Origin of the sequence: Povalibacter sp. (assembly GCF_036735925.1) — a bacterium.
In the GTDB taxonomy this organism is placed as follows: domain Bacteria; phylum Pseudomonadota; class Gammaproteobacteria; order Steroidobacterales; family Steroidobacteraceae; genus Steroidobacter.
On the sequence record NZ_DAINNK010000013.1, the window covers coordinates 1 to 57,671 of the forward strand.

A 57,671-nucleotide genomic window follows, 5' to 3' on the forward strand; every position below is an offset into this window, starting at 1 on the left:
CCGATCGGCGCCGTTCAGGAAAACCCCGTACGCCGCATGCAGCATGCGCCGCATCATTGCCGCGCTGCGATCAGCCGATAGCTGGATCATGCGGCAGGCAGTACTGCCGAAACACCGGAGTCATTTGCATGCGTCCCAGAATTCCAGCGGTCGCGCTCGCCGTCGCGGCTGCCCTGCCGTCGCTCGCCGCGGCGGTCGACTTTTCCTACAGCGGCTTTTCGACGGCCGCCTATGCCCAGACCGACACCGACCTGGCGCAGGTGGGTTACGTCGGTCAGCCCGAAGGCATCGACGAGGATGGTTCGTTCAAGGCGGACTCGAAGCTCGGCGTGCAAGTGACCGCCCGGTTCAACGATATGTTCTCGGCGACCGTGCAGGGCGTCGCGTACACCGATCTGACGTCGAACTGGGAACCCCATCTCGACTGGGCCTACATCAAGTTCCAGCCCGTATCGAACCTGAGCGCCCGTGTCGGCTACATGCGTGCGCCGACCTTCATGTTTTCGGACTCGGTCTTCATCGGCTACGCGAACAGCTGGATCCGCACGCCGATGGAGGTCTACAACCTCACGCCGGTCTACCAATTGCGCGGCGCCGATCTGCTGTGGCGCCAGTCCGTCGGCGCCGTCACCGTATCCGTGCAGCCCTACTACGGCGACAGCGAACTCGAAGCCGGCGATCCTGCGACGACCGTCGACGTGAAAGAGTGGTATGGGCTGGCCGCGTCCGCCGAGATGGGCTCGTTCATGGTCCGCGCCGGTTACGGCCGGCAGAAGCTCGATACCGTCAATGCACAGCTCGCCGGTGTCATCGACCAGCTGCGCATGCTGGCCGGGATGGGCTGCGCGGGCTGCGCGACCGATGCCGATGGTCTCGATCCGACGAGCTCACCGTACGAGTATCTCGATTTCGGCCTGCAGTTCGACAACGGCACGAATCTCGCCATCGTCGAGTATGGCAAGCGCGAAAGCGGACAGTACGTTGCGCCGGACATGCACTCGGCATACGCAACCTATGGCCATCGTTTCGGCTCACTGATGCCGTATGCCACGTATGCCATCGCACGCCGCGACGGTGCGAACGCCTCCGCGATTCCCGACGGCAGCCCGTTCGCGGCGATCGCCGCTGCGGCGAACGCGACGCTGGCTTCGACCGGCAACGACCAGGATTCGTACACGCTGGGTTTGCGCTACGAAGTGCCGAGCTTTTCGATCGTGAAGGGCGCCATCGTCAAGCTGCAGTACGATCACATCGAAGCAAAGGAAGGCAACGGCCTGTTCATCAACGTCCAGCCCGGATTCGAGGGTGAGACAGACATGATCAGTGCCTCCTTCGACTTCATTTTTTGATTGGAGAACGTCATGCACAAGACCATTGCAACCCTGACGTTCGCCGCACTGGCGCTGGGTTCGCTCAGCGCGACTGCCGACATCGTCGTCATCGTGAATCCGAAGAACGCTGCGGCCTCGCTCACTGCGGAGCAGGTGTCGGCGATCTATCTGGGCAGCGCCACCAACTTTCCCAGCGGCGGCGCCGCGACCCTGTCTGATCAGCCGGAATCGGCGGGCATCCGCAACGACTTCTATCAGAAGGCGACGGGCCGTTCGTCCGCGCAGGCGAAAGCCACGTGGGCGCGCATCACCTTCACGGGCAAGGGCACGCCGCCGAAGGAACTGAAGAGCGATGCGGACGTGAAGGCATTCGTCGCCGGCGATCCGAATGCGATCGGCTACATCGATTCGTCCGCGGTGGACGGCTCGGTGAAGGTGGCGCTGAAGCTGTGAGGCAGAAGCCGGTCGGGTCAGGGTGGCCCCTCTTCCTGTGGGGCCGGCTTCAGCCGGCCTCTTTGTCAGAGTCAGGCTGAAGCCTGACCTACAGAAACCCCCGGCAACCGGTTTCCCGACGGCCGCTGCTTCTTGTGACGCAGATCATCGGACGAACCTGCACTGAGTGAATCCCCTATCGTCGATACCGGTCGAACCATGCGACCAGGTTCGGGCGATACCGCGTCAGGATCGGCAGTCGCCCGCCGATACAGAGGGGTGCGAGCCATTGCCCGCACCCATGTATCACCGGAGTTCCCATGCGATTCAGAATTTCGACGATCGCGCTCGCCATCGCGGCATCGCTGCCCGCGCTGGCATCGGCGGTCGATTTTTCCTATAGCGGCTTCTCGACCGCTGCGTACGCGCAGACCGATACGGACGAAGCTCAGGTCGGCTACCTGGGTCAGGAGGAGGGCATCGATGGCGACGGCACGTTCGCGATCGATTCCAAGATCGGTCTTCAGGTCACCGCCAAGTTCAACGACATGATCTCGGCCACGGTCCAGGGCGTCGCTTACGCCGACCTCACGGCCGACTGGAAACCGCATCTGGACTGGGCTTACGTGCGGCTGCAGCCGACGTCGAACTTCAGCGCCCGCGCGGGTTATCTGCGCACGCCCACCTTCATGTTCTCCGACTCGGTGTTCATCGGTTACGCGAACCTCTGGGTGCGTCCGCCGATCGAGGTGTACAACCTCGCGCCCGCGTACCAGCTGCGCGGCGTCGACCTGCTCTGGCGCACCTCGCTCGGTCCGGTCAACGTGACCGTGCAGCCGTACTACGGCGACAGCGAAGCCAAGGTCGGCACCAACGAGTACACGACCGAAGTGCCCGAGTGGGGCGGCATCGTGGTCTCGGGCGACTACGGTTCGCTCACCACCCGTCTGGGCTATGGAAGGATGGAACTGGGCACCACGACGCCGGCGATCGTGCCCCTGATCACGGCGCTCAACGGCGGGCCGGCCGTGGCCTGCGGCGCCTGTGCGTCGGAAGCCCGCCGCGTCGATCTCGATGGCGAGAAGTTCACGCTCCTCGACGTGGGCGTGCAGTACGACGACGGCACGAACGTCGTTGCCGGCGAGTACGCGTCGCGCGACAGCGAACACGGCAACTACGTGATGCCGGACGTGCACGGCGCCTATCTCACGTACGGACGCCGCTTCGGCGGGCTCCAGCCGTACGCAACCTACGCCTTCGTCCGCCGCGATGGCGTGCAGGAGTCGACCGCGATTCCGGCCGTCGGTCCGCTGGCCGCGTTGTCCGCGTCCGTCAACGGCGTGATCGGCACGGTCACCAACGACCAGGATTCGTACAGTGCCGGCGTGCGCTATGAAGTCCCCTCGTTCTGGGTACTCAATGGCGCGGTGGTCAAGTTCCAGTACGACCACATCGACGTGAAGAAAGGCGACGGCATGCTCAACGAAGTGCAACCGGGCTTCGACGGGTCGCTCAACATGTACAGCCTGTCCTTCGACTTCATTTTCTAGGAGAGGCACATGCGCAACATCATTGCAGGTCTCGCGCTCGCGCTGGCTGCGGCCGGCGCCAACGCCGACATCGTCGTCATCGTGAATCCGAAGAACGCGGCGGCCTCGCTCACGGCGGAGCAGGTGTCGGCGATCTACCTCGGCAGCACGACCACGTTCCCGAGCGGCGGCGCTGCGACGCTGGCTGATCAGCCGGAGTCGGCAGGCATCCGCAACGACTTCTATCAGAAGGCGACGGGCCGCTCGTCCGCGCAGGCGAAAGCCACGTGGGCGCGCATCACCTTCACGGGCAAGGGCACGCCGCCGAAGGAACTGAAGAGCGATGCGGACGTGAAGGCGTTCGTCGCCGGCGATCCGAACGCGATCGGCTACATCGATTCGTCCGCGGTGGATGGCTCGGTGAAGGTGGCGCTGAAGCTGTAAGTAAGCCAGTGACGAAGGTCACGAGAGTCACGAAAGTCACGAAAGTACAGAGCCTGTCTTCGTGACCCGTGTGACCCTTGTGACTTTCGTGACCACCCCTTCCCCGATTGTCTGGTAAATCTCCGGAAGCCCTCGCCGCGACCACGGCGAGGGCTTTTTTCGTGGTGCCGTTCCACGCGTCGGTGCCCGCGTCGTCTGCGGTGGAAACCGGCGGGTCGAATTGCCCAATCCGGCTTCAGCAATTCCGGCAATTGTCGCGGTTCGCGTGACTCTCCCCCGGGTTCCGGAGGACGCCCCTCAAGATGTCCGGACGACGAACCGATACGGCGGCAGGACGAACAACGGAGAGTTGTTCACATTCAACATTGAGTCAGGAGCGATACCTTCCATGCGATTCCGCACTTCGATCATTGCACTTGCCGTCGCCGCTGCGCTGCCTTCGGTCAGCTCGGCCGTGGAGTTTTCCTACAACGGATTCACGACCGCGGGCTACTCGCAGCTCGACAAGGATGACGTCGTGTTCAAGACCACCAACGACATGGACGGCATCGATTCGGACGGCTCGTTCGAATACGACTCGATCATCGGCCTGCAGGGCACGGTGAAGTTCAGCGACCAGTGGGCGTTCACCGCGCAGGGTGTGGTGAAGCGCGAAACCGACGGCGACTTCGGCCCGAGCATCGACTGGGCGTATCTCAAGTGGCAGCCGCTGTCGAATCTCGCCGTGCGCGCCGGCCTCACGCGTCCGCCGACCTTCATGTTCTCCGATTCGATCTACGTCGGTTACTCGAACATCTGGGTGCGTCCGCCGCTGGAAGTCTATGGCATCTCTCCCGTGTACCAGCTCGCCGGCGTCGACGCCGTGTGGCGCACGAACCTGGGCCCGGTCCGTCTGACCGTGCAGCCGTACTTCGGCAACTCGAAGCTCGAACTGCCGAACACGACGACCGGCAACGGCGAATACGAACTGGACGTCAAGGACTGGTACGGCCTCGCGCTCACCGGCGAGTACGGCTCGTTCAGCGGCCGCATCGGCTGGGGCACGAAGCAGTACGACGAAGAGCTGCCTTCGCTGGTCCCGCTGAAGACCCAGCTGACCGCCGTCGGCTATGCCGATCTCGCCCGCGAAATGGGCATGGACCAGAACAAGTCGCCGATCCTGAACGTCGGCCTGCAGTACGACAATGCGACGCAGTTCGTCGTGGCCGAATACGCGCATCGCGGCACCGACTCCATCGTCGTTCCTGAACTGAGCGGCGCCTATCTCACGTTCGGCAACCGCTTCGGTTCGTTCACGCCGTATGCGACGGTGGCGCTGCTCAACGTCGACAGCCCGCGCACCAACGAGGACATCGTGATTCCGGCGCCGGCCCCCGGCAATGCCGTGCTGCGCGCGACGCTGGCGTCGCTCGACGCCACGGTCGACAGACTGGCGGGCGCCGTCAGCGACCAGAACACGTACTCGCTCGGCCTGCGTTACGACGTACCGGCGTTCTCGGTGGTGAAGGGCGCCGTCGTCAAGGCGCAGATCGATCACATCGATCCGAAGGACGGCAAGGGCTTCTTCGGCCAGGCACCGGTCGGCTTCAGCGAGTCGGTCAACGTCTACAGCCTCACGTTCGATTTCATTTTCTGATCGAGAGAGAAAGCACTCCATGCGTAATCTGAAAACTCATTCATGGCTGCTCGCCTCTCTGCTGGGCCTGGGCACGCTGGGCGCACATGCCGACATCGTCGTCATCGTGAATCCGAAGAACGCGGCGGCCTCGCTCACTGCGGAGCAGGTGTCGGCGATCTATCTGGGCAGCACGACCACGTTCCCGAGCGGCGGCGCTGCGACGCTGGCTGATCAGCCGGAGTCGGCAGGCATCCGCAACGACTTCTATCAGAAGGCGACGGGCCGCTCGTCCGCGCAGGCGAAAGCCACGTGGGCGCGCATCACCTTCACGGGCAAGGGCACGCCGCCGAAGGAACTGAAGAGCGATGCGGACGTGAAGGCGTTCGTCGCCGGCGATCCGAACGCGATCGGCTACATCGATTCGTCCGCGGTGGATGGCTCGGTGAAGGTGGCGCTGAAGCTGTAAGTAAGCCAGTGACGAAGGTCACGAGAGTCACGAAAGTCACGAAAGTACAGAGCCTGTCTTCGTGACCCGTGTGACCCTTGTGACTTTCGTGACCACCCCTTCCCCGATTGTCTCGTGAATCTCCGGTGGTACAGTCCCCGCGACTGCCTGCCACCGGAGTTCCCATGTATACAGTCCCGCGTCATGGCGTGCTGTTCGCAGCGCTGCTCACGACCTCGTTTGCCGTCACGGGATGCAAGCGGCACGAACCCACACCGACCCCCGCGCCGCAATCGGCGCAAGCCGTCAGCGCCGAAGCGAAGCGCGCGGCGTCGCAGATCACCGCAGATTTCCTGCGCACTCACATCACCACGCTGTCCTCCGATGCCTTCGAGGGCCGCGGTCCGGCGACGCCGGGCGACACCAGGGCGCGCGACTATCTCGTCGAGCAGCTGAAGCAGATCGGTTTCGAACCGGGCGGTCCGGACGGTGGCTGGCAGCAGACGTTCGACGTCGTCGGCGTCGAGGCGCAGATGCCGAAGCAGTGGACCTTCAGAAAGGACGGCAGGCAGGCCTCGTTCAAATGGTGGGACCAGTACATCGCCGGCAGCGGCGTGCAGGCGGAGAAGGGCGCGATCAAGAATGCGGAAGTCGTCTTCGTCGGCTATGGCATCCAGGCGCCCGAATACGGCTGGGATGATTTCAAGGGCCAGGACCTCAAAGGCAAGGTCCTGCTGATGCTCAACAACGATCCGGACTGGGATCCCGCGCTGTTCGCCGGCAACACGCGTCTCTACTACGGTCGCTGGGTCTACAAATATGAGAGTGCGGCGCGCCAGGGTGCGGCCGGTGCGATCATCATTCACACCACGCCGTCGGCGGGTTATCCATTCCAGGTCGTGCAGACATCATGGAGCGGCGAGCAGGTCGAACTGCCGGCCGAGAGCGAACCGCGCCTGCAGGCGAAGGCGTGGCTCACCGAAGACGCCGCGCGCGAACTCGTGCAGCTCTCCGGCAACGATCTCGACCAGCTGCGCGAGGCCGCGAAGTCGAAGGACTTCCAGCCCGTACCGCTGGGCGTGAAGACGTCGTTCGCGTTCGACAACAAGATCAAGCGCTCGACCACCGCCAACGTCTACGGCGTGCTGAAGGGCAGCGATCCGCAACTCGCGAGCGAGTATGTGATCTACACGGCGCATCACGATCATCTAGGCATCGGCGCGCCCGACAAGGACGGCGACACCATCTACAACGGCGCGATGGACAATGCCTCCGGCACCGCGATGGTTCTCGGCATCGGCAAGGCCTTCAAGGCGTTGCCGAGCGCGCCGCGTCGTTCCGTGATGCTGCTGTTCGTCGCCGCGGAAGAGCAGGGTCTGCTCGGGTCGAAATACTTCGCCGAACATCCGACCATGCCGCCGGGCAGGATCGCCGCGAACATCAACTTCGACAGCGGCAACATCTGGGGCCGCACGAAGGACGTGACCTACATCGGCAAGGGCAAGTCCTCGCTCGATGCCGTGCTCGAAGCGGTCGCGGCGACGCAGGGCCGCACCGTGTTCGCCGACCAGTTCCCGGATCGCGGCAGCTTCTATCGCTCCGACCAGTTCAACTTCGCCAAGATCGGCGTGCCTGCGCTCTACACCGGCAGCGGCACGGACTTCATCGGCAAGCCGGAAGGCTGGGGCCGCGAACAGCGCGAGAGCTACGAGAAGACCAGCTATCACCAGCCCTCGGACGAGATCAACGACCGCTGGAATTTCGAAGGCATGATCGAAGACGCCCAACTCGGTTTCTGGACCGGCCTCGATGTCGCGAATGCCGACGCGATGCCGACGTGGGTGCCGGGCGATGAGTTCGAGGCCGCGCGCAAGCAGGCGCTGGAGGCGGTCGCGGCGGAGTGATCTTTCTGTGGGGCCGGCTTCAGCCGGCCTCTTTCAGAAGTCAGGCTGAAGCCTGACCTACAGTCAGAGGGCCGGCTAAAGCCGGCCCTACAGCAGGAAGATAGAGATCACGCCGCCTTGATCACGAACCCCATCCGCGGAAAGTGCACCGCCACTGCACCGACCAGCGGATCCTCACGCCGGATCACCACTTCTTCAGGCGAAATCGACACCAGCTCGCCGGCGACCGGATCCTTGCCCGTATCGTCGGGCGTCACTTCGATCTTCATGCCGGGCTTGCGGCCCAACGGCTCGTTCGCATCGAGGCGCTCGCTCGCCTGCGGTGTGGCCGCCTTCGCAATCGCGAGCGCTTCCTTCGCATCGAGCGCCGTCGGCGTGCCGTGACCGATCTGCTTCACTCGCTCCATCCACGCCGTCAGTCGCGGAAATTCGGCGAAGGCCGTCGTCACGCCGGCGTTCCTGATGAACCAGCACGGGTGATACACGGCGCAATCGAGCAGCGTCGGCTGCTGACCCTGCAGGAAGGGGCGTTCGTCCGCGAGCATGTGTTCGAGCCACACCCACTGCGTCCGCAATTGATCGACGAACATCGGCGCCGCGGCGCGCAGGCGTTCGATGTCCAGCGGCCGTCCCGACATCTTCGCGCGATCTTCGGCGAATCCCGGCGGCAGCTGCGCCATGTCGCGGCCGCCGAAGGCGAGTCCCACCGCTGGCATGAACACGTTGCGGTCGTGCCAGAACGCCAGCGCATTGGCGGTGCCGGCGTCGGTGCCCGCGTACAGGCTCGGCTGCGGATGACGCCGCTCCAGTTCGCGCAGGATGCAATGCGTGTCGCAATAGATGTCCGCGCCGATCTGCATCACCGGCGTCTTGCGATAGCCGCCGGTGAGCGGCATCAGATCCGGCTTGGGCATGATCATCGGGATGGTGACGGAGCGCCACGACAGGCCCTTGATGCCGAGCGCGATGCGCACCTTCTCGGCGAACGGCGAAGTCGGATAGTGATGCAGGATGATGTCGTTCATGCGGTTTCCTGTTCGCCCGGTGAGGCTGCCGGCCAGCGCGTATGATGCCCGCTGCCCCACGGGCCGCAATCACATTCTCATCGCAGTCTTCCGGAACCGTCATGCAGTCCCATCGTGTGTTCGTCTCCGGCATCGCAGCAGCACTGATCCTCGCCGGCTGCGGCCGACAGCCGCAGCCGCGTCCGCCGGAGCCCGTCACGCTGGCGACCGCGCCGTACAAGGCCGGCTCCCTGTCGATCCAATGCGGCACGCTCATCGACGGAACAAGTGATGCGCCGCGTAGCGAAGTCACGGTCGTCATCCGCGAAGGAAAAATCGCCGCGGTGAATGCAGGCTACGACAAACCTGCCGACCTCGCCTCGCTCGATCTGCGCGACTACACCTGCCTGCCCGGCCTGATCGACATGCACGATCACATCACCGAGACCTTCAGCGACTCGACCGACATGAGCATCTACCTGCGTCGCAACGACGACGAACAGTGGGTGCTGTCGCGCTCGCAGGCCGAAGCGACATTGCTCGCGGGCTTCACCACCGTGCGCAACGTCGGCGTGTATCACGCCTGGCAGGATCGCGAACTGCGCGATGCGATCGATCGCGGCAATGTCGCCGGCCCGCGCATGCAGGTCAGCGGCTACTACCTGACCATCGCCAACGGCGGCGGCGATCTCATCGTGCCCAGCATGCCGCGCGAGGAAATCCCGCCGGAGTTTCATGCGGGCGTCGCGAAGGGAGCGGAAGAATTCCGCCGCAAGGCACAGATCGCCATCGACGGCGGTGCCGATGTACTGAAGGTGATCGCCTCGGGCGCCGTGCTCGCCTATGGCGGCGTACCGGGCGAGCGCGAAATGACGGAGGACGAGATCCGTGCCGTCGTCGAAGTCGCGCATGCCGCGGGCAAGAAGGTGGCGGCGCACGCGCACGGCGCCGAATCCATCAAGGACGCGATCCGCGCCGGCGCCGACACGATCGAGCATGCCTCGCTCATCGACGACGCAGGCATCGCGCTCGCCAAGGAACGCGGCGTGGCGCTGTCGATGGATGTCTACAACGGCGACTACATCGACACCGAAGGCCGCAAGCAGGGCTGGCCCGAAGAATTCCTGCGCAAGAATTCCGAAACCACCGAAGCGCAGCGTCAGGCCTTCACGAAGGCCCACGCCGCCGGCGTCGCCATCGTCTACGGCACCGATGCCGGCGTGTATCCGCACGGCTGGAATGCGCGCCAGTTTCCGATCATGGTCCAGCGCGGCATGACGCCGATGGAGGCGATCCAGTCGGCAACCTCCGTCGCCGCAAAATACATGGGCTGGGAAGACCGCGTCGGTGCCATCGCCCCCGGAAAATTCGGCGACCTGATCGCCGTGAAAGGCGACCCGCTGCAGGACATCACCGTGCTGCAGAGTCCGATCGTCGTGATCAAGGACGGCCTGGCGTTCCGGCTGCCGGCGGTGCAGTGAGCCTCTACCCGCCCCCGACTCCCGCCGCGAAACTTTCCCTCACTGTCCGTTCCGACATCCGCACTTCCTCGTCCGTCATCCACGCAAAGTGCGCATCGCGCTTGTTCGTCGACAGCGTGAAATCGTTCTGTCGCACTACGCGGATGAACAGATCGAGCGAATGCGGCGGCCAGTCGAGTTGGGCATCGAGCGCGCGGCGGGCGCGATCGAAACCGAGCAGGAAGGCGATCTCCTGCACCAGGTCGTGTTCGATGGTGCGCTCCAGTGCCCAGCACAGGAATTCGGTCTGCACTGTCGCGTCGAAGTAGCGGAAGTACAGTGCATCGTTGCCCGAGGTCGGAATCTGCGGCGTATCCGGATTCCAGTCCGTGCGCGCATTGACGGCCTTCGAGAAATTTTCGAGCGTGGCGACATAGGCTTCGAGGTTGGCGAAGATCACCGCCGACACCGGCAGGACGATGCCTTTCGGCGTGAAGCCGCTCGACGAAAGCACCTCATGGATCAGGTAACGATGCAGCCGGCCATTGCCGTCCATGAAGGGATGGATGAACACGAAACCGAAAGCGAGCGAGGCGGCGGCCACGACGGGATCGAGATCTCCGGGCGTCGCACGCAACGACTCCGACATCGCCACGAGTCCTTCCATCAGCGAACGTGCGTCGTCGGGCCGTGGCGGAACGAATGCCACGCGCTTGCGATATCCCAGATCGTCGCCGATCCAGTTCTGTTGCGTTCGCCATGACGCCTCGCGAAAGCGCGGATCGACGACTGCATTCTGCAATTCAACGAACCGATCCTCTGACAGCGATGCGCCGGTTTCCGCCTCGCGCAGCAATTCGGCGAACCGTTGCGCCTTCTGCACACTCGGTTTCTCGCGTTCGACTTCGAAGGACGACTGGGTTTCCATCAGATACAGGAAGCCGGCGGCCCGCTGCAGCAATGCATGGTCGTAACGCGCGAGCGTCTCGTGCGTCAGGCGCGCCAGGTCTTTCTCGATCATGGCCTGCAGACGAGGCGTCTTGCGCACCAGCGGACAGAACTCGCGATTGCCGGGCAGGTTGTCGACGATCCGGAACTTGGAATCGCGTGCGCCGCGCGCGCGGCCGAACTGCAATTTGTCGTCGACCAGCCTGATGTACGAGGACCGCGCGGGTGTGGCGAAGGGAATGGATTCGCCGGTCAGCCATTCGTAGAGATAGCCGAGCCGTCGTGCGTAGGCAGACTGTGGGCTCGCATCGAGCAGCGGCTGGATGTCCTGCGCACCACGTCTTGCGAACAGCAGCGCCAGCACCTGCAGATTGATGCCTTCGTATCGCAGAGCAAACAGCAGATCGGCCTGCGGTGTGTCGTCGGGTCGATAGGTGGGCTGAAAGCGCTGGAGATCCTGCTCGCCCTGCCGGATTCGGTCGCGACCTCGCACCGCGCTGTCTATGACGGCCGCGGTTGCCAGGGGCAGGGCGGCGAGCCCAAAGCGCTCCACCAATCGGTGGTACCCGACCCTTTGCGCACCCGCTCTTTTTTCCATGACAATGACCGTCTTTTCCATGAAATAACCGCTTTCGCAGAGACTATCCATGAAATTACCGGGATGCCAGTCTCATAGCGGTCATTTTATGGATTAGTAGCAAAAACACGGTGATTTCATGGAAGCAGCGGCGGATTCATGGAAGCAGCTCACCGCGAGGTCTCCTCGCCCTCCTTCGTCAGCGCTTCGACCGTCAGATCAAACTCCCACGCGCCCCTTCCACTTCCGTGAGTACCTATCGCCGCGGGCCGTCAGGGCTGCCGAAGGCTGGAATTCTTTCTTTCAGCGGGGCGAAGAAATGCGTCGGGCTATGCACATAGAACACCGCAGATTCCTGCATGCTCGTGTGCGGCGGAACGTCTCGCGCCGGCACATGAATCGGAGTCGATCATGAAAATAATCCCGAGCTCCTTCGCGACGATCATTGTTGCCGTACTCACTGCCATGTCAGGTGCTGCCCACGCAAAGTCCGTCAAACCCGTCCTGCACGGCCAGCACTGGGTCGCCGTCACCGGCAAGCCGCTCGCAGCGACGGCGGGTGCGAAGATCTTCATGCAGGGCGGCAATGCCGTCGATGCGGCGTGCGCGATGATCGCGGCGACGTCGACGATGTGGGACACGCTCGGCTGGGGCGGCGAGACGCAGGCGCTCATCTATAACCCGCACACGGGCAAGGTCATCGGCGTGAATGCGCTCGGTGTGGCGCCGACGGGTGCGACGCCGGAGTTTTTCAGGAAGAAGGGTTACGACTATCCGCCCGAGTTCGGGCCGCTCGCGGCCGTCACGCCGGGTACGCCCGGCGGCATCATGGTGATGCTCGCCGAGTACGGAAAACTCAGCCTCGCGGAAGTGCTGGCGCCGGCGATCGACATGGCCGATGGCTATCCGATCGAGGAGCAGGCGGCGAACACCATCGAGCGCTGGAAGGACGAACTGCGCAAGTGGCCCGAGTCGCGGCGCACGTTTCTCGTTCATGAGAACGATCCGGCCTTCAAGGGCCGCGCTGCGCCGGTCGCCGGCGAAATGTTCCGTCAGCCCGATCTTGCCGCGACGCTGCGCAAGCTGGTGGAGACGGAAGCGGCCGCATTGAAGGCCGGCAAGTCGCGCAAGGACGCGATCATGGCCGCGTACGACCGCTTCTACCAAGGCGACATCGCGAAGGAATTCGCGCGCGGTTCGCGCGAACTCGGCGGCCTGCACACGCCGGCGGATCTCGCCAACTGGCAGGTGCATCTCGAAGAACCCGAGACCACCCACTATCGCGGCATCGACGTCTACAAGCTCACGACCTGGGTACAGGGTCCGTCGCTGCTGCAGGCGCTGAACATCCTCGAGAACTTCGACCTCAAGTCGATGGGTTACAACAGCTCGCGCTACATCCACACGCTGTATCAGTCGATGAACCTGGCGTTCGCCGATCGCGATTTCTACTACGGCGATCCGCGTTTTCCGCCGGAGGAGCCGATCCGCGGACTGTTGTCGAAGGACTATGCACGCGAACGCGCGAAGCTGGTTCGACCGGATCGCAACGATCCCGACATCCGCCCCGGCGATCCGTATCCCTTCCAGAACGCCACGAATCCCTTCAAGGAACAGCTGCAGAAGTGGCACACCGTGAAGCCGGCACCGGGCAAGGCGCCGCCGGCGCAATGGAGCCCGATCACGGTCGCCGAGTTCGATCGCACGTTCCGGCTCGGCACGACGAGCGTGGAAGCGGCCGACAAGGAAGGCTGGGTCGTGTCCGTCACGCCGAGCGGCGGCTGGATTCCGGCCGTGATCGCCGGCAAGACCGGCATCGGCATGAGCCAGCGCATGCAGAGCTTCGTGCTCGATGCGGACGACAATCCCTTCAACGTCGTGGCGCCGGGCAAGCGTCCGCGTGCGACGTTGACGCCATCGCTCGCGATGAAGGACGGCAAGCCGCTGCTCGCCTTCGCCGTGCAGGGCGGCGATACGCAGGAGCAGAACCTGCTGCAGTTCTTTCTCAACTTCGTCGAGTTCGGGATGAACGTCCAGGAGGCGGCCGAAGGCGCGAACATCACCAGCTACCAGATGCGCGATTCGTTCGGTGCGCACGAATCCTTTCCGGGCCGCCTGACGCTGACCCACTCCGTTCCCGCCTGGGTACGCACCGATCTGCAGCGCATGGGTTACAAGCTGGAGTTCGTCGAGAACAATTCGGGTCCGGTGACGGCGATCTACCTCGATCGCCAGCACGGCACCCTGGCGGGCGCCGCGGCATGGCACGGCGATGACTACGGCATCGCGTGGTAAGGCCCTTCCTCCTGTAGGTCAGGCTTCAGCCTGACTTCTGATAAAGAGGCCGGCTGAAGCCGGCCCCACAGGAAGAGCGCCCCACGACGGTGCCGCACCGTCCATCAGCGCCCGCGGTCCGTGCGCCGGCGGCGCGAATTCACGACTTCGATGCGACGTTGCCGCGATGCACGGATTCTGTGACAAGTTGCCTGCTGTTCGCGGCTTGCATACTGATATCTAGCGGCTCTTTTCAGCACAGTCGCATCCGGCATGATGTCTTCGGCTCCAACCAAGAAAGATCTCCTGCAGGAGGATCTTCCATCTGCAGCAACCGATGCGCCGCAAACGCTGGATTCGCTGGAAACGTCCGGGACGTTCCTCGCCGATCTGCTGGCCGTCGACTCGGGCGATCTGCCGGCCTTCGATACCACCGTCATCAGCGGCGAGACCGCGCGGATGCTGCGCACGCTGCTCGGCAATCTCGACGGCATGGTCTATCGCTGCCGGGATGATGCGAACTGGACCATGGAGTTCGTCAGCGACGGCTGTCGCCGACTGACGGGCTACGACGCGGACGACCTGCTCCTGAACAACCGCGTGTCCTATGAGCAGGTCACGCATCCCGAGGACCGGCCGCGCGTGCGCGACGAAATCGCCAGCGGCCTGCAGCTGCGCCAGCGCTTCGACTGCGAATACCGCATCGTGCACGCCAGCGGCGAAGTCCGCTGGGTGTGGGAGCGCGGCGCCGGCGTCTACGACATGCGCGGCGAACTCGTCGCCATCGAAGGCATCGTGCAGGACATCACCGACCGCAAGCAGTCCTCGCAGGCGCTGCGCGAAGCGGAGCGGCGCTACTACAACCTGTTCGAGAACGCGATCGAAGGCATCTTCCGCACCACGCCCGACGGGCGGTATCTCGATGCCAATCCGGCGCTGGCGCGCATCTACGGTTTCGATTCGCCGGCGGAGCTGATCGAGTCGCTGAAGGACATCCGCCACCAGCTCTATGTCGATCCGTCGCGCCGCGACGAGTTCATGCGTCAGATCAAGAGTCGCGGCGTGATCGCCAATTTCGAGGCGCAGATCCGGCGCAAGAACGGCGAAGTGATCTGGATCGCCGAGAACGCGCGCGCGGTTCACAACGATGACGGTCAGGTCGTGTGCTACGAGGGCACGGTCGAGGACGTCACCGAACGCAAGCTCTACCAGGCGCGCATCGAACAGCAGGCGAACTACGACACGCTCACCGGCCTGGCCAACCGTTCGCTGCTCAACGACCGGCTGCAGCAGGCCATCCTCACGGCGGCAGGTTATGGCACGCGCCTCGCCGTGGTATTCGTCGACCTGGACCGTTTCAAGTTCATCAACGACAGCCTCGGTCATCACGTCGGCGACGAACTGCTGCGTGCGATGGCCGAGCGCCTGAAAAGCAGCGTGCGCGAGAGCGACACCGTGGCGCGCCTCGGCGGCGACGAGTTCGTGCTGCTGATCAACGGCCAGCGCGATCCCGATGCCGTCGCCGTGGTGCTGGAACGCATGCTCTCGGACATCTCGCAGCCGTGGACCATCCCGCAGGGCGACTTCAACGTCACCTGCAGCATCGGCGTCGCGCTCTATCCCGACGATGGCGACAACGCGCAGACGCTGCTCAAGCACGCCGACACCGCGATGTATCGTGCCAAGGAAAAGGGCCGCAACAATTTCCAGTTCTTCACCGCCGAGATGAACGCGCTGATCACGCAGCGGCTGGAACTGGAGAACAAGCTGCGTCGCGCGCTGGAACGCCAGCAGTTCGAACTGCACTACCAGCCGCGCATCGACATGCAGACGCGCCGCATCGTCGGCGCCGAGGCCTTGATCCGCTGGCAGGTGTCTGCGCACGAGATCGTGCCGCCTGCGCGCTTCATTCCGGTCGCCGAAGAGATCGGCCTGATCGCGCCGATCGGCAAGTGGGTGCTGCGCACGGCCTGCGAGCAGAACAAGGTGTGGCAGGACGCGGGCCTGGAACCGTTCGTGATCTCCGTGAACGTATCGGCGCGCCAGTTCCGGCAGGAGAATTTCGCGCAGACGGTGGCCGACGTGCTGCGCGAAACCGGCCTCGAGCCGCGCTACCTGGAAATCGAACTGACCGAAAGCGCGGTGATGCACGATGCCGAGCAGTTCATCGCCATGCTCGATGCGCTGAGCGAACTCGGCGTGCTGATCGCACTGGACGACTTCGGTACCGGCTATTCCAGTCTCAGCTACCTGAAGCGCCTGCCGGTCGATCGTCTCAAGGTCGACCGCTCCTTCGTGCAGGACATCGCCACCGATGCCGACGATGCAACCATCGTGCGCACCATCATCGCGCTCGGACACAACCTGGGATTGAAGGTCGTGGCCGAAGGCGTGGAGACCGAGCAGCAGCTCGAATTCCTGCGCAGCAACGGCTGCGACGAACTGCAGGGGTATCACTACTCGCAGCCGCTGTCGGGCCGCGATTTCGCGCGCGTCCTCTTTCCGTTGTGGGGCCGGCTTCAGCCGGCCTGAAAACAGTCAGGCTGAAGCCTGACCTACAGGAAGACGGGGCGCTCTCCAGTACACTGCGGCTGCAATGTCCGCTCCCTCCGACCGGTCTGTCGATATGGAACCCGCCGCTGCGGACGACCGCCAGCGCTTCGAGGCGCTGTGCGTACCGTACAAGGCGGATCTGTATCGGTTCGTGTTCTGGTTGTGTCGCAACCGGACGCTGACCGACGACGTGGTGCAGGAAACCTGGCTGCGGGCGTGGCGCTCCATCGGCTCGCTGAGCGATGCCGGCGCCGCGCGTCCGTGGCTGCTGACCATTGCGAGACGCGAGCTGGCACGCATGTTCGAGCGTAAACGCCTGGAGACCGTCGATCTGGAAACCGCGCTCGCCTCGGGCGACGCGGCCTTCATCGCGGGCGATGACGGCGAAGTCGACGAGATGCGAACGGCGATCGCGCAGCTCGAGGCCGGCTATCGGGAACCGCTGGTGCTGCAGGTGCTGTTCGGCTATTCCACGGAAGAAATCGCCAGGCACATGGAGCTGAGCGTGCCGGCCGTGCTGACGCGGTTGTATCGGGCCCGGCACGTGCTGCGCAGGAAAATGCTGGGCGAACCGGTGGACGAGAAAGATGTCGATGACCTGTCTTGAATTCCGCCGGGCCGTGGGTGCCGAACCGCACTCGCAGGCGCCGGAAATACTGCAGCACGCTGCGCAGTGCGTCGCGTGCGCGCGCTATCGCCAGCAGATGCAGCAGATGGACTCCGTCATCCAGCGGGCACTGGCGATCGACGTCGATGTACCGGCGTCCCGGACTGCAGCGTCCGCTCCGCGCCGCCGCATCATGCAATGGAGCCTTGCCGCCAGCGTGATGCTCGCCGTGGCACTCGGCGTCTTCTGGCTCGGTTTCCCGCGCGACACGCTCGCGCAGGAAGTGGTGCAGCACGTGATGCATGAGGCGGACTCGCTGCAGCCCGATCGCGTCGTCATCGGCGAGGCCGAACTGGCCGCGGTACTGGCCGAATCGGATCTGCAGCTCAGACCCGGCATGGCCGATGTCACCTATGCGACGACCTGTCCCTTCCGCAATCATCACGTCGCGCATCTCGTCGTGAAGACTGCCGCGGGGCCGGTGACCGTGTTGCTGCTGACGTACGAAGAGAGCGTGAAGAAGTCGCGATACTTCAACGAAGGCGGATTCGAAGGCGTCGTGATGCCCGCACCGCGCGGCTCGCTGGTCGTGCTCGGCAAGGATGCGCCGCTCGATGAAGTGGCGCAGAAGGTGTTCGCGGCGGTGGATTATCGAGTCGGCTGGTGAGGCATCGCTCTGCCTGTGGGGCCGGCTTTGGCCGGCCTGGGAAGGGTCAGGCTGAAGCCTGACCTACAAGAAGATCGCCGCCGGCAATCGCCCGCGCCCGCTCCAGTTCCGCGACCAGCTCCGCCAGCGGCGGAATGTTGCCGTCGCGTTCGATCATGGTGGAGACGCCCGGAAAGCGTCGCACCGCCGCACGATAGAGGTCCCACACCGGCTCCGGCACCGGCTGATCGTGCGTATCGATCAGAAGCTCGCCCGCAGAGCCGTCCGCCCTGCGCTGATGCTGATGACCGGCCAGATGCATCTGGCGCACGCGATCGACCGGAATGCCGGCAAGGAAGGCGTGCGGATCGAAACCGTGATTCACGCTGCTGACGTAGATGTTGTTCACGTCGAGCAGCAGCTCGCAGTCGGCTTCCACGACGAGCGCCGCGAGGAATTCCCATTCCTGCATCGTCGACTGCGCATACGTCACGTAGCTCGAAACGTTCTCCAGCAGGATGCGACCGCCGAGAAAATCCTGCACCTGCTGTACGCGGCGCGCGACGTGTCGCAGGGCTTCTTCGGTATGGGGCAGCGGCATCAGATCGTGCAGATTCGTGCCGCCGACGCCGGTCCAGCACAGATGATCGGAAATCCACGCCGGCTCGATCCGTTGCGCCAGCGCTTTCAGGTCCCGCAAGTACGGCAGATCCAGCGGATCGGTGCTGCCGATCGACAGCGATACGCCATGCATGACGAGCGGATAGCGTGCGCGAATCCGGTCGAGATAGTGCAGCGGTCGTCCGCCGGGAATCAGGTAGTTCTCGCTGAGGATTTCGAACCAGTCGACCGCAGGCCGACCCTGCAGGGCGTCGTCGTAGTGTTCTGGCCGCAGGCCCAGGCCGAAGCCGAGCGAAGGCGTGGTGGAAGAAGGCAGCATGTCAGCGTGACGTTCCCATGTAGGTCAGGCTTGAGCCTGACTCCGGAAGAGGCCGGCTAAAGCCGGCCCCACAACTCCCGTACCCGCGTCACGACTTCTTCTTCTCCGCTTCCACTTTCGCCTTCGCGGCATCGCACTCGGCCTTGCTGAGCGTCAGATAGCCGTGACCCTTGCAGCTGTTCTGACCCTGGCAGGAGTTCTGTGCCGTCGCACAGGCCGATGTGCCCTTGCACGCGTTGACGCCTTCGCACTTCACCTTGGCTTCATCGGCGGCGCTCGCCGGCACGGCCGTCAACGTGCCGAACAGCATGGCGGCGGCAGTGGCGATGGCGGCACCGGAGATTTTGGTCGAGGTTTTCATGGGGAATTCCTTTAAGTGAATTGACGATGACCCGAACGGAAGCGGCGCAATCGGCCGTCCTCGCGCATCAGACCGGCCCTCAGGCTCATTCATTACAAGATGAGCAATCGATGCATCGTGCTCGAGTCACTGCAATAAATATCGCAGGCCGCCGGTCTGTAGCGCAAACATCGCAGGAGAGCATGAATGGGCGCCACCGGCTGGATTCGCAAGATCAATGACTGGACGATGCCGCTGTCGGCACTGGCCGCGCCGCTGGCGCTGCTGACCCGTTGCTACGTCGGCTGGGTATTCCTGAAATCGGGGTGGCTGAAGCTGTCGGACTGGGACAGCACGCTGTTCCTGTTCCGCGAGGAATACCGCGTGCCATGGCTGTCGCCGGCTGTCGCCGCCGTTGCGGGAACAACGGGCGAACTGCTGTTCGGCACGCTGGTGATCCTCGGGCTGTGCGGGCGGCTGAGTGCGCTGGGCCTGCAGGCCGTCAATGTGCTGGCCGTCGTCTCCTATGCTCATGTGCTGCTGCAGGAAGGGTTCGAAGCCGCCATCGCGCAGCACTACCTGTGGGGCTTCATGCTCCTGGTGCTGATCGTGTACGGACCGGGCAAGGGGTCGCTGGACGGATGGATCGAGCGACGGGGATGAATCGCCCGCGTCGGCTACTCGACCAGTTCGAACAGGCGGGGCACTTCGATGCGGAAGGTGTCGACGGTCAGCGGCTCGTGAATCCGCGCGGCATCGATGACGGCGACGTCATCGTATCGACCCTCGCGCGGCTGGCGACAGCGCGTCATCTGCTTCGCGTTCAGATCGACGAGCCAGAATTCCGCGACGCCGTACTTCGCATACAGCGGCAGTTTGATCTGGCGGTCATAGCGCAGGGTGGAATCGGCGACTTCGATTGCCAGCAGCACATCCGCGCCGGCGGGCAGCGCCTTGACGTAGAAGTCATCGCGCCTGCGCAGGATCTGCAGGTCGGGCTGCGGTTCGTTCATGCGGTTGAGTCGCAGCGGCGACTGCACGGAAATCAGCGCAGCCTTGCCGACGGCGGCCGTCAGCGCGTGGGTGAGATAGGTAACGATGGCCGAATGTCTGCTCCCTGGCGGCGTCATGTCGATGATCTCTCCATTGATCAATTCCGTTCGCGCATCCGGCGCGAGCAGGCCCATTTCGCCCATGCGGTGATAGTCCTCGACCGTGAGCCGATGCCGGGGCAGCCAGTCTTCCGTCGTTGCGCTCATGTTCGTGCGGTCCGGTGGCGATGTTCCTGCAGGGCAGTTCAGGTCCAATGGCACTCTGCCTGTGGGGCCGGCTTTAGCCGGCCTGAGAACGGTCAGGCTGGGAGAGTGTGCCATCGAGTCTAAGTCCGGTCCCCGGTTGCAGTGAAGCGGATATCTGCAGAACTCACAAAGAAACGGCGTTATGGAAGCAGCCCGGCCCGGCGCGTTACGCTCCCGGCGGGCACTTCACACGCGACGATCCGCCACCCATGAAAAAATTCGTCGGCGCCATCGACCAGGGAACCACCAGCACCCGCTTCATCGTCTTCGACGAAGCCGGTCGCATCGTGGCCAGCGCACAGCAGGAACACGCACAGATCTATCCGCAGCCGGGCTGGGTCGAACACTCGCCGCAGGAGATCCTGCGTAACACCGACAACGTCATTGCCGAAGCGCTGGTGAGCGGCAAGCTCACGGCGCGCGACATCGCCTGCGTCGGCATCACCAACCAGCGCGAGACCACCGTGCTCTGGGATCGCGCCAGCGGCGAGCCGCTGCACAACGCGCTGGTGTGGCAGGACACGCGCGTCGATCCGCTCGTCCAGTATTTCTCCGCGCAGGGCGGCAAGGATCGTTTCCGTGCGCGCACCGGCCTGCCGCTCGCGAGTTATTTCAGCGGTCTCAAGCTGCGCTGGCTGCTCGACAACGTGCCGGGCGCGCGCACGAAGGCGGAGGCGGGCGACCTTTGCTTCGGCACCATCGACGCGTGGCTCATGCAGCACCTGACGCACGGCACCCACATCACCGACGTCACCAATGCGAGCCGCACGCAGCTCATGAATCTCGAATCGCTGCAGTGGGACGACGAACTGCTGCAGACCTTTCGCATCCCGGCGAGCGTGCTACCGCGCATCGCGTCTTCGAGCGAGGTGTATGGCGAGATCGCCCACGGCCCGCTGAAAGGCGTGCCCATCGCCGGCATTCTCGGCGATCAGCAGGCCGCGCTGGTGGGACAGACCTGCTTCGCGCCGGGAGAGGCGAAGAACACCTACGGCACGGGTTGCTTCCTGCTCATGAATACGGGCAATCGTCCGGTCGTGTCGGCGGCGGGACTCGTGACGACGGTGGCCTATCAGTTCGGTACGGCGCCCGCGTGCTACGCGCTCGAAGGCTCGATCGCGATTTCCGGCGCGCTGGTGCAATGGCTGCGCGACAACCTGGGGCTCATCCGCAGCAGCAACGAAATCGAAGCGCTGGCCGCGAGCGTCGCCGACAACGGCGACGTCTACGTCGTGCCGGCGTTCTCCGGCCTGTACGCGCCGCACTGGAAGGAACACGCACGTGGAGTGATCACGGGCCTCACGCGCTATGCGACCAAGGCCCACATCGCGCGTGCCGCGCTCGAAGCCACGGCGTATCAGACGCGCGAAGTGCTCGCGGCGATGGAACAGGATTCGCGCATTCGCCTGAGCGAACTGCGCGTCGACGGCGGCATGGTGGTCAACGAACTGTTGATGCAGTTCCAGGCCGACATCCTCGACGTCGCCGTCGTGCGCCCGCGCGTGACCGAAACGACGGCACTGGGCGCGGCATACGCGGCGGGACTCGCCACCGGATTCTGGAAGGACTCGGATCACCTCAAGCGCAACTGGGGCGTCGATCGCACCTGGAAACCGGCGATGCCGAAGGAACGGCGCGGCCAGCTCTATGCCTCGTGGCAGAAGGCGGTGGCGAGGTCGCTCAACTGGATCGACTAGGACGCGGGTAGCGGGGCTTGGGGCCCGGGTAGGAACATGATTCAATCCCGCCCACGCCCCACCTCCATCCCGCGCCCCACTTCCATGTTCACCGGCATCGTCAAAGGTCTCGGCCGCATCGCGAGCATTCAGCGCCGCAGCGGCCTCGTCACGTTCGACATCGAGCTGCCGGGCGGCGTCGAATCGGAACTCGAGATCGGCGCGAGCGTCGCCGTCGATGGCGTGTGCCTCACCGTGACGTCGACCGCCGGCCGTCATGCGACGTTCGATGTGATGCAGGAGACGCTCACGCGCACGACACTGGGTGACGTGCGGCCAGGCACTGCCGTGAACATCGAACGCGCCGCGAAAGACGGCGCAGAGATCGGCGGACATCCGCTGTCCGGCCACATCGACTGCGTCGTGAAGGTCGCGGACGTGCAGAAGCCCGACAACAATCACGTCCTCACGCTCGAAGTCCCGCCTCCGTGGATCCGCTATGTCTTCGCCAAGGGCTACATCGCGCTGAACGGCGCGAGCCTCACGGTCGCGAGCGTCGACAAACGCGCGTCGACTTTCAGCGTCTGGCTGATTCCCGAGACGCTGCGCATGACGACCTTCGGCGACAAAGCCGTCGGCGCACGCATCAACATGGAAATCGAGCGCGGCACGCAGGTGACGGTCGACACGATCCGCGACTTCCTCGAAGAACGGCTCGGTCCGTTGCTGCCGCAGTTCGAATCGCTGGCCGAACAGCTCGCCGACGGCAGTCGTACGAACCGATTGAAATAATCCCTTCTCCTTCTTCCCCTCCTCCGCGAAGCGGGGGAGGGCAGGGTAGGGGTCTTCTTCTCCGCACATCACGAACCCATGAAATTCCACGCCGCCCTCTTCGACTTCGACGGCACGCTCACCCCCTCGCTGCCGCTATGGGTGAGTGCCTACCAGCTGGCGCTGGGCTCCTTCGGCATCGAAGCCAGCGACGAAGAAGTGCTGGGCAGCTGCTTCTTTCGCGACTACGCCGACGTTGCCGCCCACTACGGCCGGTTCGACGCTGCCCAGCTGGAAGTGCAGGTCGACGCCGGATTGCGCACCGCCTTCCTGCGCGCGGAGCTGTTTCCGCTGGCAAGGCCCGTGGTCGAACACTGTCGCGATCACGGCCTGCGCACGGCGCTCGTCACCTCGTCGCCGCGCAATCTCGTGATCGGCGTGCTCGAACGCCTCGGTATCCTGGAGCTGTTCGACTTCGTCACCTGCGGCGGCGACATCGCCAACTACAAGCCGCATCCCGAACCGGTCACCCGCGCGCTCGCCGCGCTCGAATGCGAACCCGCCCGCGCGATGATGATCGGCGACTCGCACGTGGACATTCTTGCGGGCAAGGCGGCGGGTACGCGCACGGCGCTGTTTCTGCCGGACGATCATCATCGATTTCACGACACCGGACGACTGCGCGCCACCGGTCCCGACCACATCTTCGCCGATCACGGCGAACTGCCCGCGCTGCTGCAACTGCCAGGAATTTCCCGTTAGCCCATGATCATTTCCACGCCTGGATCCGATGAGCTTCCCCGCTACGAATCGTCCGAACTCGCGGTGCTCAGCGAACAGCAACTGATCGAACTGATGATCCGCGACGAAGACCGCGTGCCCCGCAACGTCATCGACGAATGCGTGCGCCGCGGCGACGCCATGCTGGAAAAGCTGCAGCTCGTCGTCGGTCCCGATGCTGAATGGAAATTCGCCGAGCACGCCATCGCCGGCCGGTGGTGGCTGGTGTTGCATGCGGCCTTCATCCTCGGCCTGATGGAAGACGATGCAGCAGGGCGATTGCTGCTTGCCCTCATGCGTCGGCTCGCCGGCGATGAAGACCCGGATCTGGAAGACTGGCTGGAGGGTGCCTGGCCGGATCTGTTCGGCAACAAGTCAGACGCGGTTCTTCACGACGTCGAAGTGTTCGCGTTCAGCGCGGGCGCGATGCCCTACATGCGCCCCCATGCGGTCGACCTGGTTCTCGCTGCCAGCGAGTGTCGCGGCCCGGGGGCACTCGACGACGCGCTGGGGAAAGTGGCTGCGTGGGTCGGCGACGAATCGCATGATCTGCAGGATCGTCTGCTCACCGCTGCCGTTCTGCTCAACTTCCCGCGCGCAGCGCATCGGGCGTTGCTGAACGATCTCGCGGATACGCCCGATGGCGCGCTGGTCTTTACGCGCGAAGAGGTGGATGAAGTCTACGAAGCCGCTGAGGACGCGCCGCGATGGCTCGGTATCGACGACGCATGGAGCTTCTACGATCCTGCAGAAATCGCCGCCCGACGGCAGCGATGGAGGGACGAGGCCAGCTTTCGCAAGGACTACCACGACGCGGAATACGAGCTCGTTACCTACGTGCGCGAGTCGCCCAAAGTGGGCCGCAACGATCCGTGCCCTTGCGGCAGCGGCAGGAAGTACAAGAAGTGCTGCCTGGAAAAGGAGTCCAGGGATTGAAAGGAGAGATCCCATGGACAAGTTCGACCGCATCTTCCAGCTCCACACCATCCTCAGCGGTCGCCGCACGCCGATTCCGCTGGAAGACCTGACCGCACGCCTCGAATGTTCCAGGCCGACGCTCCATCGCATCATCGCCATGATGCGCACGTATCTGAATGCGCCGATCCAGTCGACCATGGAAGGCTATCGCTACGGACCGGCGCGCGAGGGCGAGCCCTACGAACTGCCCGGACTCTGGTTCACGGCCACCGAACTGCAGGCGCTGGCCGTCGTGCATCGAATGCTTGCCGATCTCGGCAGCGGCCTGCTCGAAGAACACATCGCGCCGCTGGCCCGGCGCCTGGATCATCTCGCACGCCATCAGCGGCTCAATCTCGGCGAAGCCGCGAGTCGCCTGCGATTTCCGGCCGTGGCGTCGCGGCTCGTTGGCGCTTCATTCCAGATTGCCGCGTCGGCAACGCTGCAGCGTCGCAAGCTCTGGATGGAGTATCACGCCCGCGGCACCGACGAGCGCACGGAACGCGTCGTGTCGCCGCAGCGCATCACCCACTATCGCGAAAGCTGGTATCTCGATGCCTGGGACGAAGGCCGCGATGCGTTGCGCAGCTTCTCGATCGATCGCATCCGGCGTCCGACGGTTCTGGAAGCGCCGGCCATGGATGTCGCGGCCGAAGAACTCGATGCGCACTACGCCAGCGCCTACGGCATCTTCGGCGGTAAAGCCGACAAACTCGCCGTGTTGCACTTCTCGAAGGACCGCGCCCGCTGGGTGGCCGACGAAAAGTGGCATCCGTACCAGGAGGGTGCCTGGCTCGAAGATGGCCGCTACGAACTGCGGATTCCGTATCACGACGATCGCGAACTCGTGATGGATATTCTGCGGCACGTGCCGGAAGTCGAAGTCGTCGAACCCGAATCGTTGCGGTCGCAAGTGATTCAGCGATTGCAGCAAGCACTCGACCGCTATCGATAGCTTTCTTCCCCTCCTCCGCGAAGCGGGGGAGGGCAGGGAGGGGGCTCTCCGGCGCAGCGACGACGCCCATATCCATTGCGCGAAGACATAACCCCCGTACCCCCATCAAAAAATCCCATCGCCCTCCGCCGACTCTCACGAAATGAGACTCGCGCCGCGTTCAATGCCCCCCATCGCAGGCTATTGAACGGATCGCACGGAGGATCCATGACGGAAATCATCCTGATCGCAGCCACGGCCGGCGCATTGGCCGCCGCCATCACCTGGCTCATGCGCGGCGTGCAGTTCGCAGCAGCGCGCGCCACGGCCGACGCTCGACTCGCCGCTGTCCAGCACCAACTGCTTGAGCGCACCACTGAACTTCAGATGCTGAAAAGCGCGCATACGCGCCTTCTCGACCAGCATCGCGAGGAATCCGCGAGCCGCGCAGCAGCAGAGGAGAAATCAGCGCGCCTGCCGGACCTCGAATCGAAACTCGAACAGCGCGATCAACTGCTGCGACAGCAGGAAGCCGGCATCGCGGTGCTCGACACGCGCCTGATCGAACAGTCGAAGGCACTCCAGGAACAGAAGGCGCTGCTGCAGCAGGCACAGGCCGCGCTGGGCGATTCCTTCAAGGCGCTCTCCTCCGACGCGCTACACAACAACAACCAGGCTTTCCTGCAACTCGCCAAGGCGACGCTCGAAAAATTCCAGGAGAGCGCACGCGGCGATCTCGAAGCACGTCACAAGGCCGTCGACGATCTGGTCCGCCCGTTGAAGGAATCGCTCGCCAAAGTCGACGTCAAGCTCGGCGACATCGAGACTGCGCGCGTCTCGTCCTACTCGGCCCTCAACGAGCAATTGAAAGGCCTCGTCGAAACGCACCTGCCCGTGCTGCGCAACGAGACCGCGAACCTCGTCAAAGCCTTGCGGCAACCGACCGTGCGCGGTCGCTGGGGCGAACTGCAGTTGAAGCGCGTCGTCGAAATGGCCGGCATGCTCGATCACTGCGATTTCCTGGAGCAGGAGAACCGCACGACCGAGGAGGGCAAGCTGCGCCCCGACCTCGTCATCAAGCTGCCCGGCGAGCGGAATATCATCGTCGACGCCAAGGCGTCGATCTCCGCGTACCTCGAAGCGATCGAATCCACCGACGAAGCCACGCAGCGCGTGCGTCTCGCCCATCACGCGCGCCAGGTGCGCAACCACGTCACGGCGCTCGGCAAGAAGTCTTACTGGGAGCAGTTCACTGCCGACGCCGGAATTCGTCGTCATGTTCCTGCCCGGCGAAGTGTTCTTCAGCGCCGCGCTGCAGGAAGACCCGTCGCTCATCGAATTCGGCGTGAACGAGAAAGTCATCGTCGCAACGCCGACTACGCTCATCGCCCTGCTGCGCGCCGTCGCGTACGGCTGGCGGCAGGAAGCACTCGCGCAGAATGCGAAGGACATCGCGTTGCTGGGCAAGGATCTCTACGACCGCGTCGCCAAGCTGGGCGAGCACTGGACCAAACTCGGCCAGCGCCTCGGCAGAACCGTCGATGCCTACAACGCCGCCACTGCGACGCTCGAATCCCGCGTACTGGTTTCGGCGCGCGGCTTCGATCAACTGCAGGTCAGCGGACAGCCGAAACCGATCGTCGAACAGAAGCAGATCGAGAAGGTGCCGCGGTTACTGCAGGCGGAGGAGTTTGTGGGGATGGTGGAGGATGAGGCATGAATGGTTCTGATAAAAATTTGGTGAAACGGCTTGTTTCACAAATGTCAGACTCGTGGGGCAACCCCCCCTTATGACCGAAAATCGACCTGTCGAGCGTTGACGAGATTGAAACGGAGCCGGCGTCAGATGAGGCAGCGATGAACGAATGGAGTGGAGCAGCGACACTGCGAGGGCCTAATCTTCGCCTTCCTCCTCTCAGTGAAGCGGGGAGGGTAGGCGGGGATTAGAGGGGCCAAGAACGAAAATGATCCCGGCATTCCCGAACGCCTCGTGCACGTTCCTGAACCGCAAGCCATCGCGATTTACGGGCGGGTGAGGGCGAACCCGAGACGACGACAGAAGAACACCCTGTACTCGAAGCAAACAGACAGAGATATGGAAGAGGAGAAACCAATGCATCTGAACCTTGAAGAGCTGAGAAAACTCGTAGCCGGCGACGCAGTGGCCATTCGTGGTGTGGCAACGTTGGAGCCAGCCGGCGGGCCGGGGGACAAGATCTTTCCACCGACACATGCGGTAGATGACAAAAACAAAAAGCCCGGTGCGAAGTATGCGTTCGAGACCCGTCGCATCAATAGGCAGGACACGACATGCGTGCTTATCGACTCGGTGCAGAGCCAAGCGAACCGGATGGAGGACGCGTTGCAGGCGCTGTGGGACGAAAAGAAGATCGCGCTGCCCGTCGTCAGCGTCGACTTTAAGAACGTCGCGCCTGAAGTGGGCCGTGTCACCTCGCTCACCGCGCCGCACCGCATCGCGGACGCCCTGCTGCGCGACAGTCTGCTCGGCAATGTGCTCTTCCGCCTCTCAGATATGGGCAAGAGTTTGACCGACACGAGCCCCAAGGATGCGACCGCGCTGTTCAAGGTCTGCCCAACCGGGCTTGTGTTCGGCCTGTGGGACAGCACCGGTCCGAAGGGTGGTCTCGGTGCCAAGTTCCAGCGTGCGCTGGTGTCGGAGATCGTCGGCATCAACGCGGTGCTCGGCAGCAAGACCGAAAGCCGGATCGATCCGATGAACATTCTCAAGAAGGCAGCTGACATCTACGAGGCAGAGGGCGACGAGCGATGGACCATCGGCATCGAGAGCGACCAAGGCACTATCACTGCCGCCGATGGCTTACCTGCGCTCAGGAATCCAGAAAAACCAGCAAGGTTCGGTAAGGAAGGCAAGCCCTCAGAGGTCAATCACGGCAACGTCACGCCGAGCATCGACTCGATAGGTGGTGGCGTGACCATCGACGAGGCGAAGCACACAGTCGTGCTATCCCTGGCGGCATTGCGTCGGCTCGGCTTCGCGAGCGGCGCGAACGAGGCGCGGACGGTGCTGGTCGCTCTTGGCCTCCTCGCGGTGCTCGCTGCAGAGGATCGCGGGCATGATCTCCGTTCGCGTTGCCTGCTGGTGCCGAAACCGGGTTGCGCGCTGAAGCTGGAGGCGGTCGGCCGCGATGGCAACACGACGAACCTAGAGCTAAGCCTTGCCGGAGCCATCGCCCTCTACAACGACGCAGTTGGGAAGCTGCCCGATGGCGTCAAGTTTGAAACGGATGCGGGCGTGCTGCTGGCAGAACTCACGCCGTCGCCGAAGCTTGCCGATCTCGTCACGAGAAGCCGCGCGCTGGCGGCGGCGGAAACAGACGCCATGGAGTCGTAATGCTTGCCATCGAGGTCGAGCTGCTGACCGGTCGCTACGCGGCAACCGCGCACAATGATCGCGGACGCGCAGAGTGGCCGCCGCATCCTGCGCGCTTCTTCTCGGCGCTAGTCGCTGCGCTCCACGATAACGATGACGTGGATCTAGCCGAGCGGGAGGCGCTCCTGTGGCTCGAACAGCAGAGCGCACCGTCGCTGCGGGCCGATCCAGAATCGAAGGTCGGCAGGCGTCAGGTGCAGGACGTGTATGTGCCGGTCAATGACGTGACGCTCGGTGAAACCGCCGGCTTATCGTCAGAAGCGTGGGACGTTGAATTCGCCAATCAAAAGACGAAGGCGAGAAGCAAACTCGCGAACGCGGAGGCTAGGTTCCAAGAAGAATCCCTCAAAAATGCCGAGAGCGATGCAAGCAAGAAGGCGTTGAAGGCGATTGAAAAGGCGAAACGTGCCGTCGCCAACGATGGCTTTTCAGATGCGGATTTGGAAACTTCGGTTTCACTCATACCCGAGCGGCGAACGCGCCAAGTGCGAACGTTTCCCGTCGTGTTGCCCGAGACGCCCACGTTCGTATTCCTTTGGCCGGAGGCTGCCCCATCGCCTCATCGCGCCGCACTGGAACGCCTCTGTGCGCGCGTGACGCGTCTGGGTCACTCATCGTCGCTGGTGCGCTGCACGCTCGTTGATGGCGATTTCACGCCGACGCTCGTTCCGAGTGACGAAGGAGATGTTGTCCTGCGCGCGATCGGCCCTGGTCAGCTCGACCGGCTCGACCGAGCCTTCGAGCACCATCGGGGCGTGCAGGGTCGTGTGCTGCCGGCGCGACCACAGCGTTATCGCCCGGTGTCCGAGGAGACAGCGGCAGTCCTGCACGCCGAAAGCGTGTTTTCGCCTGACTGGGTGATCTTCGAGCGCGTGGGCGGTTCGCGGCCGCTCGCTTCACGCACCACCGATCTTGCGCGTGCGTTGCGCGCTTCGCTGATCGAGATGCATGGCAGGCAGGACCTTCCGGCGACGATCTCGGGGCACGCAGAGAACGGCCCGACGCGAGCGCCGCACGTTGCGTTCGTGCCGCTGCCATTCGTAGGGCACGAGCATGCCGATGGTGCGCTCATGGGCTGTGCCCTCGTGCTGCCGCACGCGCTGTCAGCGTGCGACCGTGATGCATTGCTGCGTCTCGTCGCAAAGTGGGAGAAGGCGCGTGCAGATGATCGCGGCGACCTGACGCTGGCGGGCGGGACGCTGCCGCCGTTCCGTGTTCGGCGCGTAGACGTGTCGGCAAAGCTCGCTCTCGACCCGCAGCGGTGGTCCCAGCCAGCCATGCGCTTCATCACCGCCACGCCGATTGCGCTAGATAGGAACCCCGGAAACCTGCGCAGCAACCAGGGCGGCACCGCGCGCAAGGCCGCGCTGGAGGCGCAGCGGAGCATCAGTGACGCCTGCCAGAACGTCGTCGGCGTGCGCCCGGTATCTGTTGAAGTGTCTCTCGCGCCACTGCTCCCCGGCGCGCAGCATGTTCGGGACTTCCGTCCTTGGCCTGGGCAGCCCGGCCGTACGCCGCGCGTGCGTGTGCACGCCGACATCCGGTTCGACGCGCCCGTGCGCGGTCCGCTGCTGCTTGGTGCCGGTCGGTATTTCGGTCTCGGGCTGTGCCTGCCCGTGGAGGTCCAATGAGCCTCTCCACCTCCGATTTCGGCGCGTTCCACGCGGCCGTTCACGGTGACAAGCAGCCCTTCGCGTGGCAACAGCGTCTGCTCGAACGGATCGTTGCCGACAAGGTATGGCCACGCGTGCTCGACCTGCCAACAGGTGCAGGCAAGACGACGTGCATCGACATCGCGCTATTCGCGCTCGCACTCGATGCCGAAAAAAATGCAGCCGAGCGATGGTGCCCAAGGCGCATCGCGATGGTGGTGGATCGCCGCATCGTGGTGGATCAGGTCGCCGAGCGTGGACGTACCATCCTTCATGCGCTGCTGACGAATGCCGTGCCCGTCGTGGTCGAAGTCGCCAATCGACTGCGTTCACTGACACGCATGGGTGAAGAACCGCTTGGTGTGTTCACCCTGCGTGGCGGAATGCCCAAGGACGACGGATGGGCACGCACACCCGATCAGCCGCTTGTCATCGCCTCGACTGTCGATCAGGTTGGTTCTCGCATGTTGATGCAGGGTTACGGCGTGAGCCAGGGGATGAAGCCGGTGCATGCGGGTCTGCTCGCCAACGACACGCTGCTTCTGCTCGACGAGGTGCATCTGTCGGAGCCGTTCCGGCAGACGCTCGATCAGCTCACACGCTTGCGCACGCGGTTCTCGGGCAGCGGCGTGAAGACGCGCTTCGCCCACACATTCCTGTCGGCCACACCGGGTACGGACGACACGGAGCCATTCATGCTGTGCGATGACGAGAAGCAGCCGGATTCGCCGCTCGGACCGCGCCTGCACGTCAGGAAACCCGCGCGTCTGGTCGAGGTTGAGGATCGAACCGTGTTGGAGAAGGCGTGCGTGGATCATGCAAGGAACCTGTTGGAACGCCATCGAACTGTTGCTGTGGTCGTCAACCGCGTGGCGAGCGCAAGCGCAATCGCAGCGGAGCTTGGCGATACTCTGGGTGCTGATGCAACGGTCACGCTGCTAACCGGCCGGATGCGACCACTCGACCGCGACGACGTGTTTCGCGAGCTGCGGCCCGCTGTTCAGACTGGCCGCGAACGGAGTGAGGACAGCCCCAAGCGCGTCATCGTCGGCACGCAGTGCATCGAGGCTGGCGCGGACTTCGATTTCGATGCGCTGGTCACGGAGGTGGCGAGCCTCGATAGTCTGCGGCAGCGCTTTGGTCGAGTGGATCGGCTTGGAATGTACGGAAGCGCAGAAGGCGTCATCGTTCATGACAAGTCTGCCAAAGACGATCCTATCTACGGAAAAGCCATTGCGGAGACCGTCAGGTGGTTCAAGGAGCAAGAAAAAGAGCGCCCTAAGAAGTTGAAGGATGAACTGAGGAAGCTCAAAGACGCAGCCAAGAAGCTTCGAGGGGAAGCGAAGGTGCAGGCCGAAGTGCAGATCGCCAAGCGGGCTCAGGTTGATTTCGGCATCCTTGCGCTTGATGTCCCAACGGGCGACGAACTGAGAAAGCTGCTCGCTCCCAAGCCCAACGCGCCAACCCTGCTCCCTGCATACCTAGACCTTTGGGCGCAAACCTCGCCCGCGCCGAGCCAGCTTCCCGATGTGAGCCTCTGGCTGCACGGACCGAGCGCGGGGCCGGCGGATGTGCAGGTCGTCTGGCGTGCCGATCTCACGGAGGATGTGCTTCAAACAGATGATATCGAAGCGGCAACGGCGATCGTCGCGGCTGTACGCCCTTCAGGCCTCGAGGCCATGTCGCTGCCATTCGCCACGGTGCGGGCATGGCTCAGCAATCAGTCCGCGAGCGATTCGAGTGATGCCGAGAGTGCGATGCTCGACGATAATGAAGAGCCGGAAACCGGAGGGCGCCGCGCGCTCCGTTGGAGGGGCGACGAGAGCGAGATCGTCGATGCAAAGACCTTGAAGCCCGGCCACACGCTTGTTGTGCCTGCGGCTTATGGCGGCATCCGTAACGGCTGCTTCGATGCCGCCTCGACCGAGCCGGTCAGCGACCGCGCGGAACAGGCTGAACTGTTCGCTCGCGCGAGGCCGGTGCTGCGACTGCAGCCTGCCGTCATCGGGACGCTCGGACTTTCCCTTCCACTCGACGAGCCGGGTGAGGCTCGCGCGGCGCTCGGTCGCCTTGCTTCAAACGGTGACTGGCCAGCATGGAAGCGCCTTTGGGCGCAGAAGCTCGCCGTCGGGCGCAGATCGCTCGTGGTGCCAGGTACGCCTTCGTGGTCTGTTCTCTATGCCCGGCGCGTGCCTCTGGCGGAGCTTAGAGGCACGATTCGTCCCGATGAGACGCTCGAAGATGGTGTGGAGCTGACAACTGACGGCGACGACTCGTTCTACGCAGGCCGGGCTGTCTCACTCGCTGAGCACAGCATCGACGTGGAGTCGTTCGCGCGTGAGTTTGCAATGCGATGCGGGCTTGGCGTGTGGCTGGCCGAGCACATCGCGCTTGCTGCGTGGCTGCACGACATCGGCAAGGCCGACCCGCGGTTTCAGCTCATGCTTCGCGGCGGAAGCAAGATCGAGTTCTTCAAAGACGAAACGCTGCAGGCCAAATCGGCAATGCCGCCTGGTGCGCGTGAAGCACATCGGCTTGCGCAGCAAAGGAGCGGCTATCCACGGGGCGCACGTCATGAAGTGCAGTCACTCGCGATGTTGAGCAGTCGCATGGATGCGCTGAAGGCGGCATTGCAGAAGGTGGATCCGCAGCAAGCGCCCGATCTTGACCTAGTGCTTCATCTGGTCGCGAGCCACCACGGCTACTGCCGCCCCTTCGCGCCCGCTGTGACCGACGAAGTGCCGGTGGACATCTCGCTCGATAGCCACGCAAGCAAGACCTTCGGCACGCTCGACTTTGCCGCGATCCCGTCAGACAACAAGTTGCATCAGCTCGATTCCCCGCTCGCTGATCGCTTCTGGGCGCTCGTGGAAAAATACGGCTGGCAGGAACTGTGTTGGCTGGAGGCGATTCTTCGTCTCGCCGATCATCGTGCCAGCGAAGCAGAGCAGGGGAAGGAGGCATTGTCATGAGCCGCATCCAACTCGTGGGTGTTGACGGTTCCAATCCGCTCGGTTTCCTTGCAGCACTGGGGCTGCTTCGGATCGTTCCAGGTGCGAAGCTCGGCTTTCTTGACGATGGTTCGTTTCGAGCCTTCGTTGACGGATTCGACGGCAGTAAATCCGACCTCGTGAAAGGCATCGCGGAGGACGCCAAAGTTGCCGAGGCCGAGGGCGCGCCGTGGCGCTTCACCTACACGAAGGCCGCCACCAAAAAGCAAGGACCGCAGAAGGTCGCCGACCTCAAACCTCCGCCTGATGCATTCAAAACGTTCCTCGCGGACTGCATCGCGGCGTGGTCGAAGGGCAGCGACGAGGCAGCGGCCTACGCGGCGGCCTATGGCACGGATGTCGCTGTCGATGGCAAGGGCAACACCAAGCCCACCGCATTCCATTTCACAGCGGCGAATCAGACGTTCCTTGGTGCCGTGGAGGGCATTCGAGCTTCAGTGACTCAGGAGTGGATCGAGCAATCGCTGTTCGAGGGGCATGGGGAAAAGCCTGGTAGCAACCTTCGGTGGGATCCTGGTTCCGAGCGCAACTGGGCTTTGATGGCAAACAATCCGAACGACGACGGCACTCGCGTGGATGCCCCGCTTGAGTGGCTGGCGTTCCGTGGCCTACCGCTGCTGCCAAGTTTTCCGCGCGGCACGAAGATCATCACGACGGGTGTCGTCGGTCGCGGTGATGACATGGCCTTCACATGGCCGCTCTGGACGGTTCCGGCTTCTCGCCATATGGCGCGCTCGGTGCTTCAGGTCGACTGGACAGGGAGTGGAGAGGAGCGCATAGCTCGCGGCATCTTCGCGATCTGCAACTCTGCGATCCGACGAACGAGTCAGGGTTTTGGCAACTTTGGCCCCTCATCAGTGACGAGCTGATGCTGTAGTTGTTTCGAAGACAGTGAGTGAGCAACCCTCAGAGAATCCATGAGGAATGCGAACATCATGCCCACATTCAACATCTCTGACCGTGTTTTCCTATCGAGCTATGGGATCGGTTCCGTCGATTGGATGAGCAGCGAGCACTATGGCGTTGTGTTTGATTCGTTGGGGAAAGTCTTGGTGCGGCGAGACCATCCAGACCTCCGCCTGGCGACCCCGGAGGATGAAGCGCAGATGGCCGAATACTGCAATTCAACAGGTAGTGTTCAGTTGCCGGCAACGACAAAGCCATTCCTTGTCTTCGAAGAAGGCGACGATGAGATTCATTCCATGGGTTCTCACTGGATGCCCTTCTTCGACGATGCAATGTTCGTCGTCGAGCATCTTCCGGAGTTGCTACGTGTTGCAACACACAATCCCGGACATTTGAAATCTCCTTCATCACCACCCCCAGCTGAGCTGATCGAAGAGCGTGGATTTCTGTTGGAAGCATCGACAACGTTGATTGCAGATCTCATGCATTTCACGCCTCAGTTGCATCGCCGGGATCACCTGATTCCTTGGCAGTCACTTAGTGGTTCGTTGGTCGAAACACAAGAAAGTGCGCAGGCATATTCGGAACGCAACACCGGGATAGCGTTGGTCGTTGCGCTATCCAGGAATCCGGGTGAGGCCAACCAGTTCCGCTCGATGTTCCCCTATTGCAAGGACGGCATGAGCCATGACGTCGAGCTGAAGCGGGTGCTTGTATGGGCGGACGGTGTCGAAGCGCAGTTGGAAGCCCGTATCGGGAACGCCTCTATTTCGTTCTATGACACCGAGTTTGCTGCCAATCGCAGCTGGTATCGTCGCGACGGAAAATATCAGTTCCTGTTTGCTGCGATCGCCTACGACGCCGGCCCGGCTCAAGTCAGAACATTCTCGATTCCTCGCACCGTGGAGCACTTCGAAGGAATGCATTGGCTGACTGGAGAACACACGCAACCGGAATTCGGCGCACTGGAGGAAAGATACAGTATGGAGGATATGGTTGGTCTGCTCCCTGTGGATGGATGGGATGTAGACGACTATGAATTCCATGGAGAGATCAAGGAAATCTGGGGAATGAGCATGCTCGGACAGCGGGCTTGGCGCTTACGAACCGTTGTAATGCGGGGTTCTATGTCGGAAGCGTCCGGTGAAGATGGGCGGTTTGATATCGTCGTAACCGAGCGAGCCTGGAAGGGTCATGATCCTCCGCGAGTAGGTCAGGCAATCGCTGGGCATTTTTGGTTGCAGGGTCGCTTGTTGCGAAATATTTCGGTCGTGTGAGATAGGCCATAGCATAGCGACGCAGAGACGCTTCTCGATGAAATCCTCTCCCACCTCGCCTGACCAACCCTGCGCCAACGGCGGCGGCATCGAGGTCGTCGTTCCGCCTGAGGACGATCCCTACCGCGCGCTCGATGAGTTGATGGCCGTCGTCGAAGCTCTGTGTCCGGAATGGCCGGAACGCGGCGTGTTCGTCGATGGCGGAAAGATGTTGCTGTGAGAAAGCATCGGACAGCGAGCAGGTGGTGGCCGCCATGCTCTGTCACAACCGCGCTCTGATCCCTTCGGAAAACACCAGCAGATCATCCAGGCCGTCGCGTATCACCGATTCCGCAATGTCGATATCGAGATCCTGATACTGATGAACGGCGATGTTGCGGAATCCGACCATTCGCTGAAGCCGTGCACTGAGATCGGAGGAAACGAGGCCGCCGCGTTCCAGTAGCGCGAAGCCCTCTCGCGCGTCGCCGGGTACGCCCAGTCGGTGCTTGCGGATTGCCATGTTGGCAAGATCGATGGCGGCTTCGCAGGCGCGCGTGACGTTGAGGATTGCTGCGTCCTGTCGCGTGAAATCATTCCGGAAATTGCCGCCCGCCAGCTCATGTTCATTGCGGGCACGTTCCACGCAACGTTCGAGCGCGGCGAGTTTTCGGGCGGCGATGTTCATGGCGTGCGTCGCAGCGGTTCGCGCATGTACTGTTCGATGATGTCGGCGCGACGTGGATTGAAGAGTGCATAGTCGGTCATGCGTTCTGCCTCCCATCCGAGCGTTTCATCTTCGTCTTGAATCAGCAGCGCACGACCTTCGCGCAGCACTGCGTGAATCAGATCGAGATTGGCCCGGCGCAGATCGACGATATCCACATCACGCCCGGCGGCCGCAGCAATCCGGGCCATCAATCCAAGCTTGTCGGGAATCGCGGAGCGCGGCGGCAGCAGAACGGCAATGTCGATGTCGCTTGCCGGCCCGTCATCGGCGCGGGCAGCGCTGCCGTAGACGTAGACCGCCCATACGTCGGGTAGCGTCGTGGCGATGATGCGCGCGGTTGTTTCGAGCACGGCCGGTTCCATGCGTGGCATCTTACGACGATTCTCGCCTGGGCGTGGGTGCAAGAGGAGTTGCTTCGAGGAGTTGCTTTCGCGGAGGACACCTGTTTCCGCGATGGCAATCGATCCGCAATCGATACACGGGGAGCTGGTTTTCCGATTTGTCGGAATGCCGGCCACACGCAGGTGATCTGCATCCAGGTTTCTGCCGTCCAGATCGAATCCGGTCGCAGAATCCTGCATTGAGTCTCAGTTCCTGAGACTGCCCGGCGCGATCCTGCCCCCAGCCAGGGAAACACAGGATTCGTGCGATGGCTGAGGACACCCTCCCCCAGCAGGAACTGCCGCTGCCCTTTCCCGAACTCAGCGGCGATCTGCCGCTGCTGCCGGCGCGCATGGTCAACGAGTACCAGTATTGCCCGCGGCTCGCCTATCTCGAATGGGTGCAGGGCGAGTGGGCGGACTCGTCGGATACCGTCGAGGGTCGATACGTGCATCGCCGTGTCGACAAGGCGGGCGGCGATCTGCCCGCCACCGACGATGCATCGGACGAGAAATTCCATGCACGTTCGATCACGCTCTCCTCCAACCGGCTTGGATTGATCGCGCGCCTGGATCTCGTGGAGGCTGAAGGCAATCGCGTCACGCCGGTCGACTACAAGCGCGGCAGGCGGCCTCATGTGCAGCGCGGTGCTTACGATCCGGAGCGAGTACAGCTATGCGTGCAGGGACTCATCCTCGAAGAGCACGGCTATCTCTGCGAAGAGGGCGTGCTGTATTTCGCTGAGAGTCGCGAGCGTGTGCGTGTCGTGTTCGATGAGGAACTGCGTGCGCTGACGAGAAACGCGATCGATGGACTTCGGCTCGTTGCAGCAGGCGGCCAGATTCCGCCGCCGCTGGAAGACAGTCCCAAGTGTCCGCGGTGTTCGCTCGTCGGCATCTGCCTGCCGGACGAAGTGCATTCCCTTCTCCGACAGGATGTCACTCCCAGACCGCTGGCTGCTACGCGTGATGCGGCATTGCCACTGTATGTCCAGGCGCGTGGTGCGAAGGTCGCGAAGAAGGGCGAAACACTGGAGATCAGTGTCGAAGACAAGCCGATACAGAGCGTTCGTCTGGTGGATATCTCGCAGCTCGCAATCCTCGGACAGGTGTATGTGACGACGCCGACGCTGCAGGAACTGATGAGCAGGGAGATCCCGATCACCTGGCACTCTTTTGGCGGATGGTTCACGGGACACACGGTCGGCATCGGTCACAAAAATGTCGAGATACGCACGGCCCAGTATCGCGCCAGCTTCGATCCGCAAGTGTGCCTGCGTCTGGCCAAAGGCCTGGTCGCAGCAAAGATTCAGAATCAGAAGACCCTGCTGCGCCGGAACTGGAAAGACGGATCAGCCCCGGACGTGATCATCGACGGATTCCAGGCGGATCTGCGCGGAGTCCAGCGCGCCCAGAACCTGGGCGAACTGCTCGGCACGGAGGGTCAGGCAGCCGCCCGCTACTTCGGAAATTTCTCGCAGATGATCAGCCGCGGTGACGACGACTCGCTGCGCTTCGATTTCGAAAAGCGCAATCGTCGCCCGCCGACAGACCCGGTCAACGCGCTGTTGTCGTATGGGTACTCATTGCTCGTGCGCGCGTGGACGATTGCCCTGACGGCCGTGGGTTTCGATGCCTATCGAGGCTTCTATCATCAGCCGCGCTACGGGCGTCCCGCGCTGGCGCTGGACATGATGGAGCCCTTCCGACCGCTGATTGCAGACTCGAGTGTGATCCAGGCGATCAACAACGGGGAGGTTCGCCCGTCGGATTTCATCAGCGTCGCCGGCAGCGTTGCGCTGACAGAAGATGGTCGCAAGCGGTTCATCGCCACGTTCGAACGTCGGATGGGCCAGGAGATTACGCATCCACTGTTCGGATACAGGGTGAGCTATCGCAGATTGCTGGAATTGCAGGCACGCCTGCTGAGCCGGCATCTGCTCGGGGAGATACCCGAATATCCCAACTTCACGACGCGCTGATATGAAGGAAGAGCACCTTTACGTCGTCACCTACGACATCGCCGACCAGAAGCGCTGGCGGCGGGTATTCAATGTCATGAACGGCTATGGTGAATGGTTGCAGCTGTCCGTCTTCCAGTGTCGGATGAGCAGGCAACGACATGCAGAACTCGTGGCCCTGCTCGACGGCGTCATTCATCACGGCGAGGATCACATCCTGTTCGTCGATGTTGGGCCCGCTGATCGTGTGGTCCCGAGGGTGGTAAGCTTGGGCAAGGATTTCGAGCCCGTCACTCGCGAACCGGTCATCATCTGATTCTCGCCGCCTTCCGCGAGAGCTCCGGTGATGCCGAAAATCCCGGGGAGCGCTCGCAAGTCCCAGCTCTTTGAAAATTCGGAATTTGTTTCCATTTCAAGTTGATTCCCATTGATCGTGTTCTCCATGATCTCGGCCACCTATCGCAGCGCTCGCAGACGGTTCGAAAATACGAACTCGTTCGCGGGGTTGGGAGTGGACGGATTCCGCAGCGATCACGCTGCGGCCTCATTGAAGCCAACGCTGTCTAAGACGATCAAGTTGAACAAGGCGGATTCCGCAGCGATCACGCTGCGGCCTCATTGAAGCACACTTTAACACTTTAACCTCTACCCAGGATCATCGATTCCGCAGCGATCACGCTGCGGCCTCATTGAAGCGGCATGACGGACACCTGCCCCAACTGATATTTCTTGGATTCCGCAGCGATCACGCTGCGGCCTCATTGAAGCTCGGCGACCGCATCACGCCAACCGGCCGGCCCCGGGATTCCGCAGCGATCACGCTGCGGCCTCATTGAAGCGGCGGGCGTGCGCTGGATGCGGTGACGGGCGCGTAGATTCCGCAGCGATCACGCTGCGGCCTCATTGAAGCGAGCAGAAGCGCGAAGCGCACACGCAGAACCGCCTGGATTCCGCAGCGATCACGCTGCGGCCTCATTGAAGCGACGTCTCGATGATCTTGCCGTGCCGCGGGTGTCGGATTCCGCAGCGATCACGCTGCGGCCTCATTGAAGCCACGCGGACCACGGCAACCTCGCGTCCGCCGGCAAGGATTCCGCAGCGATCACGCTGCGGCCTCATTGAAGCGCTGATGCGCTCAGTGCCGATGGGCTTCCAGAGTGATTCCGCAGCGATCACGCTGCGGCCTCATTGAAGCTCCGTCGCCTCCGCCGCCTGATCCGTGCTCTTCTTGATTCCGCAGCGATCACGCTGCGGCCTCATTGAAGCCCGTTGTTGAAGTTGACGTTCCACGCGTAGTCCGAGGATTCCGCAGCGATCACGCTGCGGCCTCATTGAAGCGACAGCTACTCGAATCGGGTCGGCAAGGGCACGCATGGATTCCGCAGCGATCACGCTGCGGCCTCATTGAAGCAGATCCCAGATGAGCTTCGTTTCCTCATCCAGGACGATTCCGCAGCGATCACGCTGCGGCCTCATTGAAGCAGCTTCGCGGCGCGTTCAAACACAACCCGCAGCGACGATTCCGCAGCGATCACGCTGCGGCCTCATTGAAGCGTCGTGAATCCGCCCGATGAGGCGATCGTCACGCAGAGATTCCGCAGCGATCACGCTGCGGCCTCATTGAAGCATAGTTCGCCGCGCGTCATACCTAAGGCGTCACACAGAGATTCCGCAGCGATCACGCTGCGGCCTCATTGAAGCGCGTCACGCACATCCACGGCCCCGATCACACGCCGGATTCCGCAGCGATCACGCTGCGGCCTCATTGAAGCTGCACCGTGCGCTCGTCGAGATTCGTCTGCCAGCAGATCGATTCCGCAGCGATCACGCTGCGGCCTCATTGAAGCTTCCACGGCCCAGCCATCCGCCGCCATTCTTTCGCGGATTCCGCAGCGATCACGCTGCGGCCTCATTGAAGCACGCTGATCGACCACGGCCGCGTGATCGAGAACCTGGGATTCCGCAGCGATCACGCTGCGGCCTCATTGAAGCCGCTGAACAATCGGCGGATGCGCGGGCTGACGCCAGGATTCCGCAGCGATCACGCTGCGGCCTCATTGAAGCCAGACACGATCGTCTGCATCTGACGCACGCGCAGCGGGGATTCCGCAGCGATCACGCTGCGGCCTCATTGAAGCGCCGGTCACGCGCTCGATGTGATCGCCGATCGGCTGCAGATTCCGCAGCGATCACGCTGCGGCCTCATTGAAGCGCGGTACATCGCGAAGAACTCTGGCGCCACCTTCGCCGATTCCGCAGCGATCACGCTGCGGCCTCATTGAAGCACCTGCAATGAACCGGGGTTGACTTTTGGACGTACTGGATTCCGCAGCGATCACGCTGCGGCCTCATTGAAGCGCCGCTTCGGTCTTGACTTTCGCGAGCTCCCCGCGCAGATTCCGCAGCGATCACGCTGCGGCCTCATTGAAGCCCTCTTGGTAGAACTGAGCCTCGATGCTGACCTTGGATTCCGCAGCGATCACGCTGCGGCCTCATTGAAGCGTCAGCCTGCCCGAAACTGACGGAGCCGTCAACTACGATTCCGCAGCGATCACGCTGCGGCCTCATTGAAGCCTCGGTGCTCGCGGCGAGACGTTCGTTGCGAAATTCGATTCCGCAGCGATCACGCTGCGGCCTCATTGAAGCTACGCAGCCACGGAAAGCGGCGATGTTTCTGTGTAGATTCCGCAGCGATCACGCTGCGGCCTCATTGAAGCATCGGTAGTACTTAGGTACTAAGGAACCAAGGGCTGGATTCCGCAGCGATCACGCTGCGGCCTCATTGAAGGACACAGGAGATTTTCATCAATTCCCAATCAACTGCTGATTCCGCAGCGATCACGCTGCGGCCTCATTGAAGGAAAACGGTGTCGGGGGCGGTTGCGGCGAAGGCATCGGATTCCGCAGCGATCACGCTGCGGCCTCATTGAAGGCTTGAAGGTCATGGGTTCACCTCGAAGTACGCGCGGATTCCGCAGCGATCACGCTGCGGCCTCATTGAAGGGAGCGGGAAAAAATCCATCGCGCATTCGACGATGACGAGGGATTCCGCAGCGATCACGCTGCGGCCTCATTGAAGGCAACAGGCGCCGCGTGGCTGGCGTGGCTTGATTCGCGGATTCCGCAGCGATCACGCTGCGGCCTCATTGAAGGATCCAGATTGATGATGATCCGATCATGCCCCGCGGCCGATTCCGCAGCGATCACGCTGCGGCCTCACTGCCAAATCAGTTCAGACTCCCAACGTCATTCTTCGACAGGCTGGTCGTCAGTCGGCCATCGACCATGGACAGCGTCGCGACGGGGACCGTCGCCATCTTGCCCTTGATGATGAGCTGTGCGGAGCCGTCGCCGGCGACGCGATAGACCGGTCCGAGACGGACGCCGTCCGCCGAAACCAGTATGGTGCCGGCTTTTGCGAGATCGCTTGCCATGGCCCCTGCCACGGGCAGCGCGACGGATGCGGCGATCGCCAGAATCGAGAAGAACTTGTTCACGATCAATTTCCCCTGAGCAGTTGCCGATGATGTCGTCACTCGTGCGAGGCCGATGGCAAGGGCTCGTGCATCGGCTTCCGGGAGCGTTGATGAATCTACTTAGTCATCGGAATTCTGCTGGGCGACTTGAATCGTCGTGCGTGACGAGCCGCGCACTTCATCGCCAGGCGGAAGGTATTGCGTCACGGTCTGGCGTGAGCTGCATTGCACGATCGGCGGCATGACATATGCGGAACAGCAGGATCATCGCGCCTGACGTTCCCGGCGTCCGGCTGCAACCACCGACAGATACTGCAGCACGGCCGACACGTCGGCCGGTTTGACCAGGTGCAGATCGAAGCCCGCCTGCGAGGCCCGTTCGCGATCGGATTGTTTGCCGTAGCCCGTCAGTGCAACCAGCGCGAGCGCGTCGCGGGAATGATCCTGACGCAGGCGACGCGCGACTTCGTAACCGTCGATCCGCGGCAGGCCGATGTCGAGGAATACGACGTGCGGTTGCACGCTGCGCACCGCATCGAGTGCGGCCTCGCCGTCATAGGCGAGCGAGACGGCATAGCCGTGACCGCCGAGCAGCAACGCCAGTCCCCTGGCGGCGTCGGCATTGTCGTCGACGACGAGGATGCGCAGGGTGGGCGCGGGCGCATCCTGCGATTCGGTCGTGAGCTCCGCTGCGGCGTCGGCGTCGTCCTGCAGGACCGGCAGTCGCACGATGAACTCGCTGCCTTCGCCGACGATGCTGCGTGCGTGCACCGTGCCGTCATGCATCGTGACGAGCCGCTGCACCAGCGACAGGCCGATGCCGAGACCGCCCTGCGAACGGTCCAGCGAGCGCTGCGATTGCGTGAACAGCTCGAAAATGTGCGGCATCAGGTCCGGTTCGATACCGATGCCGTTGTCGACGACGCGCAGCACGGCGTGCGAGCCGTCGCACTCGGCGAGCAGCTGGATCGTGCCGCCGTCGTCGGTGTACTTTGCGGCGTTGTAGAGCAGGTTGATGAGCACCTGCTCGATGCGCGCCGCGTCCGCATGCAGCCACACTGCAGTCTCTGGTACCACGAGGCGCAACGCATGATGGTGCAGGGAAATCGTCGGTCGCACGCTTTCGACGGCGCGCTCGACGATGTCGCGCAGCGCCGCGCGCTGCTTCTGCAGCTGGATGCGTCCGGACGTGATGCGCGACACTTCGAGCAGATCGTCGACCAGTCGCGTGAGCCGCGCGGTCTGGCGATCGATGATGCCGCGCGCTTCCTGTTGCGATGGATCGGCAGTGACGTTCTGTTGCAGTACCTGTGCGGCGATGGTGATCGCCGCCAGCGGATTGCGCAGTTCGTGCGAGAGCATGGCGAGGAATTCGTCCTTGCGCTGATCCGCTTCGCGCAGCGCGTCTTCCGTGCGCTTGCGCTCGATGGCGAATGCCACCTGGCGCGCGATCAGCAGGCACAGGTCCATCTCGTCGCGCGAGAAGCCGTGCGGATCGTCGAAGTACGCCATGAACTTGCCGATCAGCTGGCCATCCGAGACCAACGGAATGAAGGCCAGCGCGCCGATGCCTTCTGCGAGGATGCTCTCCCGCAGCGACTCGCTCATCTGCGCAGTCGCAGCATCGTCGATGTGAATCGGCGCGGGGTTGGGATCGGTGGGCCTCCACACCGAATGTCCTTCGACCGCTTCTCGATAGCTGTGGGAGAGCCCGCCCGATGCCACGAAGCGCATCGAACCGGCTTCGTCGAAGAGCAGGATCGACGCGCGATCGCATTGCAGGGCCACGACGATCGCCTGCAGTGCCGCGGCGTAGACGTCGTCCAGCGAACGCGTGCGATGCAGCAGGTCCGCCAGTTTGTAGAGAGCATCCTTCTGTCTTGCGGTTTCGCGCAGACGCAGTTCGCTCCGCGCGCGTTCGATCAGGTCGGCCGTCTGGCGCGCCAGCACATCGAACAGGTGCAGCGGTCGATCATCGGCCAGCGGCCGGCGCCAGTGAGTCGAGATGACGCCCAGCGATTCGCCCGAGCGCGAGACCAGCGGCGTGGCCTGCATCGCGCGAATGCCTGCGGCGCGAAAGCCGTCGATTTCCCGGCAGCCGCTGGCGAAGACGCTGTCGTCGATGTCCGCAACGAAAACGCGCGCGCCGTTGCGCATCGCGACGGCATAGGGGCCGGCGGTCTCGGGGCGCACGCAGTCCAGAAAGGACGCGGGCGACGGCGTGTGTCCCTTCCAGGCGATCAGCCGGAACTCGCCGCGCTCCGAATGGAATACCTGCAGGCTGGCCATGTCCGCCTGGGTCAGCGCCAGCGCCGTGTCGAGTATGTGTTGATAGAGGGTCTGGACGTCGCCCTCATGGATGAGTCGCGTGCTCAGTTCCTGCAGGCGGCCGGCATCGGGAAAGTCAGCTGCTGCTGCACTGTCCGCGGGAGCTGCGAAGACTTCCTGACTATCGGTCGAAATCATGACGACGGGGGAACGAGAAGGCGTTGCGGGTCGACCCGGCTTCGCTCCATTGAGTGGTTGTTCTCTTGAGGAACGAAGTGCGGTGGAAGTCTCGCGCGGTGTCGTGATGTTGGCAAGCGAGGTCTTGCGGGAGAAATGTCAGATCACCTTCCACCACGGCGTTGCAAGTACGCGTTCTGAAATCCAGAACGTCTCCTCTCCGCCGTGCAGCAGGAGGCCGCCGAGCGCATCGGTACCGTATTCCTCCAGGAACAGACGCAGACCTTTCGAATCGTTGTAGCCCGGATTCGTCGTGGCTTTCACCTCGATGGCGAGCAGTTTGCCGTTGCGTTCGATCAGGAAATCCACTTCATCGCCAGCAGCGGTGCGCCAGAACAGAATCGACGGGCGCGCCGTATCGAGTTCGCGCCAGGCGAGCAGGTCGGTGCATACGATGTTTTCCAGATGAGCGCCTGTCGGCTGTGCGCCTGAGAGATGCAGCGCAAGACCGGTATCGCTCCAGTAGACCTTCGGTGACTTCACCAGCCGTTTGCTGCGGTTCACCGAGTACGGCTCGAGTCTCACGAGCTGGTACGAGACTTCGAGCAGATTCAGGTAGCGTTGCACGGTCGTGCGCGGAATCCCGGTATCGCGTGCGATATCTGCTTGATTGACGATGGCGCCGAGCCGCAGACAGACCGCCCGCATCAACCGCTGGAAGTCGACCAGGCTGTCGACGGCTGCGAGATCGCGCAGATCGCGTTCGAGATAAGTCTGCGCGTAACCCGCGAACAGTTCGGCGCGATCCGGATCAGCAGCCTGTGTCGGATTGAGCAGCGCAGGAGCTGGATAGCCGCCGCGCGATGCGAGTGTCTGCCATGCTTCTGCCGGCACCGTCTGTTCGGCGATGAGGGTCGGCCAGTCGGCGGCGGGTCGCTCGAGCAGTTCACTCCAGATGCCGCAACGCGCGAGGCCAAGTTGCTCGCGGCGTGTCATTGGCCACAGCGTCAGATAGCGGGCGCGCCCGGCGAGCGATTCTGAAACGGTATGGAGCAGCAGCAGGTTGGCTGATCCCGTGAGCAGGAAGCGACCATTGACCCGCTCGGCGTCCACGCGTTCCTTGATCGACAGCAACAGTTCCGGCACCCGCTGGACTTCATCGATCGTCACGACACCGGGGTGATTGCCCAGGAAGGTACCGGGTTCGGCGACCGCAATTTCCCGGTTCAAGGCGGTATCGAGAGTCACGTAGGGGCGGCCGGCGAACGGTTCGGCCTCGCGGACCAGCGTGCTCTTGCCGGTCTGGCGGGAGCCCGTGACGACGACCACGGGAAACAGGCCAAGGGCCTGTTCGATGCGGGAAGTCAGCGCCCGGGACAGCATGAAATCAATGACTTATAAAAATGCCCATCAGATGGGCAAAATATGCCCATCCAATGGGCGATTTGCAAGGACCTATCTCACCAGCGCCACCTCCAGCGCCCGGCTGTCCGCCCGGCCGCGATCGTCCACCGCACGCACGACGAAATGACCCGAGCGCTGCGGGTTCCAGGCGAGCGCGATGCCCGGCGTACCGGTGCCGATGTAGCTGTCGTCGACGAACCAGTGCAGGCGGCGGACTTCGCTGTCGGCGTTGGCAGCGAGCGGAATCGATTCGCTGCCGACGCGCGCAGCGCGCACCGTGTACGTCGCTGCGGTCACCGGCGAAGTGATGCGCGGTGGTGTGCCGGTCGGCACGTCGCGCTGGCAATCGGCAGGCGCGGGCGGACGGCGACGCGGCATGCCGGCTTGCGCGAACAGCTGCAGCAGATCGGTCGGCCAGTATTCGAAGACTTCGCTGCGCGTGGTGGCCGGATCGTATGGCGGGCAGGCCTGCGCGCCGGTGCGCGTGTCGATCCACACGCGCCGATGTACCTGGCTCACGCGGATCGGCGACACGCCGGGGATGTACCAGGTGTTCGCGATCTGCGGACACTCGGCGTTCGGCAGATCGCCCGAGGCGCTGCACACCTCGACTTTTTCGAGTCGCGGCGGCTGGCGAAAGATCGGTTCGGCGAGCGTGCGGTCGCTCGCGGTGATCGCATCCGTGAGCCGGAAGAACAGCGGCGCCGCCGCCTGCACGCCGACGAAGGCCGGATTGCCGGCGCCATCGAAACTGCCGACCCAGACGATCAGCACATACGGGCCGAAGACGCCCGCGGTCCAGGCATCGCGAAAACCCCACGACGTACCCGTCTTCCACGCCACGGGCAGGCGATCCTGTTTGCGCGTGAACGGATCGTCGGGCCGCGGCGCGCGATGCAGCATGTCGAGCGTCATGAAGCTCGCTTCTTCGGAAAGCAGACGCGGTCCCTGCCGCTGCGGTTCGTCCTGGAAATAGCGCAGCGAAGCGAGCTGGCCGCGATTGGCGAGCATCGCGTAGAGCATCGCCGCTTCTTCCATCGTGACTTCGCCGCCGCCCAGCGCGAGCGCCAGGCCGTAGTGCTGCTCCGACGCCATGCGCGAGATGCCGGCGCTGCGCAGGAACTGGTAGAGCGACGGCTGCGCGAGTTGCGATGACAGGGCAACGGCGGGAATGTTGCGCGAGCGGGTGAGGGCGTCGGTGGCGGTGATGGGGCCGACGAAGCGACCATCGAAGTTCTCGGGACTGAAGGGGCCGAAAGCGGCGGGGGCGTCTTTCAGCACCGTGAGCGGATGAATGAGGCCCTGATCGATTGCGAGTGCGTAAATGAAGGGTTTGAGCGCCGAGCCCGGCGAGCGCTTCGCCAGCGTGCCGTTCACCTGGCCGTGGATGTCCGCTGAACTGAAATCGGCAGAGCCGACCATCGCGCGCACGGAGAGATCGCGAGTGTCGACGAGCAATGCAGAGGCGTTGCGGATGCCGATGTCGCGGTGTTCGCGGACGTAGTGGGCGAGGACGCGTTCGGTGAGGCGTTGGAGGGGGAGGTCCAAGGTGGTGTGCAAGGTATGCGCGGATGCCCCCACCCCGGCCCTCCCCCGCTTCGCGGAGGAGGGAGTCGGAATTTCTGCTCCCTCCTCCGCGAAGCGGGGGAGGGCCGGGGTGGGGGCGCTTTTCACCAGCACCGCATTCACAAAATGCGGCGCCGCGAACGGCAACTCGCTCAACCGCCGATAGCGCAGCGGCACCGACACATATTCATGCGCCGTGCCCGGATGCTCTTCCCGCCATCGCACGAACAACCGCTCGCGCGCCGCCCGCAGCGCCGCCGGCTCATCCGCATCCGGATCGCGCCGCGCCGGCGACTGCGGAATCAGCACCAGCGTCAGCGCCTCCGCCAGTCCCAGCTTCGCGGCCGGCTTGTCGAAATACACCAGGCTTGCCGTGCCGACGCCCTGCACATTGCCGCCATACGGCACGAGATTGAGGTGGGCTTCGAGCAGATCGTGCTTGGAGTGCAGCAGTTCGAGCTGCACGGCGCGCGCCATCTGTTCCAGCTTGCCGCCGATGGAGCGTGTGTTGATGCCGTACAGCAGCCGCGCGAGCTGCATCGTGATCGTCGAACCGCCGACACGTGGCCCGCCCGTATAAGTCGAGAACGCCGCACGCACCAGCGCGGCGGGATTCACGCCGAGATGACGATGGAAGTGACGGTCCTCGTGCAGCAGCAGCGCATCGACGAATTCCGGCGACACATCTTCGAGCGGCGTCCACAGACGGTACTGCTGATCGCTCGCCAATGTGAGCCGCAGCAACCGGCCGTTGCGGTCGAAGACGGCGGTCGAGGAGGGAATCTGCTGCGCCAGCGGTTCGCGTGGCCAGTAGCGGATCGCGCTGACTGCGAGGGCCGCTATCGCGAGGATCAGAATGCTCGAACGGAGTAGCTGCATGGAGCGCAAAGAACGAGAAATGGCCGCAAAAAAGCGCAAGGAACGCAAAGGTCAGAAATGAAATCCTGTTTCCTGTTTTGCGATCCTTTGCGCCTTCTTGCGGCCATTGCTTTCAGTTCCTTCCTATGGCCTCGCAACCGTGAGCCTGCCCGCCGCCGAACGCGCCACGACGCTGCGGTCGTACATCGCCTCGCCGTACGCCGGCGGTACGACGTAGGCGCCGACGTTGGTGGCCTTGATGCGATAGACGATCTCCTGCACGTCGCGATTGGCGCTCACATAGAAGACGACGCGGTCTTCGCGCATGTCGGCGTACTCGAGCATGGCGCTTGTACTGACGCAGATCTGGCAAGTCCAGCCTGCGTAGCCGTTTCCACCCGCGTGACCTTCGTCACTTTCGTCACTCGCCGCTTCGGCGAATGTCACTTCGCTTGGCTGCGTCGGCACGACCAGTTCGAAGCCGCCGGGCAGCAGATCCACCAGCGCGATGCTGCCGATATAGTCCGCCTTGAGCCCGCGGAACTTCAGGCGCACGTTCACCTGCTGACCCATCCTGATCTCGGCGAGCGGCTTGCCGCTGTCGTCCGTGTACTCGCGGATGACTTCAAGACCTTCCTTGATCGCGGCGGTCGGCGGTTTGCGATCGAAGCCTGACGTTTCGATGAGGTAGTAGCCCGCGATGCCGGCGTTGTTGCCGAAGCGCAGCGCCGCTGCCTGGTCAGTGAAATCCACCTTCGGGAACAGGCCGGACGGCAGCGCGAGTGCGCGCACGCGCTTGTCCTTCAGAACTTCGGCAATCGCCAGGTTGCGTTCGGCGCCCTGGGTCGCGTTGGCATAGGCGTCGAGCGCGAGCAGCGTCGTGCCGGCGGAGAGCGAGTGGTAGTAGCCACCGGTGACGCGCTGCGCCAGCGTCGTCATGACTTCATGCGGAATGCCGCTCAGCCGCTCGGGGAAGTGGCGCGCGTTGATGAACAGCAGCAGCGCATCGCGCGTCATCGCGTCGTAGTACACCTCGTCCGGCGTCTTCGTCGCGAACCGGATATCGCCGATCAGCGCGTTCGCATCGCGATCCTGTTTCATCAGGTCGAGCGACGCGGCGAGCCACGCGGCGGCGAGATCCTGTTCCCACTGACCGCGATAGCGATCGTTGAGCCGCTTGCGCTGCGCCGCGATCTCGGTCGCCATGCGCTGGCCCTGCCGCGTGAGCAGGTAGATCGCGTAGGCGCTCTGGCGTTCGTCAGTGAGATTGTTGCCGTCGCGGGTGGCGAGCGCGCGCAGATAGTTGTTGCCGTTCTCCAGCAGATCGCCCGGAATCGCACCGCCGCGTTCGCCGGCCTCGATCAGCAGATGCTGCGCGTACACCGCGACGAACTCGACCACCTGATCGCTGCCCGGCCACAGCCGATAGGCGCCGGCATCGTTCTGACGCGACCGCAGTTCGCCGATCAGCGCCGACACATCCGCGCCATTTTCGGCACGCACATAACCGAACTCCGGACGTGACGTGAGCAGGACCGCCGGCATCGCCTGGCTCACGATCTGTTCCGTGCACACGTACGGATAGTTCGACAGATAGCTGACGAAGCCGTGAGCGAACTGCAGCGGCAGCACGGAGATGCCGGTGTCGAGCTTGCGATGCTGCGGATACATCTCGCGCGAGATCGCGACGTCGCGCTCGCCCCTGTCGATGACGCCGGCCACGAGCCGGGTCATGTAGGGCGTGGCAGGGCGGATGCTGAGATCGATCTGGCGCCGGCCCGTGCCGCCGGTCGTGCTGGTCGCGAACTTGAGCACGCTCGGGCCGAGTTCATCGCGCGCACGCAGGCGGAAGCGCACCGAGCCTTCGCGACCTTCGGCAATGCCAAGCGTCTGGCGCGGTTCGCCGATCACTTCGAGTCCGCGATCGGTCTCGATGTTCACGCTGACCTGTGCATCGGCGCCCGAGCCTTCGACATTGTTGGAGACACCCAGGCTCACTTCGAATTCATCGCCCGGCGTCACCGTCGTCGGCGCATTCGGCGAGAGCACGAAGTCGCCGCGCACGATGGTCTTCGACTCATGCACGCCGACCCGATCGTCGGCGACCGCGACGGCCATGACGCGCAGTGTGCCGTTGAAGTAGTCGGGCACGGTGTAGGTCACTTCGCGCGTCGTCGCATCGGCATCGAGAACGCCGGACCAGAACGCCACCGGTTTTTCGCCCTTGCGACGGAACGGATTCAGGTGTTTTCCCAGCAGGCCTTCCGCATCGCCGCCGGGCGCCGCAGCGAGGCTGAGATGGCGGAACTCGGGCAGGATCAGGTCGAGGATCTGGCTGGTCGACACTTCGAGCGCGCGCTTCTGGAAAAAGTGCGCGAGCGGATCGGGCGTCTTGTAGCCGGCGACCTGCAGGATGCCTTCGTCGACGGCGAACAGCACGATGCGCGACGGTTTCTCGGTCGAGTAGCGCAGCTTCAGCGGTTCGCCGGGCTTCACGAGTGACGGCGCTTCCACGGTCACCGGGTTGCGCCGTGCATCGACATCGATCGAGAACGACTGCACGCCGTAGGATAGCGGGCTGGTGTAGATCTCCGCCGAGCCCGGATCGCGCACGAACGTCACCGCGACATAGGCATTGCCTTCGAGTCCCGGCGGCAGCTTTATCTTCTGCACGGTGCTGTTGGTCGAGGTCTTGAACCAGCGCCACGCATACGTGCGTTCGCGTTCGATGGTGATGAGGCCGGCGCCTTCATACGGCGCGCGTATCGAAATCTCGACGTCTTCTCCCGGCGCATAGTCCTTCTTCGACAGCGACAGTTCGAGCTCCGCATTCTTTTCCAGCGCCCGCGTGACATTGCCTTCGCCGGCGACCTGGTAGTCGATGCGGGCGAGTTGCTGTCCGGAGGGGTCGCGCACGATGTACGCGAAGTTGCCGGGCGAATCGGTCGCCAGTTTCAGCGCATGACCCGTCGCCGCGATCACGAGCGGCTTCTCATCGATCACGGACTCCTTGCGGCGCGATTCGTATTTGTAGGTGCCGTTCGGCTGGCGCATCAGCACCGACACATAGCGAATCTCCGAACGCACAAGCTTCAAGTCATCGACCGCCGTCTGCTGCGACTGCGGATCGATGGCGATCAGGTTCACGGTGCGCGGCGTGTCGCGCCGCAGGTAGGAGAGATCGCCGTCCGCCTTGTAGCCGACGAGATACTTCATGTTCGACACGAGTTGCGCCGCTTCGGTAGTCACGCCGCGTCCACCATCGGCTTCGAAGCCCTCCATGACCAGGTGGACGCGATAGGTCGCGCGTGCGAAGCGCTGCAGATTCAACGCCAGTGTTGCCTTGCCCGCCGCATCGGTCGTCGTGTCAGCCAGTTCTTCGCTGAAGCCTTCCTTCGCAAACTGCGGATCGTAGAACTGGTAGTCCGGAAACCGCCGGAAGGCCGGGAACACCGGCGTCAGCGTCATGCGCGTGGTGACCCGCCGATTCTCTGCGGGTGTGCCGAACAGATTCTCGAGCTGGATCTGCGCGGTGAGATCGTCGGGCGCGACCCAGCCGTCGGCGGATTGCGCGGAGAACGTGGCCGACATGCGCAGGCGATCCGGCAGGAAGTCGCGCACCTGCACGGTCGTCGAGCCGATCAGATCGCCGTAGTTTTCGTTGCGCACCACCGAGAGTGAAATCGTGTAGGTACCGGTCGGTGACGTCTCGCGCGTCGGCTGACGGATCTCGCCGAAGCCGGCCGGGCCGGGCACGAAGGTTTCGCGACGGATCACGGTGCCGCGCGGATCGGTGATTTCCAGGCGCAGCGGCACGCCGTCGAATTTGCGATTCCAGTCCTGGCTGCGAACGATGGCCGCAGCGCGGATCTCTTCGCCGGGGCGATAGATGCCGCGATCGGAGAACAGGTACGCCGACAGCGCGCCGCGATCGGCGTTGCTCTGCACACCGCCGACATCGAAGCGCGAGAGGTCGAGGGCGCGACCGCGTTCGTCCCAGCCCTGGCTGAGCGGCATGAACGAGCTGTCGCCGCCGCGCCGTGCCAGATACAGGACGGGCTGCTGTTCGCGCTTGAAGCTCTTGAGTTCGGGGAAGCGGACATGGCCTTCCGCGTCCGTCGTTTCCGTCAGCACCGGCAGTCCGTTGCGGCCGATGATGTCGACCGACGCGCCGGCGACCGGCGTGCCGTCGGCGATCGATTGCACGAACACGTCCTGCGAGCCGTCGACGGCGCGCTTCACGACCAGGCCGAGATCGGTGACGACGATCAGCCGCGCATCGGCGAGATGGCCGTTGCGCGCGTCGTTCCAGTTCTCGCCCGTGTACTCGATCGGTCGATCGTTGCGCGTGTCCCAGGCCTGCACGCGCAGCAGGAAGATGCCGCGACGATCCGCGCCCCCACCGCCAGTTTGACTATCGAGATAGTCGCCGAGATCGAGCGCTTCGTACTGCGGCTTGCCCGGTTCGACCCGCGCCAGCGGCACGACCTTGACGAAGCGCTCGGTGATGTTGGCGCTGTCGAACGCCCAGTTGTTGAACTGCGGCGTTTCGAAACTGCCGCTGGTCTGCGATACCAGGTGCTGCAGCTGGCGCGGCAGCAGCCGGCCCACTTCGATGCGCATCGCCGGCACGTTGCGCGCGAACAGCGACAGCGTCTTCTCGCCCGACAGCGACAGCAGCGAACCCTTGCTGAGAATGCTCAGCTCGCGCGGGAACTCCGGCACATCGAGGATGCGTTCGACCGCTTCGCCAAGCACGTAGCCGCCGAACGACTTGAGTCCCGAACTCACGCGCACATAGACCTGACGACCGGGATCCGCCGTGTAGCGGAAGCTGTGATTCTCGTAGTGATCCTGTTCGCCGGGAATCGGCGTGAGTTCCAGCTTCGTGTTGGCGTTGAGCGCTTCGGGCCGGAAGTTGCTCGACGTCCAGCGGAAGGGACGATCGCCATTGCGGCGTTCCCAGGGTTCCTGCAGTTTCGGATCGGGATGCTTCGGCGGCAGCAGCCAGGCGCTGACTTTCTGCGGCATCTCCTTCTCGGTCACGGAGAACGACGCCGACACCAGCAGGATCTGCTTCGGCTCGTTGCGCTCATCGCGCGCGATGTCGAGCGCGACGTTCGTCACCTTGAGACTGTTGAGTCCGGGCACCTCGACGTCGGCTTCCAGCGCCTGCTTCGTTTCGTTGCCGCCGCGCGCCGACTGGATGCCGGAGGCGATCGTGAGGCGCAGGCGGCCCGACTTCGGCGGCACCTGCAGTTGCGCGGAATGCACGTAGGCATTGAGCTTCAGCTTGTCGTAGACGACGGTGTAGGCGGGCGCGTCGATTTCCTTTTCGATCTTGTCCGTCACGCGGTCGAACATCTGCAGCCGGATGCGCTTTTCGAATTTCTCCGGATCGACGGGATGCGTGAACGTGATCGTCGCCACGACTTTCTTGTTGCCGGCGACGACCGGATCCTGATGGAACTCGACGCCCGCAATTTTCGCGGCGAAGGCGGGCGAGGTGAATTCGAAGTCGTAGCGATCGAGCCGCACCGGATCGGCGACGAAGTGGCGGCGATCGAACTTCACCGTGTAGCGCGTGCCCACCGGCCAGTCGGCCGCAGGTGCAAAGCGCAGCGTCCTGTCGTCGTCCCAGGTCCACTGGCCGGCGAACTCGGGGATCAGAGTGATACCGGCCTGTTTCGGATCGACCGTGTGACCGACACGATCGAGCGGCGCGGCCGATGCGGCGAAGCTGACGATGAGCGGGTTCGGCGTGCCCGGCGGTTCGCAGGCATAGCAGGTGACGGCCGGAACGCTGACCTCGAAGGCGACTTCGACGGGTTTCGGCTGGTTTTCGTACCAGCGCCACGCAAAGAACGCGCCGAGCGCCACGGCCAGCAGGGCGCCGGACAGGAGGCCGACCCTGCGCGGATTGGCGCGAACGTACGCCGCGCCGCGTTGCAGGGCCGCGCCGGATCGGGTCACCCAGGCCGGGCGGGTCCATGCGATGTCGCCGACGAGGGCGCGCCAGATCCCGCGAAGTCGTCCGCCGATTGCACTCATATATAGAGAAGCTTCCCGCCAGGTCCGTCAGGGTCGATCGTGGCGCGGGATTGTGCCGCAGCGGTGCGGGGATTGTGGCAGGACGATGACGCTGCCTGTGGGATTGCCTCTGACTGTAGGTCAGGCTTTAGCCTGACTTCTGAAAGGCCGGCTGAAGCCGGCCCCACAGGAAGAATGAATCAGGAACCGTCTCTGCCTTGCCATCGTTACCCGCTGCCGGTACGGTAGGCGCCGCTCTCCCCGGCGGCCCTCCGGCTGCGGTTTTCCCTGTTTTTAACGAGAAATATCCCGATGTTGTGGTCATTTCGACGCCTGACGCCCGTATTGCTCGGCACGCTGGTCCTGTCGGCCTGTGGTGGAGGTGCGCGCAACTGCGTCGATCCTGACGAACCGTATCTGGCCGCCCGCAACAATGCGGCCCTGCAGGTTCCGGCCGGGCTCAGCAATCCGGACCGGTCGGCGGCATTGACCATTCCCGCGGGCGAAACGACTTCGCGCAGTTCCATGTCCGGCAGCGGCTGCCTGGCTGCGCCGCCTTCCTATTTCCGTTCCAGCGGCACCGTCGCGCGTTCGCCGGAAGAAGTCGTCGCGAGCTGGGCGCAGGCCTGGGCCGCGCGCGAATCCGACGCCGTCGTCGCGCTGTATTCGACCGGCTTCGTCGCGCCGACCGACACCTCCGGTGCGACGGCGTGGCTCGAACAGCGTCGCGAACAGGTCGCCACCGGTCCGGTGCCCGACTCCATGGTCGAAGGACTGTCGGTCGAACCGGACGGTCCCGATCGCCGCGTCGCGACGTTCTCGCAGAAGTTCGGCGTCAACACGCTGAAGAAACAGCTGGTGCTGGTGCGCGAATCGAGTTCGTGGCGCATCGTCGAGGAGAAGGTGCTGGAAGTGAAATGAGCGCGGTTGGCTTCTGGCGACCGGCGACTGGCTGCTGGCCAGTCCAGAGTCGAATCGGGCAGCTGGCCGTCGAGCCGCGCTTCCTCTGGCCAGTAGCCAGCCGCCAGTAGCCAGCCGCCAAGCCATGTCTTCCTCCCCCTCCACACTCCCCAGCTCCATCACCCTGCGTCCCGGCGCGGTGAAGGACGCGATCGTCGACCGGCTCGAACGCTCGCTCGGCAAGTCGGTGGCGCAGGCCACGCGACGCGATTTCTACGATGCGCTGGCGATTGCAGTGCGCGAGGAACTGGCCGAGCGCTGGATTGCCACGCGCACGCGCGTGACGCAGGCGCACGTGAAGCGCGTCTGCTACCTGTCGATGGAATTCCTGCTCGGGCGCAGTCTCATCAATGCGCTGTCGTCCTTCGACGATGGCCTGCTCGACGAAGTGCGCGAAGCGTTGCTGGGTTTCGGGCACGACCTCGACGACATCGCGGCCGAGGAAGAAGACCCCGGTCTCGGCAACGGCGGCCTCGGGCGTCTCGCTGCCTGTTTTCTCGATTCGCTGGCGACGCTCGGCTACGCGGCGACCGGCTACGGCATCCGCTACGACTACGGCATCTTCACGCAGGTGATCGACGACGACGGCGCGCAGCGCGAAGTCGCGAGTTCCTGGCTCGGCACCGGCATGAGCAGTTTCTGGGAAAGCGGCCGCGCCGGCATCCGCTACCGCGTGCGCTTCGGCGGTCACTGCCGCTCGGTGCGCGACGACAAGGGCCGCGTGCAGAACGAATGGGTCGACACGCACGACGTGTGGGCAGTGGCCTATGACCTGCTGATTCCCGGCAACCGCAGTCCGGCCGTGAATCATCTGCGACTGTGGTCGGGCCGCGCGATCACACCGTTTCGCATCCAGGAGTTCAACGCCGGCAACTATGCCGCAGCGGTGGCCGAACAGATCGACGCGAAGAACCTCACGCGCGTGCTGTATCCGGACGATTCGACGCCGCAGGGCAAGGAGCTGCGCTTCCGTCAGCAGTATTTCTGCGTGAGCGCGTCGCTGCAGGACATGCTGGCGCAGCATCTCGCGGATGGCCGCGGCATCGACGAACTCGAGCGCGCCTATGCCATCCAGCTCAACGACACGCATCCCGCGCTCGCCATCGTCGAGCTGATGCGGCTGCTGGTCGACGAGTACCACATCGGCTGGAGCGGCGCCTGGCAGATGACGCGGCGCATCTGCAGCTATACCAATCACACGCTGCTGCCGGAGGCGCTGGAAACCTGGCCGGTGGCGATGTTCGAGCGCGTGCTGCCGCGCCACCTGCAGATCGTCTACCAGATCAATCGCGATTTCCTCGAAGCCGTCAGCGCCAAGTATCCGAACGACATGGATCGCCGCCGGCGCATGTCGCTCATCGCCGAAGACGGCGACCGGCGCGTGCGCATGGCCTATCTGTCGGTGGTCGGCAGCCACAAGATCAACGGCGTCGCCAAACTGCATTCGCGACTCATGCGCGAGACGATCTTTTCCGACTTCGCGCAGCTGTGGCCGGACCGGTTCACCAACGTCACCAACGGCATCGCCGTGCGTCGCTGGCTGAAGCAGGCCAACACGGGCTTCGCCGCGCTGATCACGGAGAAGCTCGGCTCGGCCTGGGAGAACGATCTCGAAGATCTCGAACGCCTCAAGTGGGCGGTGGACGATGCGGATTTCCGCCAGGAGTTCCGCGCCATCAAGCGCGACAACAAGGTGCGGCTGGCGAAGACCATCGGGCTGCTGCTGAACCAGCAGGTGAGCGTCGATGCACTGTTCGACGTGCAGGTGAAGCGCATCCACGAGTACAAGCGCCAGCTGCTGAACCTGCTGTACGTGATCGTCCGCTACCTGCGCATCATCCACGACGAAGCGCAGGACGTCGTGCCGCGCGTCGTGATCATCGCCGGCAAGGCGGCACCCGGCTACCTGATGGCGAAAGCCGTCATCAAGCTCATCAACAACGTCGCGCACGTCATCAACAACGATGCGCGCGTCGGCGACAAGCTCAAGCTGTGTTTCCTGCCCGACTATGACGTGTCGCTCGCGCAGGAAATCATGCCCGCCGCCGACCTGTCGCAGCAGATCTCCACCGCCGGCATGGAAGCCTCCGGCACCGGCAACATGAAGCTGTCGCTGAACGGCGCGCTCACCATCGGCACGCTCGACGGCGCCAACA

40 protein-coding genes, 2 pseudogenes and 1 CRISPR repeat array (1 of these 43 running past the window's edge) are annotated in these 57,671 nt (G+C 63.6%); of the genes and pseudogenes, 30 read left to right on the top strand and 12 right to left on the bottom strand.

The window, feature by feature from the left end; genetic code table 11:
* Window positions 1–128: 128 nt before the first annotated feature.
* The 7 genes from V7D81_RS06220 to V7D81_RS06250 all read left to right on the top strand — a co-directional run bounded on the left by V7D81_RS06220 (window position 129) and on the right by V7D81_RS06250 (window position 7,703).
* Entirely contained in the window at window positions 129–1,349 is a 1,221-nt protein-coding gene (locus tag V7D81_RS06220) for a hypothetical protein (RefSeq protein ID WP_324315273.1), read from the top strand.
* 12 nt (window positions 1,350–1,361) lie between these two features.
* Window positions 1,362–1,784, top strand: a complete 423-nt coding sequence (locus V7D81_RS06225) for a hypothetical protein (RefSeq protein WP_324315274.1) — start codon at window positions 1,362–1,364, stop codon at window positions 1,782–1,784.
* A 299-nt stretch (window positions 1,785–2,083) separates the two neighbouring features.
* On the top strand, window positions 2,084–3,313 hold the full coding sequence (locus tag V7D81_RS06230; RefSeq protein ID WP_324315275.1) for a hypothetical protein: 1,230 nt from the start codon (window positions 2,084–2,086) through the stop codon (window positions 3,311–3,313).
* A 9-nt stretch (window positions 3,314–3,322) separates the two neighbouring features.
* Window positions 3,323–3,736: a hypothetical protein gene (locus V7D81_RS06235; RefSeq protein ID WP_324315276.1), complete on the top strand. Its 414-nt coding sequence runs from the start codon at window positions 3,323–3,325 to the stop codon at window positions 3,734–3,736.
* A 388-nt stretch (window positions 3,737–4,124) separates the two neighbouring features.
* A complete protein-coding gene (locus V7D81_RS06240) occupies window positions 4,125–5,372 on the top strand; it encodes a porin (RefSeq protein WP_324315277.1) in 1,248 nt (415 codons plus the stop codon).
* Between the two features lie 19 nt (window positions 5,373–5,391).
* A complete protein-coding gene (locus tag V7D81_RS06245; RefSeq protein ID WP_324315278.1) occupies window positions 5,392–5,820 on the top strand; it encodes a hypothetical protein in 429 nt (142 codons plus the stop codon).
* Window positions 5,821–5,984: 164 nt separating this feature from the next.
* On the top strand, window positions 5,985–7,703 hold the full coding sequence (locus V7D81_RS06250; RefSeq protein ID WP_324315279.1) for a M28 family peptidase: 1,719 nt from the start codon (window positions 5,985–5,987) through the stop codon (window positions 7,701–7,703).
* A 107-nt stretch (window positions 7,704–7,810) separates the two neighbouring features.
* Here the strand turns inward: V7D81_RS06250 and V7D81_RS06255 are convergent, their stop codons facing one another.
* Window positions 7,811–8,728, bottom strand: coding sequence for a glutathione S-transferase family protein (locus V7D81_RS06255; protein WP_324315280.1), 918 nt, complete (start codon window positions 8,726–8,728; stop codon window positions 7,811–7,813).
* A gap of 101 nt (window positions 8,729–8,829) precedes the next feature.
* On the opposite strand from V7D81_RS06255, the gene V7D81_RS06260 reads away from it, so the two are divergent.
* Window positions 8,830–10,188, top strand: coding sequence for a metal-dependent hydrolase family protein (locus V7D81_RS06260; RefSeq protein ID WP_324315281.1), 1,359 nt, complete (start codon window positions 8,830–8,832; stop codon window positions 10,186–10,188).
* A gap of 4 nt (window positions 10,189–10,192) precedes the next feature.
* On the opposite strand, the gene V7D81_RS06265 is transcribed toward V7D81_RS06260, so the two are convergent.
* Window positions 10,193–11,764, bottom strand: coding sequence for a Fic family protein (locus V7D81_RS06265; protein WP_324315282.1), 1,572 nt, complete (start codon window positions 11,762–11,764; stop codon window positions 10,193–10,195).
* A gap of 393 nt (window positions 11,765–12,157) precedes the next feature.
* Here V7D81_RS06265 and V7D81_RS06270 point away from each other — a divergent pair, with 393 nt between their 5' ends.
* The 4 genes from V7D81_RS06270 (at window position 12,158) to V7D81_RS06285 (ending at window position 17,793) form a co-directional block, all read left to right on the top strand.
* Window positions 12,158–13,987 (top strand): gamma-glutamyltransferase family protein, encoded by a 1,830-nt coding sequence (locus tag V7D81_RS06270; protein WP_349257615.1) that lies wholly within the window; start codon window positions 12,158–12,160, stop codon window positions 13,985–13,987.
* 255 nt (window positions 13,988–14,242) lie between these two features.
* The gene (locus tag V7D81_RS06275; RefSeq protein ID WP_324315284.1) at window positions 14,243–16,498 is read left to right on the top strand and encodes a putative bifunctional diguanylate cyclase/phosphodiesterase; all 2,256 of its coding nucleotides are present in this window, start codon (window positions 14,243–14,245) and stop codon (window positions 16,496–16,498) included.
* A 94-nt stretch (window positions 16,499–16,592) separates the two neighbouring features.
* Window positions 16,593–17,126, top strand: coding sequence for a sigma-70 family RNA polymerase sigma factor (locus V7D81_RS06280; RefSeq protein ID WP_324315285.1), 534 nt, complete (start codon window positions 16,593–16,595; stop codon window positions 17,124–17,126).
* Window positions 17,113–17,793, top strand: coding sequence for a DUF3379 family protein (locus V7D81_RS06285; RefSeq protein WP_324315286.1), 681 nt, complete (start codon window positions 17,113–17,115; stop codon window positions 17,791–17,793). The genes V7D81_RS06280 and V7D81_RS06285 overlap by 14 nt, the downstream gene beginning before the upstream one ends.
* A gap of 46 nt (window positions 17,794–17,839) precedes the next feature.
* Here the strand turns inward: V7D81_RS06285 and bufB are convergent, their stop codons facing one another.
* Together bufB and bufA2 are read right to left on the bottom strand one after the other, a co-directional pair.
* Window positions 17,840–18,712 carry an MNIO family bufferin maturase gene (gene bufB / locus V7D81_RS06290; RefSeq protein WP_324315287.1) on the bottom strand — a complete coding sequence of 291 codons (873 nt, stop codon included), beginning with the start codon at window positions 18,710–18,712 and terminating at the stop codon, window positions 17,840–17,842.
* 88 nt (window positions 18,713–18,800) lie between these two features.
* The gene (gene bufA2 / locus V7D81_RS06295) at window positions 18,801–19,073 is read right to left on the bottom strand and encodes a BufA2 family periplasmic bufferin-type metallophore (protein WP_324315288.1); all 273 of its coding nucleotides are present in this window, start codon (window positions 19,071–19,073) and stop codon (window positions 18,801–18,803) included.
* A 186-nt stretch (window positions 19,074–19,259) separates the two neighbouring features.
* On the opposite strand from bufA2, the gene V7D81_RS06300 reads away from it, so the two are divergent.
* Window positions 19,260–19,715 (top strand): DoxX family protein, encoded by a 456-nt coding sequence (locus V7D81_RS06300; RefSeq protein WP_324315289.1) that lies wholly within the window; start codon window positions 19,260–19,262, stop codon window positions 19,713–19,715.
* Window positions 19,716–19,729: 14 nt separating this feature from the next.
* Here V7D81_RS06300 and V7D81_RS06305 read toward each other — a convergent pair whose 3' ends face one another.
* Window positions 19,730–20,311, bottom strand: a complete 582-nt coding sequence (locus tag V7D81_RS06305; protein ID WP_324315290.1) for a Uma2 family endonuclease — start codon at window positions 20,309–20,311, stop codon at window positions 19,730–19,732.
* Window positions 20,312–20,559: 248 nt separating this feature from the next.
* Between V7D81_RS06305 and glpK the strand changes: the two genes are divergently transcribed.
* The 13 genes and pseudogenes from glpK to V7D81_RS06365 all read left to right on the top strand — a co-directional run bounded on the left by glpK (window position 20,560) and on the right by V7D81_RS06365 (window position 35,946).
* Window positions 20,560–22,047 (top strand): glycerol kinase GlpK, encoded by a 1,488-nt coding sequence (glpK, locus tag V7D81_RS06310; protein ID WP_324315291.1) that lies wholly within the window; start codon window positions 20,560–20,562, stop codon window positions 22,045–22,047.
* Window positions 22,048–22,131: 84 nt separating this feature from the next.
* Window positions 22,132–22,818, top strand: a complete 687-nt coding sequence (locus V7D81_RS06315; protein WP_324315292.1) for a riboflavin synthase subunit alpha — start codon at window positions 22,132–22,134, stop codon at window positions 22,816–22,818.
* A 78-nt stretch (window positions 22,819–22,896) separates the two neighbouring features.
* Window positions 22,897–23,559, top strand: coding sequence for an HAD family hydrolase (locus V7D81_RS06320; RefSeq protein WP_324315293.1), 663 nt, complete (start codon window positions 22,897–22,899; stop codon window positions 23,557–23,559).
* Between the two features lie 852 nt (window positions 23,560–24,411).
* Window positions 24,412–24,513, top strand: a pseudogene (locus tag V7D81_RS23185) (SEC-C metal-binding domain-containing protein); the annotation flags it as partial.
* A 13-nt stretch (window positions 24,514–24,526) separates the two neighbouring features.
* Window positions 24,527–25,489, top strand: coding sequence for a helix-turn-helix transcriptional regulator (locus V7D81_RS06330; RefSeq protein WP_324315295.1), 963 nt, complete (start codon window positions 24,527–24,529; stop codon window positions 25,487–25,489).
* Between the two features lie 366 nt (window positions 25,490–25,855).
* A pseudogene (locus V7D81_RS23190) lies at window positions 25,856–26,614 on the top strand (DNA recombination protein RmuC); the annotation flags it as partial.
* Between the two features lie 130 nt (window positions 26,615–26,744).
* The gene (locus tag V7D81_RS23195; protein ID WP_349257616.1) at window positions 26,745–27,188 is read left to right on the top strand and encodes a DNA recombination protein RmuC; all 444 of its coding nucleotides are present in this window, start codon (window positions 26,745–26,747) and stop codon (window positions 27,186–27,188) included.
* A 393-nt stretch (window positions 27,189–27,581) separates the two neighbouring features.
* A complete protein-coding gene (cas7g, locus tag V7D81_RS06340; protein ID WP_324315297.1) occupies window positions 27,582–28,841 on the top strand; it encodes a type I-G CRISPR-associated RAMP protein Csb1/Cas7g in 1,260 nt (419 codons plus the stop codon).
* Complete coding sequence (gene csb2 / locus V7D81_RS06345) at window positions 28,841–30,511, top strand: type I-G CRISPR-associated protein Csb2 (protein ID WP_324315298.1); 1,671 nt, start codon at window positions 28,841–28,843, stop codon at window positions 30,509–30,511. Before cas7g ends, csb2 begins: the two co-directional genes overlap by 1 nt.
* Window positions 30,508–33,504: a type I-G CRISPR-associated helicase/endonuclease Cas3g gene (gene cas3g, locus V7D81_RS06350; RefSeq protein WP_324315299.1), complete on the top strand. Its 2,997-nt coding sequence runs from the start codon at window positions 30,508–30,510 to the stop codon at window positions 33,502–33,504. Before csb2 ends, cas3g begins: the two co-directional genes overlap by 4 nt.
* Window positions 33,501–34,412 carry a type I-G CRISPR-associated protein, Cas3-extension family gene (locus V7D81_RS06355; RefSeq protein WP_324315300.1) on the top strand — a complete coding sequence of 304 codons (912 nt, stop codon included), beginning with the start codon at window positions 33,501–33,503 and terminating at the stop codon, window positions 34,410–34,412. Before cas3g ends, V7D81_RS06355 begins: the two co-directional genes overlap by 4 nt.
* 66 nt (window positions 34,413–34,478) lie before the next feature.
* Window positions 34,479–35,726 (top strand): hypothetical protein, encoded by a 1,248-nt coding sequence (locus V7D81_RS06360; RefSeq protein ID WP_324315301.1) that lies wholly within the window; start codon window positions 34,479–34,481, stop codon window positions 35,724–35,726.
* Between the two features lie 37 nt (window positions 35,727–35,763).
* The gene (locus V7D81_RS06365; protein WP_324315302.1) at window positions 35,764–35,946 is read left to right on the top strand and encodes a hypothetical protein; all 183 of its coding nucleotides are present in this window, start codon (window positions 35,764–35,766) and stop codon (window positions 35,944–35,946) included.
* 42 nt (window positions 35,947–35,988) lie between these two features.
* Here V7D81_RS06365 and hepT read toward each other — a convergent pair whose 3' ends face one another.
* Both hepT and mntA read right to left on the bottom strand, forming a co-directional pair.
* Window positions 35,989–36,393, bottom strand: coding sequence for a type VII toxin-antitoxin system HepT family RNase toxin (gene hepT / locus V7D81_RS06370; protein WP_324315303.1), 405 nt, complete (start codon window positions 36,391–36,393; stop codon window positions 35,989–35,991).
* Window positions 36,390–37,016: a type VII toxin-antitoxin system MntA family adenylyltransferase antitoxin gene (gene mntA, locus V7D81_RS06375; RefSeq protein ID WP_324315304.1), complete on the bottom strand. Its 627-nt coding sequence runs from the start codon at window positions 37,014–37,016 to the stop codon at window positions 36,390–36,392. Before mntA ends, hepT begins: the two co-directional genes overlap by 4 nt.
* A gap of 68 nt (window positions 37,017–37,084) precedes the next feature.
* Here mntA and cas4g/cas1g point away from each other — a divergent pair, with 68 nt between their 5' ends.
* Both cas4g/cas1g and cas2 read left to right on the top strand, forming a co-directional pair.
* The gene (gene cas4g/cas1g / locus V7D81_RS06380) at window positions 37,085–38,797 is read left to right on the top strand and encodes a CRISPR-associated endonuclease Cas4g/Cas1g (protein WP_324315305.1); all 1,713 of its coding nucleotides are present in this window, start codon (window positions 37,085–37,087) and stop codon (window positions 38,795–38,797) included.
* Between the two features lies 1 nt (window position 38,798).
* A complete protein-coding gene (gene cas2, locus V7D81_RS06385) occupies window positions 38,799–39,092 on the top strand; it encodes a CRISPR-associated endonuclease Cas2 (RefSeq protein ID WP_324315306.1) in 294 nt (97 codons plus the stop codon).
* A gap of 202 nt (window positions 39,093–39,294) precedes the next feature.
* Window positions 39,295–42,002: direct repeats of the CRISPR family, unit length 36 nt; unit sequence GATTCCGCAGCGATCACGCTGCGGCCTCATTGAAGC.
* 1 nt (window position 42,003) lies between these two features.
* On the opposite strand, the gene V7D81_RS06390 is transcribed toward cas2, so the two are convergent.
* The 5 genes from V7D81_RS06390 to V7D81_RS06410 all read right to left on the bottom strand — a co-directional run bounded on the left by V7D81_RS06390 (window position 42,004) and on the right by V7D81_RS06410 (window position 54,576).
* Entirely contained in the window at window positions 42,004–42,273 is a 270-nt protein-coding gene (locus tag V7D81_RS06390) for a hypothetical protein (protein ID WP_324315307.1), read from the bottom strand.
* Between the two features lie 243 nt (window positions 42,274–42,516).
* Complete coding sequence (locus tag V7D81_RS06395; RefSeq protein ID WP_324315308.1) at window positions 42,517–44,718, bottom strand: ATP-binding protein; 2,202 nt, start codon at window positions 44,716–44,718, stop codon at window positions 42,517–42,519.
* Window positions 44,719–44,856: 138 nt separating this feature from the next.
* Window positions 44,857–46,080, bottom strand: coding sequence for an ATP-binding protein (locus V7D81_RS06400; protein WP_324315309.1), 1,224 nt, complete (start codon window positions 46,078–46,080; stop codon window positions 44,857–44,859).
* 72 nt (window positions 46,081–46,152) lie between these two features.
* The gene (gene pbpC / locus V7D81_RS06405) at window positions 46,153–48,546 is read right to left on the bottom strand and encodes a penicillin-binding protein 1C (protein ID WP_324315310.1); all 2,394 of its coding nucleotides are present in this window, start codon (window positions 48,544–48,546) and stop codon (window positions 46,153–46,155) included.
* Between the two features lie 123 nt (window positions 48,547–48,669).
* A complete protein-coding gene (locus tag V7D81_RS06410) occupies window positions 48,670–54,576 on the bottom strand; it encodes an alpha-2-macroglobulin family protein (protein ID WP_324315311.1) in 5,907 nt (1,968 codons plus the stop codon).
* 291 nt (window positions 54,577–54,867) lie between these two features.
* On the opposite strand from V7D81_RS06410, the gene V7D81_RS06415 reads away from it, so the two are divergent.
* On the top strand, window positions 54,868–55,476 hold the full coding sequence (locus tag V7D81_RS06415; RefSeq protein WP_324315312.1) for a hypothetical protein: 609 nt from the start codon (window positions 54,868–54,870) through the stop codon (window positions 55,474–55,476).
* Window positions 55,477–55,600: 124 nt separating this feature from the next.
* Window positions 55,601–57,671 carry the 5' portion of a glycogen/starch/alpha-glucan phosphorylase gene (locus V7D81_RS06420; protein WP_324315313.1) on the top strand. It continues 410 nt past the right edge of the window, so the window shows 2,071 of its 2,481 coding nt (coding positions 1–2,071); the start codon lies at window positions 55,601–55,603; its stop codon lies beyond the right edge, outside the window.

Coding starts and splice junctions, on each gene's coding strand:
- V7D81_RS06220 (WP_324315273.1), top strand. CDS start 129: ATGCGTCCCAGAATTCCAGCGGTCGCGCTCGCCGTCGCGGCTGCCCTG.
- V7D81_RS06225 (WP_324315274.1), top strand. CDS start 1,362: ATGCACAAGACCATTGCAACCCTGACGTTCGCCGCACTGGCGCTGGGT.
- V7D81_RS06230 (WP_324315275.1), top strand. CDS start 2,084: ATGCGATTCAGAATTTCGACGATCGCGCTCGCCATCGCGGCATCGCTG.
- V7D81_RS06235 (WP_324315276.1), top strand. CDS start 3,323: ATGCGCAACATCATTGCAGGTCTCGCGCTCGCGCTGGCTGCGGCCGGC.
- V7D81_RS06240 (WP_324315277.1), top strand. CDS start 4,125: ATGCGATTCCGCACTTCGATCATTGCACTTGCCGTCGCCGCTGCGCTG.
- V7D81_RS06245 (WP_324315278.1), top strand. CDS start 5,392: ATGCGTAATCTGAAAACTCATTCATGGCTGCTCGCCTCTCTGCTGGGC.
- V7D81_RS06250 (WP_324315279.1), top strand. CDS start 5,985: ATGTATACAGTCCCGCGTCATGGCGTGCTGTTCGCAGCGCTGCTCACG.
- V7D81_RS06255 (WP_324315280.1), bottom strand. CDS start 8,728: ATGAACGACATCATCCTGCATCACTATCCGACTTCGCCGTTCGCCGAG.
- V7D81_RS06260 (WP_324315281.1), top strand. CDS start 8,830: ATGCAGTCCCATCGTGTGTTCGTCTCCGGCATCGCAGCAGCACTGATC.
- V7D81_RS06265 (WP_324315282.1), bottom strand. CDS start 11,764: ATGGATAGTCTCTGCGAAAGCGGTTATTTCATGGAAAAGACGGTCATT.
- V7D81_RS06270 (WP_349257615.1), top strand. CDS start 12,158: ATGTCAGGTGCTGCCCACGCAAAGTCCGTCAAACCCGTCCTGCACGGC.
- V7D81_RS06275 (WP_324315284.1), top strand. CDS start 14,243: ATGTCTTCGGCTCCAACCAAGAAAGATCTCCTGCAGGAGGATCTTCCA.
- V7D81_RS06280 (WP_324315285.1), top strand. CDS start 16,593: ATGGAACCCGCCGCTGCGGACGACCGCCAGCGCTTCGAGGCGCTGTGC.
- V7D81_RS06285 (WP_324315286.1), top strand. CDS start 17,113: ATGACCTGTCTTGAATTCCGCCGGGCCGTGGGTGCCGAACCGCACTCG.
- bufB (WP_324315287.1), bottom strand. CDS start 18,712: ATGCTGCCTTCTTCCACCACGCCTTCGCTCGGCTTCGGCCTGGGCCTG.
- bufA2 (WP_324315288.1), bottom strand. CDS start 19,073: ATGAAAACCTCGACCAAAATCTCCGGTGCCGCCATCGCCACTGCCGCC.
- V7D81_RS06300 (WP_324315289.1), top strand. CDS start 19,260: ATGGGCGCCACCGGCTGGATTCGCAAGATCAATGACTGGACGATGCCG.
- V7D81_RS06305 (WP_324315290.1), bottom strand. CDS start 20,311: ATGAGCGCAACGACGGAAGACTGGCTGCCCCGGCATCGGCTCACGGTC.
- glpK (WP_324315291.1), top strand. CDS start 20,560: ATGAAAAAATTCGTCGGCGCCATCGACCAGGGAACCACCAGCACCCGC.
- V7D81_RS06315 (WP_324315292.1), top strand. CDS start 22,132: ATGTTCACCGGCATCGTCAAAGGTCTCGGCCGCATCGCGAGCATTCAG.
- V7D81_RS06320 (WP_324315293.1), top strand. CDS start 22,897: ATGAAATTCCACGCCGCCCTCTTCGACTTCGACGGCACGCTCACCCCC.
- V7D81_RS06330 (WP_324315295.1), top strand. CDS start 24,527: ATGGACAAGTTCGACCGCATCTTCCAGCTCCACACCATCCTCAGCGGT.
- V7D81_RS23195 (WP_349257616.1), top strand. CDS start 26,745: ATGTTCCTGCCCGGCGAAGTGTTCTTCAGCGCCGCGCTGCAGGAAGAC.
- cas7g (WP_324315297.1), top strand. CDS start 27,582: ATGCATCTGAACCTTGAAGAGCTGAGAAAACTCGTAGCCGGCGACGCA.
- csb2 (WP_324315298.1), top strand. CDS start 28,841: ATGCTTGCCATCGAGGTCGAGCTGCTGACCGGTCGCTACGCGGCAACC.
- cas3g (WP_324315299.1), top strand. CDS start 30,508: ATGAGCCTCTCCACCTCCGATTTCGGCGCGTTCCACGCGGCCGTTCAC.
- V7D81_RS06355 (WP_324315300.1), top strand. CDS start 33,501: ATGAGCCGCATCCAACTCGTGGGTGTTGACGGTTCCAATCCGCTCGGT.
- V7D81_RS06360 (WP_324315301.1), top strand. CDS start 34,479: ATGCCCACATTCAACATCTCTGACCGTGTTTTCCTATCGAGCTATGGG.
- V7D81_RS06365 (WP_324315302.1), top strand. CDS start 35,764: ATGAAATCCTCTCCCACCTCGCCTGACCAACCCTGCGCCAACGGCGGC.
- hepT (WP_324315303.1), bottom strand. CDS start 36,393: ATGAACATCGCCGCCCGAAAACTCGCCGCGCTCGAACGTTGCGTGGAA.
- mntA (WP_324315304.1), bottom strand. CDS start 37,016: ATGCAGGATTCTGCGACCGGATTCGATCTGGACGGCAGAAACCTGGAT.
- cas4g/cas1g (WP_324315305.1), top strand. CDS start 37,085: ATGGCTGAGGACACCCTCCCCCAGCAGGAACTGCCGCTGCCCTTTCCC.
- cas2 (WP_324315306.1), top strand. CDS start 38,799: ATGAAGGAAGAGCACCTTTACGTCGTCACCTACGACATCGCCGACCAG.
- V7D81_RS06395 (WP_324315308.1), bottom strand. CDS start 44,718: ATGATTTCGACCGATAGTCAGGAAGTCTTCGCAGCTCCCGCGGACAGT.
- V7D81_RS06400 (WP_324315309.1), bottom strand. CDS start 46,080: ATGCTGTCCCGGGCGCTGACTTCCCGCATCGAACAGGCCCTTGGCCTG.
- pbpC (WP_324315310.1), bottom strand. CDS start 48,546: ATGCAGCTACTCCGTTCGAGCATTCTGATCCTCGCGATAGCGGCCCTC.
- V7D81_RS06410 (WP_324315311.1), bottom strand. CDS start 54,576: ATGAGTGCAATCGGCGGACGACTTCGCGGGATCTGGCGCGCCCTCGTC.
- V7D81_RS06415 (WP_324315312.1), top strand. CDS start 54,868: ATGTTGTGGTCATTTCGACGCCTGACGCCCGTATTGCTCGGCACGCTG.